This is a genomic window from Actinoplanes sp. NPDC051405 (assembly GCF_055586185.1).
Genome location: NZ_JBVJIR010000035.1, coordinates 1 through 48839, shown reverse-complemented (window position 1 = coordinate 48839; position 48839 = coordinate 1). Strand labels below are relative to the sequence as shown.

At 71.9% G+C, this 48839-nt stretch carries 42 protein-coding genes and 2 pseudogenes; 23 read left to right on the top strand and 21 right to left on the bottom strand.

All coding sequences use genetic code 11. The annotated features are described in order from the left end of the window. Window positions 1–128: 128 nt before the first annotated feature. Together ACZ6S4_RS43440 and ACZ6S4_RS43435 are read right to left on the bottom strand one after the other, a co-directional pair. Complete coding sequence (locus ACZ6S4_RS43440; protein ID WP_465480486.1) at window positions 129–752, bottom strand: hypothetical protein; 624 nt, start codon at window positions 750–752, stop codon at window positions 129–131. A 114-nt stretch (window positions 753–866) separates the two neighbouring features. Continuing rightward, the gene (locus ACZ6S4_RS43435; RefSeq protein ID WP_465480485.1) at window positions 867–2105 is read right to left on the bottom strand and encodes an alpha/beta fold hydrolase; all 1239 of its coding nucleotides are present in this window, start codon (window positions 2103–2105) and stop codon (window positions 867–869) included. 134 nt (window positions 2106–2239) lie between these two features. Between ACZ6S4_RS43435 and ACZ6S4_RS43430 the strand changes: the two genes are divergently transcribed. The 6 genes from ACZ6S4_RS43430 to vioD all read left to right on the top strand — a co-directional run bounded on the left by ACZ6S4_RS43430 (window position 2240) and on the right by vioD (window position 8030). Beyond that, complete coding sequence (locus ACZ6S4_RS43430; protein ID WP_465480484.1) at window positions 2240–2698, top strand: hypothetical protein; 459 nt, start codon at window positions 2240–2242, stop codon at window positions 2696–2698. 11 nt (window positions 2699–2709) lie between these two features. Next, complete coding sequence (locus tag ACZ6S4_RS43425) at window positions 2710–3726, top strand: alpha/beta fold hydrolase (RefSeq protein WP_465480483.1); 1017 nt, start codon at window positions 2710–2712, stop codon at window positions 3724–3726. A gap of 50 nt (window positions 3727–3776) precedes the next feature. Continuing rightward, entirely contained in the window at window positions 3777–4409 is a 633-nt protein-coding gene (locus ACZ6S4_RS43420) for a class I SAM-dependent methyltransferase (RefSeq protein ID WP_465480482.1), read from the top strand. Window positions 4410–4431: 22 nt separating this feature from the next. Then, window positions 4432–5295: a TIGR03620 family F420-dependent LLM class oxidoreductase gene (locus tag ACZ6S4_RS43415; protein WP_465480481.1), complete on the top strand. Its 864-nt coding sequence runs from the start codon at window positions 4432–4434 to the stop codon at window positions 5293–5295. Between the two features lie 286 nt (window positions 5296–5581). Continuing rightward, window positions 5582–6883: a hypothetical protein gene (locus ACZ6S4_RS43410; protein ID WP_465480480.1), complete on the top strand. Its 1302-nt coding sequence runs from the start codon at window positions 5582–5584 to the stop codon at window positions 6881–6883. 16 nt (window positions 6884–6899) lie between these two features. Continuing rightward, window positions 6900–8030, top strand: a complete 1131-nt coding sequence (vioD, locus tag ACZ6S4_RS43405; protein ID WP_465480479.1) for a capreomycidine synthase — start codon at window positions 6900–6902, stop codon at window positions 8028–8030. On the opposite strand, the gene ACZ6S4_RS43400 is transcribed toward vioD, so the two are convergent. Further along, on the bottom strand, window positions 8027–8428 hold the full coding sequence (locus ACZ6S4_RS43400) for a hypothetical protein (protein WP_465480478.1): 402 nt from the start codon (window positions 8426–8428) through the stop codon (window positions 8027–8029). The genes vioD and ACZ6S4_RS43400 overlap by 4 nt on opposite strands. Window positions 8429–8602: 174 nt before the next feature. Here ACZ6S4_RS43400 and ACZ6S4_RS43395 point away from each other — a divergent pair, with 174 nt between their 5' ends. From ACZ6S4_RS43395 to ACZ6S4_RS43380, 4 genes are all read left to right on the top strand, one after another. Next, a complete protein-coding gene (locus ACZ6S4_RS43395) occupies window positions 8603–11026 on the top strand; it encodes an ATP-binding protein (protein ID WP_465480477.1) in 2424 nt (807 codons plus the stop codon). Between the two features lie 97 nt (window positions 11027–11123). After that, entirely contained in the window at window positions 11124–12149 is a 1026-nt protein-coding gene (locus tag ACZ6S4_RS43390) for a TauD/TfdA family dioxygenase (protein WP_465480476.1), read from the top strand. Window positions 12150–12373: 224 nt separating this feature from the next. Next, a complete protein-coding gene (locus tag ACZ6S4_RS43385) occupies window positions 12374–13309 on the top strand; it encodes a cyclase family protein (protein WP_465480475.1) in 936 nt (311 codons plus the stop codon). Window positions 13310–13439: 130 nt separating this feature from the next. Then, window positions 13440–15896: a glycoside hydrolase family 94 protein gene (locus ACZ6S4_RS43380; RefSeq protein WP_465480474.1), complete on the top strand. Its 2457-nt coding sequence runs from the start codon at window positions 13440–13442 to the stop codon at window positions 15894–15896. 39 nt (window positions 15897–15935) lie between these two features. Here the strand turns inward: ACZ6S4_RS43380 and ACZ6S4_RS43375 are convergent. The 7 genes and pseudogenes from ACZ6S4_RS43375 to ACZ6S4_RS43345 form a co-directional block, all read right to left on the bottom strand. Continuing rightward, a pseudogene (locus tag ACZ6S4_RS43375) lies at window positions 15936–16746 on the bottom strand (hypothetical protein). A 458-nt stretch (window positions 16747–17204) separates the two neighbouring features. Next, window positions 17205–17798: a Pycsar system effector family protein gene (locus ACZ6S4_RS43370; protein WP_465480488.1), complete on the bottom strand. Its 594-nt coding sequence runs from the start codon at window positions 17796–17798 to the stop codon at window positions 17205–17207. Between the two features lie 188 nt (window positions 17799–17986). After that, entirely contained in the window at window positions 17987–18367 is a 381-nt protein-coding gene (locus ACZ6S4_RS43365) for a RidA family protein (RefSeq protein ID WP_465480473.1), read from the bottom strand. 13 nt (window positions 18368–18380) lie between these two features. Then, the gene (locus ACZ6S4_RS43360) at window positions 18381–19346 is read right to left on the bottom strand and encodes an LLM class flavin-dependent oxidoreductase (protein ID WP_465480472.1); all 966 of its coding nucleotides are present in this window, start codon (window positions 19344–19346) and stop codon (window positions 18381–18383) included. Beyond that, the gene (locus ACZ6S4_RS43355) at window positions 19343–20065 is read right to left on the bottom strand and encodes a hypothetical protein (protein ID WP_465480471.1); all 723 of its coding nucleotides are present in this window, start codon (window positions 20063–20065) and stop codon (window positions 19343–19345) included. The genes ACZ6S4_RS43360 and ACZ6S4_RS43355 overlap by 4 nt, the downstream gene beginning before the upstream one ends. A gap of 87 nt (window positions 20066–20152) precedes the next feature. After that, window positions 20153–21178, bottom strand: a complete 1026-nt coding sequence (locus ACZ6S4_RS43350; protein ID WP_465480470.1) for an alpha/beta fold hydrolase — start codon at window positions 21176–21178, stop codon at window positions 20153–20155. Window positions 21179–21261: 83 nt separating this feature from the next. Next, window positions 21262–22272, bottom strand: a complete 1011-nt coding sequence (locus tag ACZ6S4_RS43345) for a molybdopterin-dependent oxidoreductase (RefSeq protein WP_465480469.1) — start codon at window positions 22270–22272, stop codon at window positions 21262–21264. Window positions 22273–22533: 261 nt separating this feature from the next. Here ACZ6S4_RS43345 and ACZ6S4_RS43340 point away from each other — a divergent pair, with 261 nt between their 5' ends. The 6 genes from ACZ6S4_RS43340 (at window position 22534) to ACZ6S4_RS43315 (ending at window position 26617) form a co-directional block, all read left to right on the top strand. Next, on the top strand, window positions 22534–23250 hold the full coding sequence (locus ACZ6S4_RS43340; RefSeq protein WP_465480468.1) for an alpha/beta hydrolase: 717 nt from the start codon (window positions 22534–22536) through the stop codon (window positions 23248–23250). Between the two features lie 48 nt (window positions 23251–23298). Beyond that, window positions 23299–23649 carry a winged helix-turn-helix transcriptional regulator gene (locus ACZ6S4_RS43335; protein ID WP_465480467.1) on the top strand — a complete coding sequence of 117 codons (351 nt, stop codon included), beginning with the start codon at window positions 23299–23301 and terminating at the stop codon, window positions 23647–23649. A 2-nt stretch (window positions 23650–23651) separates the two neighbouring features. Continuing rightward, a complete protein-coding gene (locus ACZ6S4_RS43330) occupies window positions 23652–24434 on the top strand; it encodes an SAM-dependent methyltransferase (protein ID WP_465480466.1) in 783 nt (260 codons plus the stop codon). 10 nt (window positions 24435–24444) lie between these two features. Next, window positions 24445–24999 (top strand): alpha/beta hydrolase, encoded by a 555-nt coding sequence (locus ACZ6S4_RS43325; RefSeq protein WP_465480465.1) that lies wholly within the window; start codon window positions 24445–24447, stop codon window positions 24997–24999. An 83-nt stretch (window positions 25000–25082) separates the two neighbouring features. Further along, window positions 25083–25430: a YciI family protein gene (locus ACZ6S4_RS43320; RefSeq protein ID WP_465480464.1), complete on the top strand. Its 348-nt coding sequence runs from the start codon at window positions 25083–25085 to the stop codon at window positions 25428–25430. A gap of 2 nt (window positions 25431–25432) precedes the next feature. Then, the gene (locus ACZ6S4_RS43315) at window positions 25433–26617 is read left to right on the top strand and encodes an RNA polymerase sigma factor (protein WP_465480463.1); all 1185 of its coding nucleotides are present in this window, start codon (window positions 25433–25435) and stop codon (window positions 26615–26617) included. Here ACZ6S4_RS43315 and ACZ6S4_RS43310 read toward each other — a convergent pair. Both ACZ6S4_RS43310 and ACZ6S4_RS43305 read right to left on the bottom strand, forming a co-directional pair. Next, window positions 26590–26826, bottom strand: a complete 237-nt coding sequence (locus ACZ6S4_RS43310; RefSeq protein ID WP_465480462.1) for a hypothetical protein — start codon at window positions 26824–26826, stop codon at window positions 26590–26592. The two genes, ACZ6S4_RS43315 and ACZ6S4_RS43310, sit on opposite strands and share 28 nt — an antisense overlap. Window positions 26827–26907: 81 nt before the next feature. After that, window positions 26908–27315 (bottom strand): hypothetical protein, encoded by a 408-nt coding sequence (locus ACZ6S4_RS43305; RefSeq protein WP_465480461.1) that lies wholly within the window; start codon window positions 27313–27315, stop codon window positions 26908–26910. Window positions 27316–28154: 839 nt separating this feature from the next. Between ACZ6S4_RS43305 and ACZ6S4_RS43300 the strand changes: the two genes are divergently transcribed. After that, on the top strand, window positions 28155–28631 hold the full coding sequence (locus ACZ6S4_RS43300) for a DUF6653 family protein (RefSeq protein WP_465480460.1): 477 nt from the start codon (window positions 28155–28157) through the stop codon (window positions 28629–28631). Window positions 28632–28637: 6 nt separating this feature from the next. Here ACZ6S4_RS43300 and ACZ6S4_RS43295 read toward each other — a convergent pair whose 3' ends face one another. Beyond that, complete coding sequence (locus ACZ6S4_RS43295; RefSeq protein WP_465480459.1) at window positions 28638–31916, bottom strand: DUF4132 domain-containing protein; 3279 nt, start codon at window positions 31914–31916, stop codon at window positions 28638–28640. 72 nt (window positions 31917–31988) lie between these two features. Here ACZ6S4_RS43295 and ACZ6S4_RS43290 point away from each other — a divergent pair, with 72 nt between their 5' ends. Then, complete coding sequence (locus ACZ6S4_RS43290) at window positions 31989–32453, top strand: hypothetical protein (RefSeq protein WP_465480458.1); 465 nt, start codon at window positions 31989–31991, stop codon at window positions 32451–32453. 2 nt (window positions 32454–32455) lie between these two features. Here the strand turns inward: ACZ6S4_RS43290 and ACZ6S4_RS43285 are convergent, their stop codons facing one another. Both ACZ6S4_RS43285 and ACZ6S4_RS43280 read right to left on the bottom strand, forming a co-directional pair. Beyond that, a complete protein-coding gene (locus ACZ6S4_RS43285) occupies window positions 32456–32959 on the bottom strand; it encodes a putative immunity protein (RefSeq protein WP_465480457.1) in 504 nt (167 codons plus the stop codon). Beyond that, a complete protein-coding gene (locus ACZ6S4_RS43280; RefSeq protein WP_465480456.1) occupies window positions 32956–33516 on the bottom strand; it encodes a putative immunity protein in 561 nt (186 codons plus the stop codon). The genes ACZ6S4_RS43285 and ACZ6S4_RS43280 overlap by 4 nt, the downstream gene beginning before the upstream one ends. A gap of 95 nt (window positions 33517–33611) precedes the next feature. On the opposite strand from ACZ6S4_RS43280, the gene ACZ6S4_RS43275 reads away from it, so the two are divergent. Continuing rightward, window positions 33612–37187 (top strand): hypothetical protein, encoded by a 3576-nt coding sequence (locus ACZ6S4_RS43275; protein WP_465480455.1) that lies wholly within the window; start codon window positions 33612–33614, stop codon window positions 37185–37187. Here the strand turns inward: ACZ6S4_RS43275 and ACZ6S4_RS43270 are convergent. Next, on the bottom strand, window positions 37178–38041 hold the full coding sequence (locus tag ACZ6S4_RS43270) for a helix-turn-helix domain-containing protein (RefSeq protein ID WP_465480454.1): 864 nt from the start codon (window positions 38039–38041) through the stop codon (window positions 37178–37180). The two genes, ACZ6S4_RS43275 and ACZ6S4_RS43270, sit on opposite strands and share 10 nt — an antisense overlap. A gap of 145 nt (window positions 38042–38186) precedes the next feature. Between ACZ6S4_RS43270 and ACZ6S4_RS43265 the strand changes: the two are divergent. Then, a pseudogene (locus ACZ6S4_RS43265) lies at window positions 38187–38708 on the top strand (SDR family NAD(P)-dependent oxidoreductase); the annotation flags it as partial. Between the two features lie 165 nt (window positions 38709–38873). Here the strand turns inward: ACZ6S4_RS43265 and ACZ6S4_RS43260 are convergent. From ACZ6S4_RS43260 to ACZ6S4_RS43240, 5 genes are all read right to left on the bottom strand, one after another. Continuing rightward, window positions 38874–40076, bottom strand: a complete 1203-nt coding sequence (locus tag ACZ6S4_RS43260; RefSeq protein ID WP_465480453.1) for a ComEC/Rec2 family competence protein — start codon at window positions 40074–40076, stop codon at window positions 38874–38876. Beyond that, the gene (locus tag ACZ6S4_RS43255) at window positions 40076–41722 is read right to left on the bottom strand and encodes a gluzincin family metallopeptidase (protein WP_465480452.1); all 1647 of its coding nucleotides are present in this window, start codon (window positions 41720–41722) and stop codon (window positions 40076–40078) included. The genes ACZ6S4_RS43260 and ACZ6S4_RS43255 overlap by 1 nt, the downstream gene beginning before the upstream one ends. Before the next feature lie 12 nt (window positions 41723–41734). Further along, entirely contained in the window at window positions 41735–42886 is a 1152-nt protein-coding gene (locus tag ACZ6S4_RS43250; protein WP_465480451.1) for a patatin-like phospholipase family protein, read from the bottom strand. 114 nt (window positions 42887–43000) lie between these two features. After that, window positions 43001–44797 (bottom strand): sensor histidine kinase, encoded by a 1797-nt coding sequence (locus ACZ6S4_RS43245; RefSeq protein ID WP_465480450.1) that lies wholly within the window; start codon window positions 44795–44797, stop codon window positions 43001–43003. Then, the gene (locus ACZ6S4_RS43240; protein WP_465480449.1) at window positions 44794–45501 is read right to left on the bottom strand and encodes a response regulator transcription factor; all 708 of its coding nucleotides are present in this window, start codon (window positions 45499–45501) and stop codon (window positions 44794–44796) included. The genes ACZ6S4_RS43245 and ACZ6S4_RS43240 overlap by 4 nt, the downstream gene beginning before the upstream one ends. Before the next feature lie 90 nt (window positions 45502–45591). Here ACZ6S4_RS43240 and ACZ6S4_RS43235 point away from each other — a divergent pair, with 90 nt between their 5' ends. From ACZ6S4_RS43235 to ACZ6S4_RS43225, 3 genes are read left to right on the top strand one after another with little or no spacing between them, the layout of a single operon-like run. Further along, entirely contained in the window at window positions 45592–46791 is a 1200-nt protein-coding gene (locus ACZ6S4_RS43235; RefSeq protein ID WP_465480448.1) for an efflux RND transporter periplasmic adaptor subunit, read from the top strand. A gap of 11 nt (window positions 46792–46802) precedes the next feature. Next, a complete protein-coding gene (locus tag ACZ6S4_RS43230; protein WP_465480487.1) occupies window positions 46803–47477 on the top strand; it encodes an ABC transporter ATP-binding protein in 675 nt (224 codons plus the stop codon). Beyond that, window positions 47474–48697 (top strand): ABC transporter permease, encoded by a 1224-nt coding sequence (locus tag ACZ6S4_RS43225; RefSeq protein ID WP_465480447.1) that lies wholly within the window; start codon window positions 47474–47476, stop codon window positions 48695–48697. Before ACZ6S4_RS43230 ends, ACZ6S4_RS43225 begins: the two co-directional genes overlap by 4 nt. Window positions 48698–48839: the final 142 nt, after the last annotated feature.

The window sequence follows — 48839 nt, the reverse complement described above, 5'->3', positions numbered from 1 at the left end:
AGGGTTGTTTTTGGGGGGTTCGCAGCCTGGGGAAACAAGAGCGAAACCCCCCGCCCCTCTCCCCTTCCCCCCCCCCCTCTCGGCTTGTCCCCCCCCCCCCCCCCCCCCCCCCCCGCGATCACGGAAGGTCAGAGCGCCCAGCAGATGTCGTACGCGGACAGGTACCAGCTGACGCCGCCCCTGGGGTTGAGGCCCTCGACCGCCTCCGCCGTGGCCGTGTCCTGGGCCAGGTTGCTGCTCACCTGGTTGACGAACACGTACCCGCCGATGGTGGCTCCCGCGGTCGCGGTGGCCGAGCCGCCCACCCCGGTCGTCGCCGTGCCGGCCGGGCAGGCGCTGGACTGCTGGCTCTTGGAGTTGACCGGGTCGGCCCCGCCGACGGTCGACTGGGCCTCGCGGACCGGCGCGGCGCCCGGCGGCGTGCCGCAGATGGCGTACGCGATGAGCTCCCAGGAGCCGGCGAAGCCGAACGCGGCGTCGGCGGTGACGGTGTTGCTGGTCAGTGCGACGTTGGGCAGGATCGAGCGGTAGAACGCCTGCCCGTTCGCGCCGATGATCTCGGCCCCCGTGCCGAGCAGCCGGGTCCCGCCCTGGCAGGTCGCCGCGACGGCCTTGGTGGTGTCGGCGTTCGAGCCGGTGCTCTGCACCTCGAGGTGGTACCCGGCGGGCGGCGCACCCGGCCGGCAGATCGCCTGGGCCACGGTGGAGAATCCCGGCGCTCCCCCGGGGTTCGTGTGGCCCCACACCGTCATGCGACCTGCTGAGCGTCGGCGCCCGGCGTTGGACGCTCGTTGGGCTTTCGTTGAATCGCGGACGCGCCGGGGGCGGCTCACCGGATCGGTGGCCGCCCTCGGGGGTCGCGCAGGTCAGCGGTGGGACTTGAGCCAGCCGCGGATCTCGGTGACGACCTGCTGGTCGGGCTCACCGAACTCGGGGAAGAACTTCGGCGTGATGTTCATGGTGTGCGCCATGCCCGGGTAGATGACGAGCTTGTGGTCCTGGTGGCCGGCCGCGGCGACCGCGGCGTCGGCGACCAGGGCGGCGCGGGCCGGGGTCTGCAGGTCGTTCTCACCGTTGAGCATCAGCGTCGGGCCGGAGAACTTGGGCAGGGCCTGCGCGACGGTCGGGAAGCGGGCGATGTCGTTGAGGTAGTCGACCACGGGCTGGTCCAGGCCCGGGACGTTCGGGTAGGCGTCGATGCCGGTGGCCTTGCGCAGCACCGGGCCGGCTTCGGCGTCGATGGCCACCTGACCGTCATGGTCGGTGTCGGTGCCGGCCGCGACCTTGTCCCCGTCGAGCAGGACCGAGCGGAACTGGTCGGCGGCCTCCTTCGGCTGCCCGGTCAGGCCGTTGACCGCCTCGGCGGCCGTCAGCCGGCCGTCGGCGTCCACGTCGAACTCGTCGTGCAGCTGCAGCAGCAGCCGGCCGTAGATCTGCAGGGTCAGCAGCTGCTTGATGTCGAGACCGACGACACCCATCTCGATCACACCGGCCGGCTTCGGGATGCCGTACTTCTTGGGCTCGGCGGCGAGGTTGGCCGCCACGTTGGTGCCCTCGCTGTGCCCGAGCAGGAAGATCCGCGACGGGTCGACCCGCGGCGACCGGGCGGCGAAGCGGACCACCGCGGCCGCGTCCCGCTGGATCCGGTCGTACGGGTTCTTCGGGGCCAGCTGGGCCGGGTCGGTGCTCTCCACCGGGCCGATGTCCGTCACGCCCCGCTTGTTGAAGCGCAGCGTCGCGAAGCCTTCGCGGCCGGCCGCCTGGGCGAGCGGGACGAAGGTCGAGCCCTTGCCCTCCGGCAGCGTCTGGTTCATGTCGTTGTGCCCGCTGCCGTGCAGCATCACGACCACCGGCAGCCGGCCCTTGGCGTTGCTCGGGTAGGTGAGCTCACCCTTGGTGACCCAGCCCTGCCCGAAATCGATCTGTACGGCCTCCCGGGTCACGCCGCGCCAGCCGGACTGCTTCGTGGCCGTGCCGGCTTGCTGGATCTCACCGGCGACCGCGCCCGGTGTCACTGCCGCGTCGGCGACACCAACTCCCCCGGCGAGCACCACGGCGGTGCCGAGAGCGACCGTCAGGTTCCGGAACTTCTTCGTCGTTGTCATGCCGGTAACGCTATTTTTCGGGGTCGCCACCAACGATCCCGACAGCTACCGAGCACTGGTACCGCTAGCGCTACCTCCTTTTCAGCCGGCCCTCGCACAATCGGCTGAGAGCGCGCGGCCACTACGCTGCAGGCATGCTGACCGCTGAACGGATGGGTATGTGGCGTGGCCGCTACCAGCTCGTCTCCGACGGCACGCCGGTGGCCGTCTGGGACCCGTCGTGGTGGCGCACCGGGGGCGACTTCGAGGTCGAGGGCCGCCGGTACCAGGTGCGCGCCAACGGCTGGGGCACCAAGTACCGGATGGCCGACGACCAGGGCCAGGAGGTCGCCCTGGTCGAGCGGGCCGGCCGTAAGCACTGGACCGTGCAGGCCGGGGGACGCACCTACGAGTTCCGCCGCGAGTCGATGTGGGGCAACCGGCAGGCGTGGCTCGCCGACGGGGTCAAGGTGGGCTCGCTGCGCCGGACGAGCGCCTGGTCCGGCGCCATCGAGGCGGACCTGCCCGGCATGCCGCTGCCGGTGCAGATCTTCGTGCTGGGCGTCCAGCTCGCGATCTGGCAGGCGCAACAGTCCTCCGCGGCCGGCAGCTGACGCCTCGGCCCATGGTGCGGCAGCGGCTCGCTCAGGTGGTGACCGAAGGCGGCGCCACCGTGGCGTACGCCTCGGTCGGTGCCGGGCGGCCGCTGGTCTACGTGATGGGCTGGCTCACCCATCTGCGGCTGAGCTGGAAGCTGCCGCCCGAGCGCGCGCTCTACGAGGCCTTGGCGCAGGGCTGCCGGCTCGTCCGCTACGACCGCGCCGGGTCCGGGCTGTCGCCGGCCGTGGATCGTCCCGCGTCGCTGGCCTTCGAGCTGGAGCAGCTGGCCGCCGTGGCCGCGACCCTGGACGAGCCGTTCGACCTGATGGGCACGTCGATGGGCGCCCCGGTGGCCGTGGCCTGGGCCGCGGCCCACCCCGGCACCGTCCGGCGCCTGGTCCTCTACGGCGGCTGGGCCCGCGGCGACGACGTGTCCCCGCCGGAGGTCCGCGAGCACATCCTGGGCCTGGTCGAGTCGCACTGGGGGCTCGGCTCCGACGTGCTGACCGACATCTTCGCCCCCGACGCCGACCGCGCGACCCGCGCCGAGCTGGCCCGCTACCAGCGTGCCTGCTCCGATGCCGCCACCGCCCGGGCGCTGCTGGCGCTGAGCTACGAGCTCGACGTCACCGACCGCCTCGGCCAGGTGCGGGCGCCGACCCTGGTCGTGCACCGCACCGGCGACCGCGCGGCACCGGTCGCGCAGGCGCACGCCCTGGCCGGCGGCATCAGCGGTGCCGAGCTGGTACTGCTGCCCGGCCGGTCGCACCTGCCGTACGCGGGTGACCGGGACGAGCTGGTCCGCGCGGTCCGCCGGTTCCTCGGCCTGCCCGTCCCCCGGCGCCGTGCCGACGGGTTGACCGCTCGCCAGCGGGAGGTGGCGGAGCTGGTCAGCCAGGGCTGCACGAACCGCGAGATCGCCACCCGCCTGGGCATCGACGATCGCTCGGCCGAGGGCCACGTCGAACGGATCCGCCTGCGGCTGGGCTTCCGGTCCCGCGCCCAGATCGCCGCCTGGTACAGCGCCCAGCGCCGACACTGAGGTATTTCCCCGCCTGACACGGCGGTGGGATCGGCGCAGAGTTCTCTCTTGTGACCTTCGAACTGCACCGGGCACGCGGACCCTTCGACGCCGCTTTCTTCAGCGTCATGGGCCCGTACATCGAGTGGAACGTGCGGCACCAGAAACGGCGGGTGTTCGCCGGCCTGCCGCAGACGGTCGTCGAGCTGGGCTCCGGAGTGGGCGCCAACCTGCGTTACCTGTCCCCGGGATCGACGCTCATCGCCGTCGAACCCAATGTCGCCATGCACCGGCGACTGCGGGCGGCGGCCGGGCGGCGCGGCGTACGCCTGGACCTGCGCGACCGGCTCGCCGAGCACACCGGCCTGCCGGCCGGCAGCACCGACAGCGTGATCTCCTCGCTCGTGCTCTGCACGGTGAGCGACCCGGCCGCGGTCCTGGCCGAGGTCCGCCGCCTCCTGCGGCCGGGTGGGACCTTCCGCTTCGTGGAACACGTCGCCGCCCGGGCCGGCACGCCGACGCGTGCGCTCCAGCGAGCGCTGCGCCGGCCGTGGGCCTGGACGTTCGAGGGCTGCTCCTGCGAGCGGGACCTGGCCACCCTGGTACGCGCGGCCGGCTTCACCCGCGTCGACCTCGAGCCGTACCGGCTGCACAGCCCGTTCGTCACCTTCAACACCCAGATAGCGGGCGTCGCCCACGCCTGAGCCGTGAACGTATTGTGGCGGTATGACCCGGAGACTCATCAGCGTGTGGCAGCCGTACTTCCTGGCCGGGGAGACCGCGGAGGCTGCTGTGGAAGCCGCGACCGAGCTGGAGGATCTCGGCTACTCCCGGATCTGGTTCTCGGCCGGCTTCGACCAGCACGTTCCCCCGCGCTTCCGCGAGATCCTGGACGGGACCAGGCGCATCGGGGTCGCCCCCGGCATCGTGAGCATCTGGCACTCGTCACCGGCCGAGGTCGCGGCGTACGCCCAGGACGCGCAGCGCGCCCACCCCGGCCGGTTCCTGCTCGGCCTCGGCGCCAGCCACGCCGTCCTGGTGGAGAGCAACGGCACCGACTACCGCAAGCCGTACTCCAAGATGGTGGAGTATCTCGACGCCCTCGACGCGGCCGGGCTCGGGCCGGAGCAGCGGGTCCTGGCCGCTCTCGGGCCCAGGATGCTGACGCTCTCCCACGACCGTGCGGCCGGCGCGCACCCGTACTTCACCCCGGCCGAGCACACCGCCGAGGCCCGGACTGCGGTCGGCCCGGACCGGCTGCTCACCCCGGAGGTCGCGGTGGTGCTCGAGGCGGACCCGGCAGCGGCGCGGGCGATGGCCCGGCAGTACACCACCGGATATCTCTCGCTGCCGAACTACACCAACAACCTGCGCCGGTTCGGCTGGACCGACGAGGACCTCGCCGGCGGCGGCAGCGACCGCCTGGTCGACGCCCTGATCCCCTGGGGTACGGCCGAACAGGTCGCGGCCGGCATCGAGAAGCACTTCCAGGCGGGCGCGGACGAGGTGGCGATCCAGGTCCTCAACGGCGGCGACGCCACGGCCTTCCCGGCCGAGGCGTTCCGGGCCCTGGCCACGGTCCTGACCTGAGCACTCGGCTGGAGCCCGGTCCAACGAGTGACCTCGGAGGAAGGGCACGCTGCTGATCGCGTCAATCGCGGATCGGACAGTTTCTCGAATCTCTTCCCTGTGCGGCGGACTGGCCCAGGTCATACGCCTCGCCCCGGCCGAACGCGTGCCCTCGAGCCCGGATGCTGATCTTCCGAACTGTACGCTATGGTCGTTTTGTCAGCATATAGCGCTGAGTCATGTCACCGGGTCGACTATGGTGCTGCCATCGACGTGGCCAATCCGATTCAGAGCTGGGCGAGGACGCATGCCGTTGCGACGATCCACGGTCGAATTCCACACCAGGCTTGTCGCGCTCAGCAAGCATCCTCAGTCGGTGGCCGAGTACTACGAGTCGATCGTCCGCGATGAGCTGGCCGAGGAGATCACGCCTGAGCGGGACGCCGTTGTCCGCGCCGTGCAGGCGTTGTCGACGGAGGCACTCGGCGAATTCGCGGGCGATGTGGGCGATCTGGTCGGCCGCGACAGGACTGTGGTGTCGTTCGCCGAGCACCACTCGCCGTTGACCCATCCGCTGACCATGAGTTCGGTGGCCTCCCAGGCGCTCTACGCGACTCTGTCCGGTGCTCGCCTCGTCACCCTGACCTGTGGCAGCGTTCCGCTCGACAACGAACTCTTCCCGCGCGGCATGATCGTCGGCGGACGCAAGGTTCCGTTCCAGCCCGGCCGGCACAACCACCGCACGCCGCTGCGGTGCCCGCCCCTCGATCACGCCTCGTTCAGCCGCAACCTCGACCGGGCATACGGCCACGGCGTCTTCGATCGTCGGTCCTATCGGGCGCTCGTCGCCTGGTGGGACGGGCTGGGCCCGGAACTGGCCGAAGCCGGCGAGTTCTGGCGGCAGATCACGGTGCTCAATCGGAGGCTCTTCGAAGCGCTCTTCGACGTCGGCGTGCCGGCACCGGTCATGGTCCCGGTGGAACTCGTCGCGCAGCGCGTTCTCCTCGACGATCTCGCCGGGCGCGATACCTGGCTGGAGCGGTGCATGTTCCAGGCGGAGGCCCGCTCGGCGTTGCTCGACGCGCTCGACGGGATCCGGTGTTTCTGGCATCGGAAGCGTGGTCGCGGCACATTCCTGTTCTGGCATCTCAACGACGAGGACCGCCTTGTGCGTCTCATGCCGGACGGCGATCTCCTGGTGTCCGACCGCGGAGAAGTGCACGGCCGGCTCGATCCGGCGGATCTGCGGGACGGCATCGCCACCGGACGGTTGGTGCCGGCAGCCTCGTACGCGCTGCTGCGGCTGCTGTTCCAGACACGGATGCGTACCTTCGGCGGCCCGTTGCAGTACGACTACGTCGGCAATGCCCGCCGCCGGCTGGTCACCGGCCTCGGCGACTGCCTAGATCCGGGAGAGCTCGATGCCGTCGCCACGGTGCCGCTGTCGTACTACGTCAACTTCGCCGAGAAGAAGGAACTCCACGGGGAACTGCTGCGCATCGTGGACCCGATCGACCGCGGCGATCTCGCGAGCATCGGTGCTCAACGACTGGACGCCCTCGCCGCCGAGGACGTGACCTGGGTGGACCGGGAGCTGGCGCACTACTGATCCGGGAGGCCCGACCATGACCGTTCCCCCGCAAGCGCTGCTCGAGGACTGGCTCCGCGACTACTACTTCACCAACCAGATCGACATCAGCTCCAGCGGTGTGCAGCCCTACTCGATGCCCGAACTCCGCGCGATTCTGGGTATCGACCGGGACGTGCTGGACGACGTGGTCTTCCGCGACAGCCATTCCCGGGGCGGTCCCGAGCTGCGGGCGGCGATCGCCGACGCGTTCGGCGACGGCCGCCCGGACCGGGTCCTGGTCACCAACGGCTCCTGCGAGGCCGAGTACCTCTTCATGTCGACCTTTCTGCGGCCGGGCGACGAGGTCGTTGTGCAGTCGCCGGCCTACCACATGCTGGGCATGCTCCCGCAAGCCGTCGGCTGCACCATCATCGAATGGCAGCTACGTCCGGAGAACGGATTCATCCCTGATCTCGACGAGTTGCGGTCGCTCGTGTCGGCGCGTACGCGCGCGGTCATCGTCTGCCTTCCCCACAACCCGACCGGGTCGTCCTTGGACCGGGCGGGACAACAGGAGCTGACCCGGATCGTCGAGCGGCACGGCGCCTATCTGGTATGGGATCAGGCGTTCCGGGAGTTGGTCTACGATCCCGGATACCTGCTCGAACCGCTGGTGGACTACGAGCGGCTGGTCGTGTTCAACACCCTGTCGAAGGCGTACGGGCTGCCGGGGCTGAGGGTCGGCTGGGCGGTCATGCCGCCCGATCTGATCGCGCCCTGCGTCGGCCTGCGCGACTACATCACCTACTCGCTGGGGCCACTGACCGAACGGCTCGCCACCTATGCCGTCCGCGGTGGGGCCCGCCTGCTGGCGCCCCGGCTCGATCAGGCGCGGACCAATCTGGCCCGGCTGTCCGAGTGGCTGAGGCAGCACGCCGATCTCGTCGACGGCGCACCGCCGGTCGGGGGTGTCACCATCTTTCCGCGCCTCACCCAGGTGTCCGACGTCGACGGGTTCTGCCGGCAGCTGATGGACGACTACGGCGTACTTCTCGTGCCCGGATCCTGTTTCGGCATGCCGAACCATGTTCGTCTCGGATTCGGCGGCCCCGCCGGGGATTTTCCCGAGGGGCTGGATCGCTTGTCGGCGCTGCTGCGGGCGACCGCGGCTTCGGATGGCCGCTAGTCCTGTCTGCCGCTCTCCCCGCCGAGGCCGAAGTTGATCCGTCCGAAGTCGCGACCCTGCACCGCTCCCCCGTGCACCGTGCCGCTGATGGTGTTGTGGGTGGGCCCACTTTCCAGATGCAGCGCCCGCGCCTGCTCGCTCCACGCCCGGAGGTCGCTCGCGAAACCGGGATCCTGCTCGGCCCGCCGCTGCAGCGACTGACTCAGGACCTGTGCCCGCACGACGTCGGCCGGGTCCGCCTCCAGGGCCACCAGGTCGCCGGCCGGTTCGTCAGCCGGCTCACCCTCCGCCGACGGTCGGCGCACCAGCCGGGAAAGGGCCAGCCAGGCCTGCCGCCCGGCTTCGCCCCCCACCCCGCCGGCCAGCGCCGTCAGCACACCGATCGAGACCGGATCCACTCGCGACTCCTCACCGGAAGGCCGTCACGGGCACGCCCCGTTGCCGATGCGCTCCCGATGCGTTTTCTATCGCGTAGCTGACGACCCACCGGTCACCGACCACGTATCGTCACCATCGAGCTTCGCTCAGCGACCGAGATCTTGCAACTGCGGACATCCGGCAGGGGGACCACGATGAACGAGGGCAACTCGTCTCCCCACGACGACGACAGCCGCGACATCGCAGCGACCCGCTCCGAGCTCTCGGGCAGTGCGCGGGACGTCGTGCAGGCGCGCGACGTCCGGGGTGGAGTACATTTCCACCACCTCGGGCCGCACGAACGGCCGACGCCACAGCAACTGCCCGGTGACGTCGGCGGATTCGTGGGCCGGGAAGCGGAGCTTCAGTTTCTCGACAACGTGCTGGCGCACACCGGCGAGACAAAAGAGACCGTGGTGATCTCGACGATCGCCGGTACCGCGGGCGTCGGGAAGACGTCGCTGGCCATCCATTGGGCACACCGGGCCCGGGCACGGTTCCCGGACGGGCAACTGCACATCAACCTGCGGGGCTACGACCCCGGCCCACCGGTGACCGCGGAGCAGGGTCTGCAGCGCTTCCTGGTCGCCCTCGGCGTGCCGCCGACGGCGGTGCCCGAGGAGACCGAGGCTCGCTCGGCGCTCTATCGCTCGCTGCTGGCCGGCCGGCGGATCCTCATCGTGCTCGACAACGCCGCCACCGTCAGCCAGGTACGCCCGCTGTTACCCGGATCGGCGTCCTGCCTCACCGTGATCACCAGTCGCAACCGACTCGCCGGGCTGGTCGCGCGGGACGGCGCTCAGCGCCTGAACCTCGATGTCCTCAGCCCGGAGGAGTCGGTAGATTTGTTGCGGCACGTCACGGCCGGACACCGAGCGCAGGATCCTCCGGAGGCGCTGGAAGAGCTGGCACGGCTCTGCGCCTGCCTACCGCTGGCCCTGCGGATCGCCGGGGAACGGGCGGCCGCCCACCCGCGGTGGCCACTGGAAGATCTCATCCGGGAGCTCCGTGACGAGTCCCAGATCTGGGATGCACTGTCGACCGACGAGGAGAGCGACGCCGTGCACGCAGTGTTCGCCTGGTCCTACCGAGCCCTCTCGGTCGAGGCGGCGCGGTTGTTCCGGCTGCTCGGGCTCCATCCAGGCCCCGATTTCTCAGTGCTCGCCGCGGCTGATCTGGCCGGCCTGTCCCTGATCCGGGCCCGGCGCCTGATCGACACCCTGGTCGGGGCCAACCTGCTGAACGAGACCGGCTACGACCGCTGTCAGTTTCACGATCTGCTCCGCGCCTATGCCTATCAGCAGGCCACCACCGAGTCCAGCGCCGAGGAGCGGAAGTCCGCCATCGAGCGCACCTGCGCCTGGTACTTTCGCGCGATGTCCGCGGCCGCCGCGGTACACGACGCCTTCTACGCCGACGACTGGGCGGTCGCTCCGGCGCCCGAGGACCTCACCGGCCTCCCGGCCTTCGCCGACTACGACCAGGCAATGGTGTGGTTCACCGCCGAGACCGACAATCTGGTCGCCGCCTGCCGCACGGCGGCGGCAGCCGGCCTGGACGAGATCGCGTGGAAGCTGCCGGCCCTGCTGCGTACGCCGTACCTCGACCGGCGGCCGCCGACCGAGTGGATCGAATTGGCACGAACCGCGCTCCAGGCGGCAGCCCGGCTCGGCGACCGCCGCGGTGAGGCGATCACGCAGCTCGGCCTGAGCATCGCCTACCGGCAGCTGCAGCAGATCCCACCGGCCATCGAGCACAGCCGCCTGGCGCTGGAGGCGGCGCGGTCCATCGACGACGCCTATCAGACGGCCGCGGCGCTCGTCATGCTCGGCCACGCCCAGCGCCGCGGCCGGCTGCTCGACGATGCGCGCGGCTCGTACGAACAGGCTCTGGGGGTCGCGGAGGACGCCGACCTGCCGCTGTGGACGGTATGGGCCCTGATCGGACTGTCCCAGGCATTGTTCGACGCCGGGCTGACGCAGCAGGCCCGGGCCCGGATCACCGAGGTGCTCGCCCTCCTGGAGCGGGTGAACGGTGAAGGCGCCCGTTCGGAGTGTCTCGGGGTGCTGGCATCGATCAACCGCGAGGCCGGCGACTACGCGGCGGCGGACACCAACATCCATGACGCCCTGGCCATCGCCTACCAGACCAAGAACCTCACCTACCAGGGGGTGTTCGAGATCGAGCTCGGCCGGCTGCTGATGGCCACAGATCGCAGCGGCGATGCGCTGATCTCCTTCCAGCACGCGATGACACTCGGCCGGCGGCTCGGCGACCGGGGAACTGAAGCCACCGCACTGGACGAGACCGGCCGGGCGTACCAGGCGCTCGACCGCGCGGCCGAGGCCGTCGACTTCCACCGGCTCGCCGCGGTCGCCCATCGCGATCTCGGTGATCGATGGCGGGAGGCCAACGCCCTGGGAAATCTGGCCGTCGCACTGGACCGGCTGGGTCGCGCCGAGGAGGCCCGGGACAGCCGGCGCGAGGCGCAGGACCGCCTGGCGGATTTCCGTGATCGCCGCTCCGATCAATTGAGATCGGTGATCGCGGCCCGAACAGATCAAATCCCGCCGCATTGATGATCGTAAAACTTGTCGACGATACGTTCTATCTTTTGCCAGTCGGCCGCCCTTAAACTCAGCCGAGTCGGGCAACTCGTACGGTCAAGGGGGCAACGTGGAACTGGAACACCATCGCCTCGATCCGACGGAGTCCCGATCTCTGCTGCATTCCGCGTCCGCGTTTCTCGGCGCCGTCGGAGAATTCGAGGAAACATCGTCCGTCGAGGTGGCCGCCGGCTACCGCGAATGCCTCTCGACCGGCTTGCGAGCAGCGCTGGACCGGTTGCGTTCCGACGGCCCGACCGTGGGGGTGCTGCTGTCCGGGGTTCCGCTCGGCGGGCTCGACGAGGTGCCCACCCCGCAGGCATTCGGTCACCACTCCTCGGACGAGCGCAGCCGCCGCGCCGAGGCGGTTCTTTTCCTCCTCGCGTCCGCGATCGGCACCCCCTTCTCGTTCGCTTCGCAGCAGAAAGCGCGCATCGTCCTCGACGTGTTCCCATTGCCCGGACACGAGTCCGACCAGCTCGGGTGCAGCTCGGACGCGTTCCTGGAGTGGCACAATGAGGACGCGTTCCACCCGCTGCGGGCCGACTTCAATATCCTGATGTGCGTGCGCAACGACCAGGGCGCGGCGACGACCCTGGTCGCCGCGGCCGATCTCGACCTGCATCCCCGAGTGGCCGAGGAATTGCGCCGCCCGCAGTTCGCGATCGTGCCGGACGTGTCGCACAGCTATTCCTATAATTCCGCCACATCGGGCGTATCCGCCGACAGCGGGGTCGCGTTCTCCCGGATCAGCGAGATGACGGCGGATCTCCCGCGGCTGCCGGTGCTCACCGGCCCGGCCGACGATCCCGGCATCCGCGTCGACTTTGCCTATATGCCGCCAGAACTGCACACCCGGGCCGCCAACGCGGCGCTGAGAACGCTGCAGCAGACGGTGGAGACGACCGGCAAGCGGATATCGCTGGCGGCGGGCGATGTCCTGGTTTTCGACAACAAGCGCTGCGTGCACGGCCGGGAGAGCTTTCTGGCCCGCTACGACGGCACCGACCGCTGGATGCGGCGAATGAACATAGCCAGAGACCGCACCGCGATCGACACGCATGGGCTGGCGAGCGGCCGGCTGCAAGTCGCCTGAGACGCGTCATCCCGCACTCGGCGGCGCCCGGTCCGCCACGGTGACCGACTCGCACCGGGCCCACCCGCAGTCCGTAGCCGCGAGCTGCTGGCGGGCTTTCCAGAAAAGTGCGGCCGGAATGTCGAGGCCGGGGTGACGGCTCCGTCCCATGCTCAAGAGCCGGCCGACGTGGCCGCCCTTGCTTCCGGAGGACGACTGTGCAGAAGACGCCCCGTGTGCGAACGATGCCCCCACAGGACGACGTGCTGGGGTACTTCGACACCTTGTCGAACTGGGGGCGGTGGGGTGACGACGACGAGCTCGGCACGCTGAACCTGATCACCGACGACGTCCGGCTGGCGGCCGCGCAAGCCGTGCGCCACGGCCGGAGTGTGTCGTGCGCGTGGGAGGTCGCCGTACCGGACGACATGGAACGGTCGACGACAGCGTGCCCGTGCGCCGCCGACATGCCGGGGGCCGAGAACATGCCGGCCGCCTTCCACGCCGACCGGCGCTGGGGCTTCTCGAACGAGCGGCTCGGCATCATGTTCCACGGCAACACCGTCACCCACGTCGACTCGCCGTGCCACCTCTTCTGGGACGGCAAGATGTACAACGGGCGCTCGCACTCCTCGGTCGGCGCCACCACGGGATCGGCGTGGGCGGCCGTCACGGCGGCGGCGAACGGGATCGTCACGCGCGGTGTCCTGCTGGACATCGCGGAGGCCCGCGAGGTGCCGTGGCTGGAACCGGGCCAGGGCGTGTTCCCGGAAGATCTGGAGGAGGCCGAGCGGCGCCAGGGCGTACGGGTGCGGTCCGGCGATGCGGTCCTGCTGCGGACCGGCTACGGCCGCTTCCGGCACGAGAACGGCGCGGCCGGCGGCATCATGCAGGCCGGCTGGCACGCATCCTGCCTGCCGTGGCTGCGGGAACGCGAGGTCGCCCTGATCGGCGCCGACACCCCGCAGGACGTCCAGCCGTCCGGGTACGCGGACGTGCTGATGCCGGTGCACGCGGTGAGCCTGGTCGCGATGGGGCTGTGGCTGCTCGACAACTGCGACCTGGAGGCGTGCGCGAGCACAGCGGCCGAGCTCGGCCAGTGGGACTTCCACCTCGCGGTCGCGCCGGTCCGCTTCGCCGGGACGTCCGGCAGCCCGGTCAACCCCATCGCCACCTTCTGAGGACGCAACCGCGGGCCGGTGCCCGCCATCCGGGGGTCGCGTGTGGACGGCTTCACCCATAACATCTTGCTGTGGGAGCGCTCCCAAGTCATCGCGCGGGCGCTGACCGCTGGAGCAGGGAGGAGACCCCGTGCGCTACGGACACTTCGACGATGAGCGCCGTGAGTACGTCATCGACCGGCCGGACACGCCACTGCCCTGGATCAACTATCTGGGCACCGAGGCGTACTTCGGCATCATCTCCAACACCGCGGGCGGATACTCGTTCTACCGCGACGCCCGGCTGCGCCGCCTCACCCGGTACCGCTACAACAACGCGCCGTTCGACCTCGGCGGGCGCTACCTGTACGTACGGGACGACGCCACCGGTGACTTCTGGTCACCGACCTGGCAGCCGACGCGCAGTTCCCTGGACGAGTACGAGTGCCGGCACGGCCTGTCGTACACCCGGATCGCCTCCGCCCGCGACGGCATCCGCGCCGAGACGCTGTACTTCGCGCCGCTCGGCGAGACCCTCGAGGTCTGGCGGTGCCGGGTCACCAATGAGCGCGACACGGCGGCTGAGCTCTCGCTCTTCTCCTCGGTCGAGTTCTGCCTGTGGGACGCGCAGGACGACGCGACCAACTTCCAGCGCAACTTCTCCACCGGCCAGGTCGAGGTGGCCGACGGGGTGATCTACCACAAGACCGAGTACCGCGAACGGCGTGACCACTTCGCCTACTTCGCCTGCTCGGAACCGCTGGCGGGCTTCGACACCCAGCGGGACACCTTTCTCGGCGCGTACCGCGGATGGGACCAGCCGGCGGCGGTGGAGCGGGGCGCGGCCTTCGACTCGGTGGCGCACGGCTGGGCACCGATCGGCAGTCACCACGTACGGCTCAGCCTGGCGCCCGGCGAGACCCGCGAGGTGATCTTCGTGCTCGGCTACGCCGAGAACCCGCGCACCGAGAAGTTCGATCCACCCGGGTCGCAGACGCTCAACAAGCGCCACGTGCGCCCGGTGATCGAGCGCTGGCTGCGGCCGGAGACGGTCGCCGAGGGCTTCGCGGCGCTCGGCACCTACTGGGACCGGCTGCTCGGCACCCTCAGCGTGACGACCCCGGACCCGGACACCGACCGGATGGTCAACATCTGGAACGCCTATCAGTGCGTGGTCACCTTCAACATGAGCCGCTCCGCGTCGTTCTACGAGTCCGGGATCGGCCGCGGCATGGGCTTCCGCGACTCCAACCAGGACCTGCTCGGCTTCGTCCACATGGTCCCGGAACGGGCCCGGGAACGGATTCTCGACATCGCCGCCACCCAGCTGACGACCGGCGGGGCGTATCACCAGTACCAGCCGCTGAGCAAGCGGGGGAACAACGACATCGGCCAGGGCTTCAACGACGACCCGCTGTGGCTGATCCTGGGCGTCGCCGCGTACCTGAAGGAGACCGGTGACCAGACGATCCTGGACGAGCCGGTGCCCTTCGACAACGCGGCGGGCAGCGAGGCACCGCTGTACGAGCACCTGCGCCGGTCGCTGCGCTACACCCGGGAGCGGCTCGGCCCGCACGGCCTGCCGCTGATCGGGCGGGCCGACTGGAACGACTGCCTCAACCTGAACTGCTTCTCCGACACCCCGGGTGAGCCGTTCCAGACCACCGAGAACGCCACCGGCGGCGCCGCCGAGTCGGTCTTCATCGCCGGGCAGTTCGTGCTGGCCGGCAAGGAGCTGGCCGCGATCGCCGAGCTGCGCGGGCTGGACGACGAGGCGGTCGAGTACCGCGCCGCCGCGGAGAAGATGACCGGCGTCATCGTCGAGCACGGCTGGGACGGCGCCTGGTTCCGCCGCGCGTACGACTTCGACGGACGTCCGGTCGGCTCGGAGGAGAACGACGAGGGACAGATCTTCATCGAGCCGCAGGGCATGTGCGTGCTGGGCGGCGTCGGCCTCGACGACGGGCTGGCCGTGCGGGCGCTGGACAGCGTGGCGGAGCGGCTGGCCACCCCGCACGGCATCATCCTGCAGCAGCCGGCGTACTCCGGTTATCGGATCGAGCTCGGCGAGATCTCCTCCTATCCGCCCGGCTACAAGGAGAACGCCGGCATCTTCTGCCACACCAACCCGTGGATCATGATCGCCGAGGCGATGGTGGGCAACGGCGACCGCGCCTTCGACTACTACCAGCGGATCAACCCGTCCGCCCGGGAGGCGATCAGCGAGGTGCATCGATGCGAACCGTACGTGTACGCGCAGATGATCGCCGGCCGGGACGCGCCGGCCCACGGCGAGGCCAAGAACTCCTGGCTGTCCGGCACCGCGGCATGGAACTTCGTCGCCATCACCCAGTGGATCCTCGGCATCCGGCCGGAACTGACCGGGCTGCGCGTCGACCCGGTGCTCCCGGCGAGCTGGCCGGGTTTCCAGGCCACCCGATCCTTCAGGGGCGCCACCTACCGGGTCTCCGTCCGCAAGGCGGCCGGCGTGACCGGCCGGGTCACCCACCTGCTCGTGAACGGTGAGCGGGTGGAGGGCACCGTGGTGCCGCCCGCGGCGCCCGGTACCGAGGTTCACGTGGAAGCCGTCATCGAGGGCTCATCCTGAGGTGAGCACTCTTCATCCAGCGGGGTGGCGCCGGCCGGCTCAGCGCATGAAGGCGTCGCGGACGGCGGCGGCCAGGCCGGCCCGTCGCCGGTCGTGGTCGTCCGCCGGGTCGGCCGGGGTGGCCGTGTAGGTCAGGCTGCTGGGTGACCAGGTCATGGCCAGCGCGATCACCATGGAGTGAATGTCGGCCGCGGTCATATCGGTGCGGATCCGGCCGGCCCGCTGGCCCGCGGTGATGACGTCGAGTTTGGCGGTTTCGTCGGCCTGGGGGGAACAGCGGGCCGGCGGGGTTGCTCTCCAGGCGCGCCCATGAAGCCAGGCGCACCAGCCGGGGATGTTCCAGGTACGCGTCGTAGAGCCGGACCGAGTAGTCGGGCAGGTCCCCGGTGATCGGCGCCTTGTCCAGGATCTCGGTCACCTGGTCGTCGAGGACCGCGTCGAAGAGCTGCTCCTTGCCGGCGTAGTAGGAGTAGAGCTGGGCCTTGCTGACCTTGGCGTCGACGGAGATGCGGTCGACTCGCCCCGGCGACGCCGTACCGGGCGAACTCGACGGCGCCGGCGTCCAGCAGACGCCGGCGGCTGGCCTGTGACCTGGGCCTCGCCGCCGCTGGCGCAACCCGTCGGCGAGCTCGTCGAGGGTGCCGGCCCGGCCCGGATCGGGCAGCACGACGAACGCCGGAGGCGAACGACTCGCTGTCACGACATCACCCAACACCGACCCGTCACCGCATTTGTCCGCAACCCGCGCGACCGCCGTACGGGATCGTCTCGGGATCGCGTCCCCGCCGCCGTCTCCCCCGCACTCTCGGAACCGGGCCGGCGCGTCGCCGGCCCACCGTCCCGGCGGCATCCGGGAAAGGGGGACGAACAACAGTGAAGCTTCGCAGCAAGATCTCGGCCGTCGTGGTGACCGGCGCCCTGGCGGGGGCCACGACCGTGGCGGGGGCCGGTCCGGCCCAGGCGGCACCGCCGCCGCCGAACGGGAGCATCTGGGCGATCCAGGTCGACAACGGCCGGTTCGTGACGGCGGCCGGGGGCGGCGGCCGGATCACGAGCGTGATGCGTACCGACGCCACCGTGATCGGCCCCAACGAGAAGTTCACCCTCGAGCCGGTCGGCGACGGGGTGCACGTCGACCTGAGGACCCGCTCCGCGAACTACGTGACCGCGGTCAACAGCGGTGGCCGTTCGACCGGTGCCTTCGACACCAACCGGTCGGTGGTGAAGTCCTGGGAGAAGTTCCGGTTCATCTGTGGCCCCAGCTTCCAGCTCCTGGTACGACAGCCCGTGCGCACTCGAGGAAACGCGTCAGGTGCTGGCGCGGATCGCGTAGCTTGTGATGGCGGCGAGCAGAGACAGGAGGGCGACGCTGGTCAGCAGCCAGCCGGCGTTGATCAGACGGTGCTTGCGGAGGACCACTCGCGACAGACCCACCACGTGGAACGTGAGGATCTTGAATTCGTCGTCCTCGTCGATCTGATCGAAGCTGCTCACCGCCCGGCGGAAGGGCAGGCTGCCCAGATGCCCGAAGTACCACAAGGATTCGACGGGATAGGGCGACCGCTTCTTCTCGTTCCCGAGGTCGATGTGGAGGCGCTTGAAGTCGGCCTTGATGTTGTGACGGTGACGAGAGAGCAGGCAGGCGGCCGCGGCGCCGATCGCACCGGCCAACGCCGACACGGCGACGGCCAGGAAGGCCCAGGTCTCCAGGCCGAGGTTCTGAGCCGGCACGTTCGTGTCGTCAGGCTTCGCGGAAACGATGCCGAAGCCGATCGTGACGAAAACCCCGTTGACCGTCAGGATCAGCTGAGCCTTTGTCTCCGCGACTTTGTACCAGTCCATGGCTCGGTCGTAAACGCGGCGAGCGTAATCAGTGCGCGCCACCCGCAATGCAACGTCCATTTTGATGGCTATTTGACCGGTTTGCTCGCGCCTTTGTCGCCGCCACATATACGAAAAGTATTTGATCGACTTCATAACGTCGATACCTGGGTACGACTTTCACCCAGGTCAGCCCCTGCCGCCGATGTCGAAGGGCGCCGGCGACGCCGTCTTCGACGAATCAGCCACGGTCGCCGTTGGCAGCACCTTCAGTCGATGACGGCCACCATGGCGATCGACACCAGGATCCCCGGCCGGTCGACGCCGAGCCGGCTGACGCATCGCGGCGGCCGCACGTCGGGGAAGAACTCGGCGAAGACCTCCGTGACGCCGTCCGCGTCCTCGGATCGCCGGAGCAGGGTGTGCACCATGACGATGTCGTCCATTGTGGCCCCGCCGGCCCGCAGGATCGCCTGGCAGTTGAGCAGTGACCGGCGGGTCTGCTCCTGGATCGTGGACCCGGCGAGCCGGCCGGTCGCCACGTCGACGCCGATCGTCCCGGCGACATGGATCGTGTTCCCGGCCTTGGCCGCCTGGCTGTAGCTCGGGTATTCCGGCGCGTCGGGAGTGGAGATGATTTCTCGGGGCATCTGCTGCGACCTTTCATCGGAGGACGGCAAACCGAGGCGCGCAGGCGCGGATCGTTGCCTCCAGGCGGGGCCAGGACAGGCCGGGCGGCAACCCGACCATGGTGATGTCGGTGGCGGCGTCCCATCGTCCGAGCTGCTCGCGCACCGATGCCGCGGTGCCGTAGGCGGTGAACTCGTCGAGCAGGATCTGCGCCTCGGCCGGGATCGTCCTGGTGGCCCGGACGAGGCCGACCTCGGCGGCGAGGCCCTGGCGGGCCAGCACCTCCGGATAGATGTCACCCATCGCTCCCAGATACGCCGCCGTGCATTCCGCCGCGGTCGCCCGGGCCGCCGCGACGTCCGGATCGACGACTGTGAACGGTCCGGCCGCGACGGTGAGCGGATGCGTCGCCGCTCGCGGTGCGGCCAGGCCGGCGCCGATCTCGCGCACCTGGCCGGGGCGCAGGTACAGCGGATACCAGCCGTCGGCCAGGTCCGCGGCGACCCGGATGGTGTGCTCACCGGTCGCGGCCAGCCAGATCGGCAGATCCGGTACGGGCGGCTGGCCGAGGCGCAACGCTCTGGCCCCCGGTACGGCCGACAGCGTCGCCCGCTCACCGTTCAGCAGGGCGCGCACCTGCTCAGTGACCGTACGCAGGCGCGCCGCCGGCCGGTCGTACCCGGTGTCGTGCCATCCCTCGGTGAGCTGGCGGGTGCTCGCCCCCAGCCCGAGCACGAACCGGCCGCCGGAGAGCCGGTACAGGGTCGCGGCGGTCATCGCGATCGTCGCGGGCGACCGCCCCCAGACCGACAGCACGCCGGCGGCCAGCGTGATCCGCCGGGTCGCGGCGGCGATCCCGGCCAGCAGGACCGTGGCGTCGAGCCCCCAGCCCTCGGCGACGGAGACCATCTCGTAGCCGAGGTCGTCGGCGAGGGCGGCCGCGCGCACGATGACGTCGCGGCGGGTCTCCAACGGCGTGAACGCCAGGCCACGTCTCACGACGGCGCCCCGGCGGGCGCGAGCATGATCCATGTCTGACGCGAGAAGCCATGGAGAGCTCCGTCGCGGGAGTAGAGCGCCGATCCGGCGACCAGTTTGCGGCCGGACACCCGGTCCAGCCAGCCGACCACGATGTGCGGGCTGCCCACCGGGATCGGCTCCAGCAGCCGCGCCGCCATCCGGCCGAGCACGACGGGCCGGTCGACCCGCCCGAAGTGGGTCGCCGCCCAGCCGCCCGGGCAGTCCAGCGCCGCCCACGCGAACTCAGGCCGGATCAGGTCGCCGGTGGTGGCGTCGCTGCCCGGGTACCAGACCGCGGCGACGAGATCCCGCCCGGCCAGCGGGCCGGGAAAGATCCGGAGCGCCACGGCGTCGGTGCGGCCGGTGCCGCATCCGACACATCGGGGGTACGGATGGAAGCGCAGTCCCGCGAACGACGCGGTGGCCGCCAGTGCCTCGGCGAACGACGGCGGTTGCGGTGCACCGTCGGCCAACCGCGTCGAGGCCCCCTCGGCGACGACCGTCGTCCCGGCGTGCAGCGTCACACCGGCCCCGACCGGCCCGAGCCGCAACGCGGTCCCCAGCGGTACCGGCGCCCGCAGGGTGATCTCGGCGTCGGCCGGGAGGTACGGCGCGAGCCTCCCGCTGGTGTAGCCGCCGTGGCCGGACGAGGGCGGCCCCTCGAAGGCAGGGTCGATGGTGATCTCTTGGTCAGGCATGCCTCGACGCTAGGGGCCGCGCCGGGCGGCTGAATCGGTCGTCTTACCGAGTCAGCGACGGCTTCCCCGCCCCGCTCATCGGAAGAACTACCTAGCCGGCGTCAGCCGGGCCCAGACGGCGATCTGGCTGCGGGCCCGCACGCCGAGCTTGGTGCGGACGTGGTCGACGTGCGCGTCCACGGTCCGGACCGACACGCCGAGCGTACGGGCGATCTCGGCGTTGGTGCATCCGTCGGCGATCAGGTCGGCGACCTGGATTTCCCGGGCGGTGAGCGGGCCGCCGCCGACCTTCGGTCCCCCCGGTCCGCGCTGGTCCCGCAGGAACGACAGCAGGGTCGACGCGGCGGTGTCCGCGCCCTCGGCGTAGATGGGTTGCATCCGGCCCTCGAACGCGGCCAGTTGCGCCCCCGGGATCAGCGCGGCCAGCTCCCGCCCGAGCTCGAACCGCACGGCCCGGCTGCCCCGGCGGTGCGCCACCAGCGTGGGCACGCGGATCAGAGGCAGCAGGTCGGCGACGTCGAACCGGTAGAACATCTCCAGCAGCGAGGCGGCCATGTCCGCGGTCGCGGCGGCCCGTTGCAGCTGGGCGAACATCGCGGTCAGCTCGGCCGCGGCGTCCGGGAGCCAGATGTCGGCGAGCACCCGCGAACCCAGCCCCCAGTGCGCGCGGACCAGGGCCAGCAGGGACTGCCGGATCTCGGCCGGGGCGAGGTCGGCGCCCCGGGCGCAGCTGCCGTACAGGATCAGCGACGACAGGACCTCCGGGTGCCGCACCGCGTACGCCGCCGCCACCTGCCCGCCCTCACAGGAGCCGAACAGGGCGAATCGCTTGAGCTCGAGGTGCTCGACCAGCGCTTCCAGCGTCGCGAGCTCGGACTCCATGGTGAACTCGGTCCGGGCCCGGTCGGACAGGCCGCACCCGAGCTTGTCATACCGGATGACAGTGTGCTCCCGGGCGAGCAGCTCGACGAACCGGCGGTGGTCGGAGCTCTCGTCCAGCACGCCGAGATGCGACACCCAGCCGAGCGAGCACACCACCGGCGGCCCGCTGCCCGTCACCGAGTAGGCGACGCGGCCCGCGGGCGTGGCGGCGAACCGCGTTACCTGCCTCATCACGGCCAGGCTGCCATGATGCGGTCCGGCTGTCACTGCCGATGTCGGGCTGCCGACCTGATCGGCGCCGCGGCCCGGCCAGCTCAGCTCAGGGGAAAGATCGACTGGGCCCAGGCCGGGCGGGCCGACGGCTGGATCGATGTCACCCACTTCACCCACCAGAAGCCGCGCCGCCCGGGAGCGACGATCCGCGCGGGATAGCCACTTCCGTACGGCAGACTCCGGCCCCCGACGGCTGTCACCAGCCACACGTCGTCCAGTGTGGACGCCCCGAACCAGCGGGCGTAGCCGGTCACCGACCGCACCTCCACACTGCGCCACTCACCCCGGGCGACTCCCGCCGCGGTGAGCAGGGCACTCAGCCGTACGCCGTCCCACTCCTGGCTGCTGAACCAGCCGCTCGTGCAGTCCAGGACCGCGGTGAACCGTTCGTGCGGCAGGTCGATCACGGCGTCGAGGTCGAAGGCCGCGGAGCCGACCCGCAATGTCCACCCGTCGCGGTCGAGGCGCTGGATGCCGTCATCCAGCCAGGAGGTGAAGAGCAGTTCGTCCTTCGGCACCGATCCGGTGAACCGCCGGGCGGTCGCCGGGCCGTTGTCCCAGGCGGCGGTGGCCACGGCGGCGCCCGCACCCAGGGCCACCAGGCCCAGCATCGCCCGCCGGTCCGCGTCCGCGCGCCGGGGCCGTACCGCGTGCAGCAGGAAGTGCGCGACCACCGCGGCCAGCGCGCCCACCGCCGCGCCCACGTGGATCTGCATCAGGGTGAGCGGGCCGACCCGTTCCAGCCGCCCGGTCGAGTGGACGAGGCCGCTGGCGATGGTGACGACCACGAGCGCCGCCAGGGTGAGCGACAGCACCTTGATCGCCGTGGCACGCCGCGGTCGGCGCAGGCCGCGGTGGATCACCACGTACTTCCACGGCGTCAGCAGCAGGACGGCCAGCGCACCGGCGGCGTGCAGCTGGATGAGATCCAGCCACCAGTTGACGCCGATCGTGTTGGCGCCGAGCCCGGTGAGGACGCCGGCCCCGAGCAGCAGTCCGAGCAGCAGGTCGGTGCGCCGGCCGGCCTGCCTGCCGCGCACCCCGATCCGCATCACCCGACGCTAGCGCAGCAGGCCCGGCCGGCTCGATCTCAGGCCCGATCCGCCCCCGCCGCCCACGGCCATCTTCGCCGGCGCGGACATCGTGGCCATGGGAGTGCTGGACGCCCTCACCGAGGCGGGCCTCTCTCCCCCAGCCTGGTGACCCGGCGATCCACCGCGGCACCACCGGCCTGACGTGGTTACCCCCAGGGAACCGGGGCACAGCGATGTGCCGTATTGCCTGCTGGGCAACGGTTCCGGACCCTGGGGAGCATGTCCACGTATCTTCTGGTCCACGGCGCCTGGCACAGCGGCGACAGCTGGCAGCGGGTCGTCCCGCTCCTGACCATGGCCGGGCACCGCGTTCTGGCTCCCTCGCTGACCGGTCACGGCGACCGCGCCCATCTGCTCAGCCCCGACGTCGGCCTCGACACCCACGTCGAGGACATCGTCCGGCTGATCACCGATGAAGACCCGACCGACGTGGTGCTCGTCGGGCACAGCTACGCCGGCCTGGTGATCTCGTCGGTGGCCAACCAGGTCCCCGACCGGATCGCCCAGCTGGTCTACGTCGACGCGATGATTCCGGCGGACGGTGAGAACGCGATCGACGTCGTACCCATGACCCAGTTCCTCATCGACCGGGCCGCGCGGACCGAGACCCCGTGGCGCATCCCGCCGCTGCCGGAGATGCCGCCCGCCGGCCTGTTCGGCGTCACCGACCCCGCGGACCAGGCCTGGCTGCGCACGCTGCTGTCGGACGAGTCGGTGCTCTGCTTCCAGCAGCCCGCCCGGTTGGACAACCCCGCCGCGGCCGGGATCGCGCGCACCTACATCCGGTGCACCGTCGGCGCGCCGCCGGGCGTGCGGCCGCTGCCCGAGGTGCAGCCGAACGGGACGCCGGCGCAGGTGTGGGAGCTGCCCACCGGCCACGACTGCATGATCACGATGCCTGTCGAGCTTTCCGAGCTGCTGCTGAAGCTCGCCTGACCGGCGTACCGGGCGGCCGGTACGCTCACGATCGGACAGGGGGTGGTCATGAGAGCTACCGACGGCGGGCCGAAGCGGGCCGGATGCCGGCCCATCATCGAGGACAAGTGGTCCCTCGTGCTCGTGTCCACCCTCGGCGCCGGGCCGCTGCGCTTCACCGAGCTCAGACGACGCATCGACGGCATCAGCCAGCGGATGCTCACCGTGACGCTGCGCAAGCTGGAACGCGACGGCATCCTGCTGCGGACCGTGCACAACGTCATGCCGCCGAACATCAGCTACGAGCTCACCCCGCTCGGCACGAGCTTCCTCGCGGCTGCCGGGCCCATGCTGGACTGGGGCGAGGCAAACCTGGAACTCGTCGAGAAGGCCCGCGCCGCACACGACTCCCGGAGCTGACGATGACCGATGCCGTCCCGCACTCCGCCCGGGTCTGGAACTACTGGCTGGGCGGCAAGGACAACTTCGAGCCCGATCGCACGGTCGGTGACCAGTTCGCGCGGCTGTACCCGGACATCACGCTCGTGGCCCGGTCGTCGCGGGCCTTCCTGAAGCGGGCCGTCACCTTCCTGGCCACCGAGGCCGGCATCCGCCAGTTCCTCGACATCGGCACGGGCATGCCGACCGCCGAGAACACCCACCAGGTGGCCCAGGCCGCCGCGCCGGAGTCCCGGATCGTGTACGTCGACAACGATCCGCTCGTGCTGACCCACGCCCGGGCTCTGCTGACCGGCACTCCGCAGGGCGCCACCGAGTACCTCGACGCCGACCTGAAGGACCCGGCGGGGATCCTGCGGGCGGCCGGGCGTACGACGCTCGACCTCTCCCGGCCGACCGGGCTGATCCTGATGAACATCCTCGGCCACGTCAGCGATCTGGACGAGGCTGTCAGCATCGTGGGGCAGCTCATGGCCGCCCTGCCATCGGGCAGTTGTCTGGTGACCGCCGACGGCACCGACGTCATCGACGGTCCCGCCTTCTCCGCGGCGATCGACGTGTGGAACGCCAACGCCCCGCTGGCGTACCACCTGCGCCACCCCGACCAGCTCGCCCGTTTCCTGACCGGGCTGACCGTCGTCGAGCCGGGCCTGGTCCCGTGCTCGCAGTGGCGTCCGTCGCCCGATGCCACGCCCGAGGACCTGCGGGCGGTCGACGAGTACGGCGCCGTTGCCGTCAAGCCGTAGGGTCACGCGTATGCCCGACAGAGTCGTCCTCCTGCTTCCCGGCCTGCGCTACTCAGCGGAACGGCCGCTGCTGCACTTCGCTCGCGCGGTGTTCGCGAAGCACGGCTGGACGGCCCGGGAGGTCCGGTGGCCCGACAGCCCGCCTGAGCCGGACGTTCAGGATCTGCCGGGCTGGTCCGCTCAGCTGAGGTCGTTCGTGAACGCTCACGTCAGCCGGATCCTCGATCAGGAGTCCGCCCGCACCGTCGCCCTGGCCGGCAAGTCCATGGGCGCGTTCGCCGCGGCGACGGCCGCTGATCGTGGCCTGCCCGGCGTCTGGCTGACCCCCATCCTGCGTGACTCGCCGGTGCCGGCCGACCTGCGGCGCGCCACCGCGCCGTTCCTGCTCGTCGGCAGTGCGGGCGACCCGTCGTGGGATCCGGAGGTCGCCCGCGGTTTCGGGCAGCCCTGGTACGAGGCCCAGGACGCCGATCACAGCATGGAGACCGCCGGCGACCCCGTGCACTCGGTCGATGTGCTGCGCCACGTCACCGTCGCCATGGACAGCTTCGTGAGCAGGCTGTAGGAATTCGATCGGTCGAGCTGTCGAATTCGCCGATCGCCGTTCGTCTCACTGCGACGATTCCGGAGACCGACCGAGGAGTGACGATGAAGTACATCATGTTGATCTATCAAGGCCCGGCGATCGAACGACAGAACGCGCTCCCCGAGGAGGACCGCAAGCAGGTCTACGCCGACTACCAGGGGATCAACGAGACCCCCGGCGTCACCCCGATGCCACCGATGGGGCTGCCCGAGAACGCGACCACGGTGCGGGTCGAAGGCGGCAGGACGCTGACGACCGACGGCCCGTTCGTCGGGATGAAGGAATCCGTCGGCGGCCTGTTCATCCTCGAGGCCGACAACCTCGACGCGGCCATCGAGGTGGCCGCCCGCGTCCCGGCGGCCCGCTACGGCGGCGCGGTCGAGATCCGGCCTTCGCAGGTGTACTGGTAACGATGCTCGACGAGGTCTTCCGCGAGGAGTGGGGCCGCGTCCTGGCCACCCTGATCGGCGTCCTCGGCGACTTCGACCTCGCCGAGGACGCCGCGCAGGAGGCGTTCGCCATCGCCGCTGACCGGTGGCCCCGCGACGGCGTGCCGAGCAACGCCCGCGCCTGGCTGATCACGACAGCCCGCAACCGGGCGACCGACCGCATCCGCCGCGAGCGGACCCTGGCCGCCAAGGCCGGCCTGCTCGCCGCTCAGGGGGCCGAGGTGCCGATGACCACCACCACGTTCTCCGACGAGCGGCTGGAGCTCATCTTCACGTGCTGTCACCCGGCGCTCGCCGTCGAGGCACAGGTCGCGCTCACGCTGCGTACCGTGGGTGGCCTGACCACCGACGAGATCGCCCGCGCCTTCCTGGTCCCGGAACGCACCATGGCGCAGCGCCTGGTCCGGGCCAAACGCAAGATCAAGGCGGCCGGTATCCCGTTCCGCGTGCCTCCCGACCACCTGCTGCCCGAGCGTCTCGACGCGGTGCTGGCCGTCGTGTATCTGATCTTCAACGAGGGCTACGGCGGCCGCGACGACCTCGCCGCCGAGGCGATCTGGCTGGCCGGTGCGCTGACCGAGCTGCTGCCCGCCGATCCGGAGGTCCGCGGGCTGCTGGCGATGATGCTGCTGCACGACTCCCGCCGCGAGACCCGGTTCCGCGACGGTGAGCTGGTGCTGCTGCCGGATCAGGACCGGTCGCGGTGGAACACCGCGCAGATCGACCGGGGACGGGCCGAGCTCGACCGGGCGATCGCCCTCGGCGGCCGCGGGCCCTATGTGCTGCAGGCGGCGATCGCGTCGCTGCACGCCGAGACGCCGTGTGACTGGGCGCAGATCGCCGCGCTGTACGGCGAGCTCGCCCACCTGACCGCCTCCCCGGTCGTCGAGCTGAACCGGGCCATCGCGGTCGCCGAGATCGACGGGCCGGAGGCGGGTCTGCGCATCGTCGACGGGCTCGGGCTGGACGACTTCCGCTACCTGCACTCGACCAGGGCGGAACTGCTGCGCAGGCTCGAACGCACCGACGAGGCCCGCGAAGCGTACCGGCGGGCGAGGGCGCTCACCGACGACGGGGCCGAACGCCGCTTCCTCGAACGCCGCCTGACGGAACTGCCTCCTCAACCGCCCGGGTCACCGCGCAAGTGATCCGACGGTCGCGTCCGCTCTCCCCCACCTTCGGTGATGGCCGCCCGCCAGGCACAGGCAACGCTCGCGGCCAGCTGGTCCAACGCCGCGTCCATCGCCACGCAGTCCCCCCGGAAGCCGAGCACGTCCGCGCGCAGCAACAACCGCCGTTGCCTCACCACGTACTCGTCGCAGTCGTGCAGCAATTGCAACAGCCGGTCATCCGCCATGAGCGCTGCGTACCGTACGGACCTAGATCTATGCCTCCGCGCCCCCTACGTCAGCAAAAGCCCGTTGTCACGAAAAGGCCGCTACGGTGGCGACGGACGGCGACGGTCCGCCTCGGCCAGGTTGTTCTTCGCGACTTCACGGTCGTCGCCGGCCCCGCGGCGGTGCTCGGCCGCGCGGCGCAGATGGTCTTCGGCACCGCTGCCGCCGCCCTTGGCCAGCTCCTCGTGCAGCAGCGCGGCCCGGTCGTGCACGATCGCCGAGGACTCGGCCGCGGCTGCGGCCCGTTCGGCGGCCGCGGCGGCTGCTCGCCGGGCCCGGTCGACGTTCTCGCGCGCGACGCGCAACTGCTCGACGCCTGAGCCCCGGGTGTCCGCGTTCCGTTCCGCGCGACGGCGCCCCAGCTCGGTGATGCGCTCGCCCAGCTCCTTGGCCCGCCGGGCGGCCTCCGCGCGACGGCGTTCCATGCGCTCGACGCCGTCCGCACTCACGCCCGTCAGCGTAGCGGCGGGTGATACCGGACGGACGGCGGCGATGCGCGCACGCCCGATGCGCAAAGACCGACCGCGGATCCACCGGTACGGCGTCCAGCCCGCACCCGGCGTCCGGATCGGACAGGGCGTGGCCGAGTCCGGCGCGCATGCCGCCGGCGGTGACATGCGGGCCGCGGTCGCGGACTTGGTGCCCGCGCCTGCACCGGCCGCTTCAGCTCTCGCCCGCGCCGACCGCTCCGGCTCCCGGCGAGAAGGCGTCGCTATCGCGCAGAGTGGGCAGGCGTGCCGGCTCCCGCACGCGCAAGGCCGGCGACCCGCGACGCGCAGGCCACGGTCACGGAGCTCATCCCCCCACCCACGCCGGCTGCTCCGGCTCCCGCACGCGCAGGGCCGACGACCGCGACGCGCAGGCCACGGATACCCCCAGCCCACGCCAGCCGCTCCGGCCCCTGCCCCCGTAAGGCCGGCGACCGCGACGCGCGGGCCACGGTCACAGATCTGGTACCCGGACCCACGCCAGCCGCTCCGGCCCTGCCCCCGTAAGGCCGGCGATCGCGACGCGCGGGCCACGGTCACAGATCTGGTACCCGGACCCACGCCGGCCGCTCCGGCCCCCGCCGCGCACGGCGGGTGACCGTGACGCGCAGGCCGCGGACCCCGGCCCCACCACGGCGACCCTGGCCACCGCCGCCCCGGCGGTGCAGAGCCCCGGGGCCGCCGCGGTCACACCAGAAAGCCGGCCCCCGACCGGCCAGTCGCCCGGCTGGGCGGCGACCGTCCCGCCTGCGAACGTCAACGGTGTCAGTCGAGAGCACGACCAATTCGAGGAGCACCCGATGACCACTCCCGAAGCACCCCCGTCACCGGCCGCGAAGGCCACCAGCGAACAGCGGGTCGCCAAGCTGTTCGGGCTGGAGGGTGACAAGTGGACGCGGCACGCCGACCCCGTCAGTGTCTGGACCCGGTTCTCGGCCCTCCCGCTGCTGGCGTTGTCGGTCTGGAGCCGGGACTGGATCGGCTGGTGGTGCCTCGTGCCGGTCGTCCTCACGGTGGTGTTCCTCATGGTCAACCCGCTGCTGTTCGGCGAGCCGCGGTCCACCCGGAACTGGGCGTCGCGCGGCGTCTTCGGCGAGCGGGTGTGGTCCGAACGCGCCTCGGTCGCGACCCCGGCCCAGTTCACCACCACCGTGGTCGACACCGTGGCGGGCCTGGTGATTCTGCAGGCCGCCAAGGCCTGGTTCATCGACCGGCAGGTGCTGCTGTTCGAGGACCTGAAGACCCGCCACCCGCAGTACGCCCGGTGGGAGTACTGAGCCCCTCTAGCGACCGGCCGCGGCGGGCTCCGCGATGATCGTCAGGTCCCTGATCACCTCCGAAGCGGCGATCGCGCCGAGCGCGGTGAACGGTTGCCGGCCGGGTCTGTCGTCGCGCCTTGACCTGCCGTGGACGTGGATGTCCTCCAGGGTCTGGTCACCGAGCCCGTCGGGATCACCGACGGCGATGCCCGGGTCGAGCTCGACGACCACGGTGAGGTCGCCGGCCACCCGTTCGATCCGGCTCTGCACCCCGGCATCCTGCGGCGCCTCCCGCCGCCAGCCCCGCCGTTCCAGGCCGAGCACGCGCGTGGCGGGCACCTCGGCCCCGAGGAACCGTTTCAGGCTCTCCTCGCCGGCCGGGTAGGTCTCCCGGCTGAGCTGCGGGAACGGCTGGACGATCTCGTAGTCGGCGAAGACCTCACCCCACGCGGGCAGCGTGTCCCCGAGGTCGAGCGGGTGCGCGACGCCGACCGTGACGTCCTCGGGCAGGGCGTACGGCTCGTCGGCGGCGTCGGCGTACCTGCGGTCCTCCGCCACCCGGAAGGAGGCGCCGTCCGACACCGTCCAGACGAGCCGCCGCACGATGTGCCAGAGCAGCGGATGGCCGGCGAAGTACCGGGCGAACTCCTCCGGGGTCCACCGCCGGCCGGTGACCATGGCCTGCTCCAGCCGCCGCACCTGATCGGCGGCGACTGTCCGAACGTCCTTCTTCAGCGCGGTGAACTGCTGGTAGGCATCCTCGGCGAGCGGCTCCGAAGGCTTCGGCAGCGCCTTGAGCCGCTTTCCGGTGGCATCCGAGACGTAGGGCCGGAGCTGCTCGTCGAAGCCGACCCGGAACTGCCGGGATCCGTAGTCGAGCGTCATGCTCCCGTCGGCGCTGAGGCCGAAGTCGGGCACGAGCCGGTCGGCCAGCTGCTCGGCGGTGAGCCCGAGCGAGTCGGCCACCTCGGTGATCTTCTCCTCGGCCGCGGTCTTGAGCCCCTTGAACTTGGCCCGTTGCGAAATGCCGTACAGCCGCATCAGCGCCACATCGCTGCCGATCGCCGCCAGCGCCCGGACCCCGGCGACCGCCTTGGTGTGCCCGCCCTCGCCCGGCCACGCGAGGATCAGCGGGGTGAGCCGCCGCACGGTGGTGTCATCGCCGAGCAGCGCCAGGGCGTCGAGCACCCAGCTCTGCTTGGCGTCCGCCCCGGCGAGCTGCCAGGCCTCGAGCAGTCCCCACGCGAACTGGGCCAGGTCGTCCGGCTCGCAGGCGGCGGCGGCGTGTCCGATCCCCGCATACGGTTCGTCCATCTTGGAGACGGCCAGCATGGTGATCAGCGCGCCGACCGCGGCGGGCGGCAATGCTCCCGAGCCGTCGCGCAGCCGCACCGGCGGTAGCGTCGCGGGCACGGCCCACGGCGGGTTCGCCGGCAGCCGGGCGGGCAGCAGCGTCAGCGGGTCGCGCGCCAGCAGCGAGGAGATCGCCGAGGCCGCTGCCGGGCCGTACGCGGACGCCGCCGTGCGGACCGTGGCAGCGGGCAGGGCCAGCAGCGCCGCCTCCGCCTGCCGCCGGGCCGTGCCCGCTTTGCCGAGCGCGGCCGGGACCAGCGCCCGCGCGGCGGCCTCCGCGTGCCGCAACAGCCAGGTGAGCGCCGCCGGCCGGGCGCTCTTCACCCGCGTGTAGCGATCGGCCATGAACGCGGCGACCGCCGGTGACGAGTACGGCAGCAGGGCGTCGGTCAGCGCGGGCGAACGCTCGGCCGCGCCCTGCACGAGCGGAAGCGCGTCGAGCCCGAACCGCGCGGCGGCCACCTTCACCCACTCGCCGAACACAGCCGCCCGTTCCGGCTGCCACGTGGGCAGCAGGGGCCGGACCAGCTCCTCGGGGCCGCCGGTGAACAGCATCGACGCGAACCAGACGTTCGAACCCGACGCCACGCAGCGGGCGGCCTCCTCCCAGGTGATCCAGGGCTGTCCCCAGTCGCCGGGAGTGTCGAGCCACCGGTCGCGTTCGCCGTCGCGCCACTCGAGGGTCGCGGGGTCGGCGCAGCTCAGGCCCGCGATCACGACCGGTTTCGGGGGCTTGGCGCGATGCAGCCACGGTGGGCCGGCCAGCACCGGCGGGACGGCTGCGAGCGGCGCGTACGAGACGGCGGCAGCAGCATCGGCCACTCCGCGCACCCGTTGCGCGGCCGCGGCACCGAGCGAGGGCAGAACTTCGTCAACCAGGCCGAGGTGCGCCAGCACGTGGGCGCGCAGCATCGGCGAACCGGCCTCGGCGAACAGCCGCATCGCCCGGGCCGGGAAGCGCGCGGCCGCATCGAGCACCGCAGCGGGCACGTACTTGCGGTCGAGCCGGGCGAGCAGCTCCTCGAAGACCGCGTCGTCGTCCATGTCGGTCAGGACCGAGAGCATCCGCTGCTGCGAGTCGGCCGTCATGTACGGGATGTCGAACCAGACCAGCACAGCGCCGGCCGCCCCCGGCCCGAGCCCGTCGGCGAGAGTGGCCAGCACCGCGGACATCGGCAGCGACCACCAGTTGTCGAGGTGTGGCGCAAGGGCCCGCGCTTGCGCCGCAGTGCCCGCCGCGAGCAGCAGGAGCGCGGCCAGCTCAGGCTCCGGAGCGCCGTTGGCGAGGACCGTCCGCACATCCTGCTCGACCCAGTCGCGTTCGCCCGGCAACAGGACGGAGGTGGCGACAGCCGCGCTCCAGTGCCGGTCGCGGTACGGCCGCAGCGCCTCGACGACCTCCGCGTATTCGTCTTCGGTCGCCACGGCGATCGCAGCCCGGACCCGGAGCAGGATCTGCCGTTGCGGGCCGCGATGGGCAGCCTCGCCGAACGCGACCGGCGCGAGGGAGAGGTCACCGTAGGTCGCCGGGTTGACGCGCTCGCCTTCCCGGACGCCCAGCAATGCCTGCTCGACCGCCGCCCGCGCGGCGAACAGCAGGCCGTGGCGGGCGATCCAGAGATCGGCGAGCGGCGTGAGGAGGTCCCCCTTGTCCTCCGGATACTGAATGCGGAGGCTCATTGCCGTGAGGGCTCCCGCCGCGCCCAACGGCGTCACGTCCGGGTCGCCGTCGAGCCAGGCCCGGACCGCCGCGGCGAGCGGCCGAGCCGTCCCCGGCGCGTCGAGGATCGCCAGCACCGCGGCGCGTTCCGCGGCCATCCGTTGCTCGGCCGCCTCGCCGCCCTTCACGTCGATCACGAACGGCGGGGCATCCACACTGCCCCGCCGCACGAACCGGTGCCGCCGCACAAACGCCGGAACATCGCCCACGTTGATCCACGCCTCCCCCATGAGAACTGTCCGAAGGCTAGCGGCCGGGTACGACAAGACCGGGACGTGGCGCCGGTCGCCTAGGCTCCGGCTGTGCGGATCGGTCGACGGCGCCTGGGCGCCGCCATCGCGGGAGGCCTGCTGGTCGTCCTGCTCACCCTGGGCGCGCTTGCTCTCGTACGGTGGAGAGCCGCCGGCGTCCCGCACGCCATCTCCCCACCCGCCGGGGCGGTGCTGGAGTCCGCGGGGTACGAGCGGGTCGTCCTGGACCGCGGCGGCATCATCGCGCGCGGCCTGCGCAACGACCGTGGGTCGGCGACCGTGCGCACGTACGCGATGCCGCCGGGATCGCCGTGGCTGCAGTCGCGGAAGATCGTCGCCACCCAGCTCGATCATTGGGAGCAGCTCGGCGATTGTGCCGACGACCCGCGGGCCCGGATCGTGGAGTGCGCCTGGCGGGAGCCCACCCGCTGGTGGCCGCGCGAGGTCCGGCTCACCATGATGCGCCCGGCGCCGGACCGCACGTTCGTGATCATCGGTTCCGGCCGGGGCGAATAGCGTCAGCAGTCGAAGGCCGACCAGCAGATGTCGTTGCGCAGGCGCTGGTCGTCGAGGACCAGCTCGCGGATCGCCGCAGGGAGCTGATCGCGTTGCCACCGGCACTCCCGTCGCCCGGCGGCTTCGCCCTCGGCTGCTCGGGCCGCCTTGATCGCGTACGCGGCCGCGCCGAGCTCGTGGGCGGCGACGTGGGCGACGACCGCGGCCTGCCCGGCGGCGTACGCGGCATGCCGGGCCGCGCCCGTCAGGTCTCGGGCCGCTCCCATCGCGTGACCGCCCGCCGCGCGGGCCTGCATCATCTTGACGTCGCCGCGGACCCACGCCCGGGCGTGCTCGATCGCCTGGCGCGGTCGCGGGTCCGCGGGCCGGGCCACCTCGAAGAACGGCAGGACGTGCTCCGCGCACGAGGCGGCCCACAGTGCGAGGAGCCGGTGGTCGGCGTCGGTGAGGGTTCCGCCCCGGCGGATCGTCACGAAGCGGGGGTCACGGATCTTCGGCAGAATCACGCGGCCTGCCCGCCCTGGCGCAGGGCCCGGTCCAGGGCACTCATCAGCTGGGCGACCCGGCTACGGCCGGCCGGCGCGGGTGGGTAACGGCGCAGAACGTCGATCAGCGCCGGTGTCGCCCGGTGCAGAGACCGTTCCAGCAGGGCACTCCCGGCCGCGGGATCGTCGCCTGCCGTCAGCTCCCCGATGCGCGCGGCGCTCGCGGCCGCTCGCAGGATGTGGCCGACCTGGCCGGCCCGGGCGATGGGGTGCAGGTACGCGGCCGAAGCGGCGTCACCCGCGCACCGCGCGGCCAGCCGCGCCGCCTCGGAGGGCGCGGTACGGGCGACTCGATGAGCGTCGAGTGAAGCGACGCGCTGCCATGTCGTCCGGCGCGCGCCGTTGATGAACGCCCAGCTCGCCTCGATCGCCGCCCGCGGGCGCGGATCGCCGGGTACCGCGTTCTCGAAGACCGGCAGGACGTCCTCGGCGTGCCGGACCACGTAGCGCGCCACGACGCGCAGCTCGTCCATCGCCAGGTCGAAGTCCCCGGACACAGTGTCGGTGCTCAGCGCCATGTCGATGAATCGTATCGTTGAACCGCCGATTGAGACTTGGCTAGCACGCGGGAGGCGTCGGCCGGTGGGTCCGGCGGATGTGCCAATCTGGACCGATGGCGACCGCCGGCGACCGCGCCGACCCCGGGGCGAAGGTGGAGTTCTGCCGGCGGCTCGGCGACAACTGGCGGGACGTCGCCGATCTGATCGGCATCCCCTCGCACGAACGCCGAAGCTTCAAGGCCGGCGACGAGCCCCGCGCGGTGTGGGAGTGGGCCGAGTCCCGGCGCCGGCTCCCCGACCTGCGTGCGGCGCTGCCCGGCGCGGGCCGGGCCGACCTGGTCGAGCTGGTCCAGCTCGACGATCTCGCGCCGAGCACCTCCACCCCGCGGCATTACGCGCCGACCCGGGCGGCCCTCGACGGGGCGGGGATCGTCCCGCCGCAGCGCCGGTCGATCGTCGACGGCGTGTTCCTGCCGCGGATGACCGAGGTGATCGACCAGCCCGCGGTCATCGCGGTGGTCGCCGACGCCGGCATGGGCAAGAGCGTGCTGCTCGGGCAGCTGTACGACAGTGCCGCCGAGCGCGCGGACCTCGGAGTCGTCCTGCTCAGTTGCGCGGCCCTCGTCGGCGGCCGCCCGGCCGATGTGCCGGCGCTCGACCGGGCCGCCGGACAGGCCACCGGCTGCGGTGACTCGCTGCTCGCCGCCCTGGCCGGCCTGCGTGACGCGTACGGGCGGGCGGTGCTGCTGATCGACACGGTGGATCTGATCCTGGACTCGTCGACCGTGCCGGTCCTGTCCCAGTTCCTCCGGCGCGTCGTGGACGCCGGGGTGGCCGTCGTGTGCACCTGCCGTCAGTTCGAGTTCGAGACCTTCCTGCAGGGTGTGGACGGGCGGGCGCCGCTGCTGGCGGGACTCCTGCGATCCGTACGCCTCGATCCGCTGAACCGCGCGGAGGTCCGCTCGTTCGCCCGCGAGTTCCTGCGGCACGGTCCCGCCGCCGACGATCCGGATACGTTCGTGGACCGGCTGCTGTACCTGGGCGCGCGGCGCAGCGCGGTTCTGGAGATCTGCAGCAACCCGCTGCTGCTCTCGCTGGTGTGCGAGTTGTTCGCCCCGGCGGGCGAGCCGCCCGAGGACCTGACCGTCTCGCGGCTGTACCGGGCCTACTGGGAACGCAAGATCAAGGTCGATCGGGCCCGGCCGGCCGCGGATCCGGGCGCCGCGCCCGCGCGGGTCGAGGTGTGCCTGAACGCGGCCCGGTACCTCATCGCCGCCGCGACCACGACCTTCGTGGAGGAGTTCGAGGATGCCGACGTGGTCGGCGACGACCGCCACCGGGCTGCCCTCGACGGCCTGCGCAGCTCCGGCGTGATCGTCGGCGGGTCCGGCGACGACCGACTGCGCTTCTTCCACCAGACGTGCGCCGAGTTCGTCATGGCCCGCTACCTGCTGCGCGACCTCGCCGCCCGGGAAGCGTTCCTGGCCACGCTGGACCGCGCCGGCGCCGACAGTCACCTATGGCCCGTCATGACCCAGCTGCTGTACGCGACCGGCCGCGACTGCGACAGCGCCAGCTTCTCGGAGCTGCTGGACCGGCTCGACCCGCAGGTGCTGCGCGGCTGGCACGCGGCCGTGACGGCGTGCCTGGCCCGCGGGGACAGCGATGCCGTACGCCGGCTGGCGGCCACCGCGAAGGATCTGCCGGCCACCCACCAGGAGCTGTTCCTGGCGGGGCTCGCGACCATCGACGAACGCCTGGCTCTGACCGGCGTGGAGGTGGCGGCCGACCTCATGGCCGGGTGCGCGACGAGCGTGCTCAACCTCGCCTCGAACACGGCCGGCGCCCTGCTGGCCCGGATACCGTCCACCGAGCGGACCCGGATACTGGGCCGTCTGCTGGACGTCCTGACTGAGGTGGGTAGCGGGCTGGACGCCGCGCAGCGCGAAAACCTCGGCCGGCACCTGCTCGTGCGGTCGAAGCCCGGCGACCTGGACGCGGCCGGGCTGGAGGTGCTGCGGGCCGCGTACCGTGGCGTCGGCCATCTGGGCCGCATCGAGATCGTCCGCCTTCACCGGGGCGCCGGGCCGATGGCGCTGGCGCACCTGCTCGGCGCGGCCCTGTACCGCACGATGCCGGCGCCCAAGGTCTCACCGGCCCGGGACCAGCTGGTCGAGGCGGTCGTCCAGGTGCTCGGCGATCCGGCCGCACGGGCGGTCCTGGGCTGGCCGGGATGGCGGGAGATGATGGTCCGGAGCTACCACCGGGGATGGGACGACATCCAGTGCGCCGCGGTGGTGACGCTGGCCGGCGCCCGGGAGCGGGACGGCGCGCCGCGCATCGGTGACCTGCTGCCGCTGCTGTGGGACGACGACCAGCGAATCCGGCAACGGGCCGTCTATGTCTGCGGCACCCTGGCGGAGCAGCGACCGGTTGACGTCGCGGACGCCCTCGCGGCGCTCCCGGCACCGCGGACGCGCGCTGTCGTGGAGGCCGCCCGGTCGCTCGCGAAACGGCTGGGCGAGCTGCCCGAGCCGCAGGCCCGGCGCCTCGTCCACTGGCTGCTCGCCGCCCTCGACCCCGAAGACCCCGAAGACCCCGAAGACCCCGAAGACCCCGAAGACCCCGAAGACAGCGTGAAGCCCGGCGGCAGCGCGGAGCCGCCGGCGGCGGCGGACGCCCCGGCGGTCGAGCAGGTGCTGCAGGGAGCGGCGAACTTCGCCCGCCAGGAGATCCCGCTGCTGGCCTCCGTCCTGGCCCGGATCGGGCAGGTGCCGCCGGGCAAACGGCGGGACCGGGTCCTCGCCGCGGTGCTGAACGCCCCGCCGCGCGAGATACCCGCGCTGGCCCCGGCGTTGCGCGCCGCCCTCGTTCCCGGCGGCTCGCTGGAGCTGCAGGCCCGGCTGGCGGGGCTGCTCGCCCCGGTCGACGAGCAGGCCCGCGAGGAAGCCACCCGGTTCATGCTCGGTCCGGACGCCGCCCACGCACGGGCCGCAGCCCGGCGGATGGCCGCCGCGGCGATGGCCTGGAACTGGTACGACAACGCCTACCTCGCGCGCCTGCTCACCGCCCCCACCGACGGCGTGGTCGAAAGCGCAGTGCAGGTCCTCGCCGCGGGCCGGGAACGCGGGGAGCCGCTGGGCCCGGAGGTCCGCCTGGCCCTGCGACAAGCGCTGGCCGCGACGGCCTCGTCCCCGGTGTGCGGCCAGATCGTGTCGATGCTGCGGCTCGACCCCGCCACCGACGGCCAGGCCGACGCCGCGTCGCTGCCGGAGACCGTTGACCTGATGGCCACGCGGGCCCGCGAGCTGCCCGGCCCGGATCAGCAGGATCTGCTCGCCGCACTGGTACGCGGAGCCCTGGCTTTGCTGGCCGACGCGCTACGGGCCGGACTCGACGACGGGGCCGTCGACCGGACCCGGCTGCTGCTGCGGGACCTGCCGCTCGACCAGGTACGCCGCAGCGAGGAACCGGTCCGTACCCTCTGCGCCGCCCTCGACCTGCGGGTGCCGGGCGCCCTCGAGTCCCTGGCCGGGGTGATCGGCGAGTTCCCCGTCGGCGCGCAGCTCGGCGTGGCCCACGCGGTGGAGCGCAAGTACGGGGTCGCCTCCGCCCTGTTCCGTGACCTCGCCACCCGGGATGGGGTGGACCCCCAGGTGGAGGCCTATGTCGTCGGCCGTCAGAACTGACTGCGGGCGCGTCCGGTCCGCTGGGCGTTCGAGGTGGGCAGATCCGCGGATGCCAGCAGGGCCAGCTTGTCCGCGTCGCTGGAACCGGCGTCCGGGTGATACACGACGAGCATCAGCGCGTCGGTGCCGCCGATGCCCAGCCGTTCCCGGTTGAGGGTCAGCGCGCCGAGCTGGGGGTGGTTCATCCGGATCGGTGTGCCGCGCTGCCCGCGTACCTCGTGGCGGGCCCAGAGCTGGCGGAACCGGGGACTCGCCAGGGACAGCTCTCCGGTGAGCTCGATGAAACGGGGATCGCCGACGTCGTTTCCCACGGCCTGTCGCAGGTTGGCGACGAAGCATTCCGTGACGGATTCCCATTCCGGGTGCAGGGCCTGCTCGGCCGGATTCAGGAACAGATCTCTCAGCTGATTGCCGCCCCCCGCCAGGCCGGGGGAAAGCGCCCGGGCGAGGCTGTTCGAGGCCAGGATGTCGAAATACCGGTCCTCGATGAAAGCCGGCTGGATGAGGGACTCGACGAGCTTGAGCACGCCGGGCGGCGGCGTCTCCTTGCGGGGCCGGCGCCGGCGCTGCCGGGACACCTCGGCGACCAGCGTCAGCAGGTGAGCGAAATGGTCCTCGTCGAGGTGCAGGACGCGGGCGATCGATTCGAGCACCTGCATCGAGGGGTGGCGATTGCGGCCCCGTTCCAGCCGCAGGTAGTAGTCGGCGCTGATGCCGGCCAGCATCGCGACCTCCTCGCGCCGCAACCCCGGCACCCGCCGTACGCCCACGTCCGGAATCCCCGCCTGCTCGGGCGTCACCAGCTCGCGCCGGGCCCGCAGGTACGCACCGAGGGGATTGGTCGTCTCGCTCACCGGGCCAGCTTAGAACTCGGCACGGCCGGCAGAGGGGGTCCTGTCGTTCCCCTGGCACGAGAGGGCTCTGGCTCGCCCGAACAGCCGGGCATAGCGTCGCTGACAGCCCCGATCGGGCAGCCATCGCGACAGGAGAAACCGACGAATGACCATCACACTGATCACCGGGGCCAACAAGGGCATCGGTTTCGAGACCGCCCGGCAGCTGCTGGAACTGGGTCACGTCGTCTACGTCGGCGCACGGGACGCCGAGCGGGGTGAAAAGGCCGCGGCGACGCTCGGCGCCCGATTCGTGCAGCTCGACGTGACCGACGACACCTCGGTGCGGAACGCGCTGGCGACGATCGGTGCGGCCGAGGGCCGCCTCGACGTTCTCGTGCACAACGCGGGCATTCTCGCCGACGACGAGCTGGACGGACCGGCCGCGCTGCGGGCGTTCGACACCAATGCGGTGGGCATCGTCCGGGTCACCGAGGCGGCGCTGCCGCTGCTGCGCAAGTCGTCGAACCCCACGGTGGTCACCGTCTCGAGCAGCGCCGGTTCGTTCTGGGCGGTGAACAACCCCGAGCGGCCCGAGTACCACCTGCCGCTCGCGCTCTATTCCGCGTCCAAGACGGCAGCCACCATGCTCACCGTCCAGTACGCGAAGGCGCAGCCCGGCATCAAGTTCAACGCGATCGAGCCCGGCACCACCGCGACCGACATGACGCGGACTTCGGCGTCGGCCGGCCGCCGGCGGAGAGCGCGGCCGTCGTGGTGCGCTTCGCCACGCTCGGCCCGGACGGCCCGACCGGCACCTACCAGGACGAGAACGGCGTCCTGCCCTGGTGACTCAACCTTCGAACGTCACGTCGTAGAACAGCTCGTCGCGCCGGTCGAGGGTGGACAGCAGGGTCGCCCGTTCGGCCAGACGGCTGTTCGTCAGCTCGTGCGGGATGCCGGCGTACGTGTCGTCCCAGGTCGAGATCGCGGCCCGGCGCGGGCGGTCGTCGGATGGCACGGCCGGCATGATCGCGTCGAAGACCTCGTCGGTGGGCGTGCCGTTGTGGCTGCCGTGATGCGAGACCTTGAGGAAGTGGACGGGCTTGAGCACGTTCTGCCGGGCCATCGTCCGCCAGCTCCGGATCTCGGCGTCGCCGGAGAAGAGCAGCCGCCAGCCGCGCCATTCCAGTGCGAAGACGATGCTGGTGTTGTTGGCCGCCTTGTCGATCGCGAAGAGGTTGTCGACCGCGCCGGCCCGGCGGGCCGCGACGAGTCCGAGGAAGGCGCCCGCGTCGACACCCGGGGGCGGTAGCGGGTCCGGCGCGGTCCGGGCCCGTCGTCCTTCCGGCCGCTCGGGTACGGCACCGGAGTCGAGCGGCAGCATCCGTCCGTAGTAGGCGGAGGTGTCCTCCTCCGGCGCCCAGACCGACAGCTCGGCCTCGCGGAACGGATGCATGCCCCGCAGCTTCGCCTCGCGGTGCACGTAGTGGGTCCGGGCAAGGTTCAGAGTCCGCAGATACGCCACGCACTGCTTGGTCTTGGTCGGGTCGTTGTTGGCCAGCATGTCGAGCACTCCGGGCGCCGCCGCCGCGGCCGTACGAGCGGTCATCAGCGCGGCCACCCGCCGGTACATGGCGTCGAAGGCCAGGCGCTGTTCCTTGGCCTCCGGGTGCTTGCCGTTGTCGTAGTAGTCGGGCGCGGCCGAGGCGGTCAGCCACAGGTGCCGGATCTCGAGCCGCTCCGCGAGCTTCAGGCGCGGCAGGCGTTCGGCGGCGTAGAACAGGCCCTGGACGTGATCGAGGTGCTCGTGGGTCATCACGTACAGGTCGAGCGGGTGCCCGTCGAGCTGGTCCAGGATGTCGCCGACGACGGCCTCGAAGACGTCGTCCTCGCCGCCGCGGCCGGTGCCCGCGACCTTGGGGGCGTTGCCGACGTCGATCAGGATCCGCCGGGTGACGGTACGCCCGGTGGCCGGGTTCCGGTCCGGGACGGTCACCAGGATGGCGTCGCCGAAGCGGACGTTGTACATGCGGACGACCAGGTCCTCGGACATCAGCGTTCCCCTGCCATGATGTGCAGCATCCGGGCCATCCCGTGCACCCGCAGGACGCCGGAGGAGACGTCCGCCTCGATCGCGCCGTGCAGCGGCGACGGGCGGCTGACCGGCGCGGCGGACACGTGCAGCTGCTCGCGTTCGATCAGGTTCTTGAGCATCGCGTCGGTGGCGTCGCGGTCGGGTTGCAGACGGGTGGAGGTCAGCAGCGCCCGCACGTACGGTCCCGCCGGGCGGTCGAGCCCGATGGCCAGGGTGGTGCCGGCCCGGTACCGGCGCCGGCCGGGCAGGCCGCCCGCGGAGCCGTTGTCCTCGGTGCCGGACCAGGAGACCTTGAACAGCACCTCGCGGACCATGCTGTCGCCGTCGCGGTGGTAGTACTTCTTGGTCACGTCGAGCCGGGGACGCACCTCGAACGGGGTGTCCGGCGGGATCCCGAGCCACCGGCGGTTGCGCTGGGCGAACCGGTAGGCGGCGAAGTCGGAGGCGATGAGCCCGGCGATGTCGGCGTCCCGGACAGCCCGGTGGGTGAAGTCGGTCCGGACGTCGAGAGGCTTCCGCGTGGGCACGATGCCCCGGGTGACGCACTCCTGGACGAAGCGCTTGCGGACCTGCGGGTGGTCCGGGTGCGAGGCCTCGTCCGCGGCGAGCACGGCCCGCGCGAGATCGGCGAAACTGACATCACCCGGCGGCAGGTAGTCCAGGCCGCGGATCAGCATGCGCTTGATCTGTTCGGCGGCCTCGAAGAGCGCCTTCGGCGCCACGGCATGCTTGCGGAGCTCCTCGTACGTGTGCACCAGAACGCAATAGACCGCGCCCGACAGCACCGTGGAGAGCAGGTGCGGGTCGTGATCCGGAACGTTCTTCATGGCGGCGCCGCTGTTCAGGTTGCGCAGGTGGTGGTTCTGGAGGTCCAGCGCCATGGCGAACTCCTCGGCCAGACCGCTGAAGACGTTGGTGTCGTCGATCCGCCCCTGGGAATCGGCGAGGACGCGTTCGGTCAGCTCCTTGCAGCGCAACGAGACGAGCAGCGACGCGAGGTCGGCGACCGCCTCGTGGATCGCCAGCGACTGCGGTGAGATCGCGGAGTACAGGTCCGGGGCGATGCCGTCGAGCAGCGCGTGTGCGGTCTCGTGGGCGACGATGTCCTGCGAGTTCGCGGTACGGACCCAGGTGCCGGGCCGGTGCGCGACGGTGAACTGGAAGAACTGCAGGCTGTGCGAGTCACGCTCGTAGTAGGCGTTGGCCATCTCGCCGGCGCGGGGCACGACCAGCAGTTGCGGCCCGTCGAAGGCCCACTCGACGGTGCGGCCGAGCGCGTCCCGCTCCTCGAACATGGTGATCGTCTTGTGCACCGCGCCGAACACCGACACCGCGGTGGCGATCGTGTCGACGTCCTCGGCGTCCAGGCTCACCGGGCGCGGCACCTCGTACGAGCCGCGCTTGGCCCGCCCCCTGGGCGGGACGAACCGGGCGGGCGGCGCCAGGGCTCCGCTCGCGGGCTCGAAGTCGAGCACGGCGACCCGCGGTGAGATCGGGCCGTCGAGGAACATGTCGGCGTCGACGGTGATCTGCTCGGTCGGCTGGATGTCCTTGTACCGGATGACGACGGGGTCCTTGACGATCACGGGAACGCTGACCCGCATGACGCACCTACCTCAGGTGATGGGTAGTCGGCTCGGTTTGGCGAGGGTGGGGTCGACCCGGCTGCGCAGGGCGGTGTCGGCGATCGCGTAGCCCCAGTTGATGAGAGCTCGCTGGGTCGGCTCGTCGAGGCGCGACAGCCCGGTGGGGACCGTCCGGGCCCGTTGCACGTCCGCCTCGGCGATCGCCACGGGATCGGCCAGGCGGTAGTCGGCCGGTTGGGTCCGGAGCCCCCAGTACGCCCCGTCCCGGACTTCCCGTTGGTAGGCGGCGATGAGCTGGATCTTGCGCAGGGCGCGTACCTGGCTGTCGACGATCTCCAGGACGCGGATGCCGTGCCGCGCCCAGTCGCGTGCCGGGGCGGGCTCGGCGTCGAACTTCCCGCCGCCGTCGCTGACCAGCAGGCGACGGCAGCGGTACCAGGCGGTCTGGAGTCCGAGGTTGTCGTACACCCCGCCGTCGGAGAGCCAGACGGACTCGCGGAACGCGGCCGCCTGATGGACCCCGCCCGGCACGGCTTCGAACCGTCCGGACGGCGTGATCCGGTGCGGGGACAGCACCGGCGGGAACGCGCTGGAGGCGGCGACCGCGTCGGCCAGCGTGATGCCGGGTTCCCGCCACAGCCCGACTGTCCAGTCCCCCGCGTACGGGCGGGAGAACCGGAACAGTTTCCCGGTCTGCACGTTGGTCGCGTTGATGACGAACCGGGGACCGGCGCCGTCCTCGGGCAGCGACCGCAGCGTCGCGCCGTGGAACAGGTGCCGGTCGTAGGCCTTGGCAACCGTCTCGGCTACGGTCCGGCCGGGCAGCAGCGCGCCGGTCAGCACGGACTTCTTGTCGATCGACCGGCCGGCCATCGCGCGCAACGGGGCGATGACCCGCTCGGTGAGCGCGCGGGCCACTCCGCCGGGCCCGAAGTCGAGATCCCGCCAGGCCAGGGCGAGCACGGCCGCGGTGATCGACCCGCCGGACACGCTCGACACCCGGTCGAGGGTGCGCAGCAGGCCGGTCTCGTTGAGCCGGATCAGCGCTCCGGCGTGGAAGAGCATCGCGCGGTAGCCGCCACCGGACAGGCACAGAGCGGTGCCGCTGGTGGGCTCGGGGCGGGCAGCGGGGTCGCTGATCGGTAGCGAGGCCGCTGACCCGGTGGATGTGGCGTCGGGCATGGTGGCACCTGCCTGTGGCGGGCCGGGTATGCGCTGCAGCAGCGTCAGAATACGTCTCGGACCGGCCGGCCAGGCCGGGCCGGACAGTCGGATAGGTGACCCGCTGTGACCGGGTCAGGGCAGCCTGATGGTGAAGGTCGTACCTCTACCGGGGGCGCTGTCCACCTCGACGGTGCCGCCGTGCGCGTCGGCCAGCTTGCGCACGATGGCCAGCCCCAGGCCGCTGCCGCCGGTCGCCCGGCTGCGGGACTCGTCGGCGCGCCAGAACCGGTCGAAGACCTTGGGCAGGTTCTCCGCGGCGATGCCCACGCCGGTGTCGCGTACGGCGATCGTCGAGCCCTGCGCAACCACCGTGACCGAGCCGCCGCGCGGGGTGTAGCGGATGCCGTTGGACACCAGGTTGCCGACCATCTGGCGCAGCCGTACCGGATCAGCCGACACCACCGGGTCGCCGTCCACCTCCATGGCCAGCCCCACCCCGGCCGCGTGCGCGGGCGCGCGCTGGCTGTCCACCGCCTGGACCAGCACGTCCCGGACGTACGTCGGTTCGGGGTGGATGCGCAGCGTGCCGGCGTCGGCCGCGGACAGGTCGCTCAGGTCGTCGATGATGTGCTGGAGCAGCACCGCCTCCTCGTGCAGCAGCTCGAGCAGCTGCCCGTCGGTCGGGGCCAGGTCGTCCTGGGCGGCCTCGAGCCAGCTGCGGATGTTGGTCAGCGGGGTCCGCAGCTCGTGTGCCACGTCGCTGACCATGGCCCGGCGCTGGGCCTCGGCCCGGTCGCGGCGCTCGGCCGAGTCGTTCAGCGCGCGGGCCAGCCGGCCGATCTCGTCCTGGGTGGACACCAGGGCCGGGGTGTGCCGGTCGGCGGCGTCGGTGAGGGCGCGCAGCGGGCGGATCAGGCGGCGGCCGACGAGCACGGTGATTCCGATGGTGGCGAGCAGGACGCCGCCGGTGGTCGCCCCGATCCGGATCGTGTTCTGCCGGGACAGGGTGAAGCGGGTCTGGTCGGAGCCGGTGTCCGGGTCGGTGACGAACAGCAGGGCGGGCGGTGCCACGTACGGCTGCAGCATCGCCCGCCGCGACTTCTCGACGCAGCCCCGGATGCGGGCGGTAGCCCGGGTGCTGCCGGGGTCGAACAGGTCCCGCGCGCTGAGTGCGGGCGCGACCTTCGGGTCCGTACCCTCGACGGGGTCGGCCTTCTCCACGTACGTCGAGAAGTCGGGCCACACGCCGAGCCGGTAACCCGGCGGCGGGCCGGCGCAGCGGGTGACCGATGCGCCCAGCTTGCCCAGCGGCTTGGCCTCGGCCCTGGTCAACGCGGGCAGCTTCGTCTCGCAGGCCGCGATGACTTTGTCGGGGCCGTTCACCGTGAGCGCCGGCCGGCCGTTCGGCAGCTCGGTGATCCGCCCGTCCGAACCGATCCGGCGCACGCAGCTGAGCTGGTCCTCGGCGATCTTCCGCAGCTCGGCCCGCTCGCCGGCCGGGAGCCGGAACGGGCCGACCGCCCGCGCGTCGATGCGCTCGGTGCCCCCGGTCAAGGCCAGGTCGAGGTTGAGCGGGTCGACGGTGGCCGACGGCCGGGCGGCCACCAGCGACGGGCCCGGGCCGGAGTCGGCGATCACCACCCGGTCCGCGGTCATCAGCGTGATGCGGCGGCCCAGCTTGGCGGAGCGGGCCCGGATCAGCGCCGGCGCTCCGGACCAGTCGGCGTGGGTCGCCGCGTGGCCGACGAGCATGTCGTACACGCCCTTGTCCTCGGTGAGCGAGCGGCCCTGCTCCTGCCGGATGGCGCGGGTGGCGGTGCTGGCGGCCAGCCAGGCCGTCGCCGCGGTCGCGGCGATCGCGATCAGCACGGAGGTGACCAGCAGCCGGGTCACCAGGCTGTGCCGCAGCGGCACCCGGCCGCGGCTCATCCGGTCTCCGCCGAGCCGGCGGACAGCCGGTAGCCGACGCCGTAGACGGTGATCAGCTGGGCGGGTCGCTGCGGGTCGGTCTCGATCTTGCGGCGCAGGTTCATCACGTGCACGTCGATGGTCCGCTCGGTGGAGCTGCGGTCGATCCCGCGGGTGTGGTGCAGCAACTGGGCCCGGGTGAACACGCGGTCCGGCTGCTCGGACATGGCGGCCAGGATGGCGAACTCGCCACGGGTGCACTCGACCGGTTCGTCGCCGACCGTGACCTGGTGCAGGGCGGGGTCGACGCCGATCCGGCCGATCCGGCGCAGTCCCGGACCGGCCGGCGCCGGGGCGCCCCGCGACGCCCGCCGCAGCAGCGTCCGCACCCGGGCCATCAGCTCCCGCGGGCTGTACGGCTTCGTGAGGTAGTCGTCGGCGCCCAGCTCCAGGCCGAGCAGCAGATCGTCCTCGGTCGTCCGGGCGGTCAGCATGAGCACCAGCACGTCCGACTCCTCGCGCAGCGTGCGGCACACGTGCAGCCCGTCCAGGCCGGGCATCATGACGTCGAGCACCACGAGGTCGGGCCGCCGGCGCCGGGCCTCGTCCAGCGCGGCCCGGCCGTCGTGCACGACGTGCGCGTCATGGCCCGCCGCGGTGAGGTAGCGGCGGACGACCTCGGCCTGGCGGGGATCGTCATCGGCAACCAGGACACGGGCACGCATGGCGGCGATGATAGGCCCGCCGGGCACGCGGAGCGGAGTCCTCGGCGATACCTGACAGCTTCCTAACGATCTCCGGCGACGCTCGTCGGCATGCATCCGAAGCTCGACTCCCCGACCGAGGTGATCCCCCTCGTCCCGGACCCGCCCCGCCGGCGCCGCAGCGCGGTGAAATGGCTCGCCGGGGTTTTGGTCGTCGCGGTCCTCGCGGTCGTCGCCGGGGTCCTGCTGACCCGGCACCGGGCGTCCGGGAGGCCCGCGGCGCAGGCGCCCTCGGCGGTCGAGACGGTCAAGCTGGAGCGCCGGGACCTGTCGACCACCAAGCAGCTGAACGGCAGCATCGGCTTCGGGGCGCCCCGCCCGGTCTCCGGGCACACCGAGGCGACGGTGACCTGGCTGCCGGCCGTCGGCGCCACGATCAAGCGGGGCAAGCAGCTGTTCCGGGCCGACGACAAGCCGGTGACACTGTTCTACGGCAAGATGCCGCTCTACCGGCCGATCGCCGGGCGCAACCTGGTCGGCCGGGACGTACGGATCATCGCGGACAATCTGCGGGCGCTGGGGTACGGCATCGGGCACCAGCCGGCGCCGGGCGAACGGGTGACCCAGCCGGCGCCGTCACCCCCCGCGAGCACGGCACCCAAAGCCGCCACGAAGGTGCAGGTCAAGTCGGGCGAAGGCGTCCTCACCACGGGGCTGACCGCCGCGATCAAGAAGTGGCAGCAGGACCTCGGCCGGCCGGTCACCGGGCAGGTGGCGGTCGGCGACGTCGAGGTGCTGCCCGGTGCGGTCCGGGTCGACTCGCTCGCCGTGCAGCCCGGTTCACCGGCGAACGCCCCGCTGATGTCGGTCACCTCGACCCGCAAGGTGATCACCGTGCCGGCCGAGCTCAGCGACGCCGCCGTCCTGGAACGGGGCAAGCGCGTGACCGTGAGCCTGCCCGACGACCGTACGGTCAGAGCCAAGATCTCCTCGGTCGGCCGCACCCTCGCCGCCCCGGAGGGTGGCGTGGCCGACAGCGCACCGACCATGACCGTGTCGGTGACCGTCGACGACCCGAAGGCCATCGCCGGCCTGGACTCGGCGGACGTCCAGGTGAACGTGGCCGGCCGGACCGTCGAGGACGTGCTGGCCGCGCCGGTCGAGGCACTGATCGCGCTGACCGAGGGCGGCTACGCGGTGCAGGGCCCGCAGGGACTGGTCGCGGTGCGGACCGGGATGTTCGCCGACGGCTGGGTCGAGATCAGCGGCGACGGCCTGGCCCCGGGCACCGACGTGGTGGTCGCGTCGTGACGGACGAACCCGTGCTGCGCGTCCGCGACGCGAGCATGCGCTATCCCGGCGGCGTGACCGCCCTGGCCGGGGTGAGCCTGGACATCGCCCGGGGCGAGATGGTGGCCATCGTCGGCCCGTCCGGGTCGGGCAAGTCGACCCTGCTGAACATCATCGGTACGCTCGACCGTCCCACCTCGGGCACGGTCCGGATCTCCGGGCAGGACGTGGCCACGCTCAGCGACCGGCACCTGTCGGCGCTGCGGGCCCGCGAGATCGGCTTCGTCTTCCAGCAGTTCCACCTCACCGACGGGCTCAGCGCGGCCGAGAACGTCGCCACCGGCCTGCTCTACGCCGGGATACCCCGCCGCCACCGCGGACAGCGGGCCCGGCACGCGCTGGCCCGGGTCGGCCTGGCCCACCGCGCCGGGCACCGCCCGCACGAGCTCTCCGGCGGCGAACGGCAGCGCGTGGCGATCGCCCGCGCGCTGGTCAACCAGCCGTCGCTGGTGCTGGCCGACGAACCGACCGGCGCCCTGGACACCACCAACGGCCAGGCCGTGCTGAGCCTGCTGCACCGGCTGAACGAGGAGGGCACCACCATCGCGCTGATCACCCACGACCGGGACATCGCCGCGTCCCTGCCGCGGCAGATCGAGATCCGCGACGGGCGCCTGGTCCGCGACGCCGGGGCGGTGCGGCCATGAACAAGGTGGCACAGAGCGGTCCTTCGGTCCGCCCGGCCCGGCTGGCCCCGATGGACCTGCTGGCGCTGGGGATGATCGGCCTGCGGACCCGCCCGGCCCGCGCCGCCCTGTCCGGGCTGGGCATCGCGATCGGCATCGCCACGATGATCGTGGTGACCGGCATCCCGGCCTCCAGCCAGGCCGCGCTGGTCGACGAGCTCAGCGCCCTGGGCACCAACACGCTGCAGGCGATGGCGCTGCCCGACGTCGACCCGCCGGCCCGGTTGCCGGAGTCGGCGGTGGCCATGGTCCGCCGGATCGGCCCGGTCACCGGCGCGAGCGCAGTGGCCAACACCCACGCCGTGGTACGCCGCAACGACCGCACCGACCCGAGGGACGGCTCCGGCCTGACCGTGCTGGCCACCCGGACCGACCTGCTGCCCGTCATCAACGCGCGGATCCGCTCGGGTGCCTGGCTGACCGCAGTCACCGAGAAGTTCCCGGCCGTGGTGCTCGGTTCGGTCGCCGCCGACCGGCTCGGCATCACCGGGCTGCCCGCCGGCGCGCCGTCGCCCCAGGTGATGATCGCCGACCGGAGGTTCACCGTGGTCGGCATCCTGGCCACCACGCCGCTGACCCCCGACATCGACCGCTCGGTGCTGGTCGGCTGGCCGTCGGCGAAGTCCGAGCTCGGCTTCGACGGCCACCCGACCGTGCTCTACGTGCGCAGCGACGAGTCGCAGATCGAGGCCGTACGCGACGTCCTGCCCGAGACCATCTCGGCCGAGCGGCCCGGCGCGGTGATGATCACCCGGCCGTCCGACGCGCTGGCGGCCAAGCGGGCCACCGAACGCAGCTTCTCGGTGCTGTTCCTGGCCCTGGCCGGGGTGGCACTGGTCGTCGGCGGCATCGGCGTGGCCAACACGATGGTCGTCTCGGTGCTGGAACGGCGCTCCGAGATCGGCCTGCGGCGCGCGCTGGGCGCGACCCGCGGCCAGATCCGCGGCCAGTTCCTCACCGAGTCGGTGGTGCTGGCCACGGTGGGCGGGCTGGCCGGCACGGTCCTGGGCCTGCTCGCCACCATGGGGTACGCGGCCTGGCAGGACTGGCCGCTGGTGGTCCCGGCCGGCTCGGCGGTGCTCGGGATCGGCGGGGCGATCGTCGTCGGCGTGCTGGCGGGCGTCTATCCCTGCGTACGGGCGTCGCGCCTGACCCCGACGCAAGCGCTCGCCACCGTCTGAACGGGCGGGGGGGGGGGGGGGGGGGGGGGGGGGGGGGGGGGGGGGGGGGGTGTGGTGGGGGGGGGGGGGGGGGGGGGGGGGGGGGGGGGGGGGGGTGTGGGGGGTTGCCCAGCGCTTTTTTTTTCTTCTTTTGTTTTTTCTT

Bases quoted from the DNA above. Each gene is read 5' to 3' on its own strand.
- ACZ6S4_RS43440 (WP_465480486.1), bottom strand. From the start codon at position 752: ATGACGGTGTGGGGCCACACGAACCCCGGGGGAGCGCCGGGATTCTCC.
- ACZ6S4_RS43435 (WP_465480485.1), bottom strand. From the start codon at position 2,105: ATGACAACGACGAAGAAGTTCCGGAACCTGACGGTCGCTCTCGGCACC.
- ACZ6S4_RS43430 (WP_465480484.1), top strand. From the start codon at position 2,240: ATGCTGACCGCTGAACGGATGGGTATGTGGCGTGGCCGCTACCAGCTC.
- ACZ6S4_RS43425 (WP_465480483.1), top strand. From the start codon at position 2,710: ATGGTGCGGCAGCGGCTCGCTCAGGTGGTGACCGAAGGCGGCGCCACC.
- ACZ6S4_RS43415 (WP_465480481.1), top strand. From the start codon at position 4,432: ATGACCCGGAGACTCATCAGCGTGTGGCAGCCGTACTTCCTGGCCGGG.
- ACZ6S4_RS43410 (WP_465480480.1), top strand. From the start codon at position 5,582: ATGCCGTTGCGACGATCCACGGTCGAATTCCACACCAGGCTTGTCGCG.
- vioD (WP_465480479.1), top strand. From the start codon at position 6,900: ATGACCGTTCCCCCGCAAGCGCTGCTCGAGGACTGGCTCCGCGACTAC.
- ACZ6S4_RS43395 (WP_465480477.1), top strand. From the start codon at position 8,603: ATGAACGAGGGCAACTCGTCTCCCCACGACGACGACAGCCGCGACATC.
- ACZ6S4_RS43385 (WP_465480475.1), top strand. From the start codon at position 12,374: ATGCCCCCACAGGACGACGTGCTGGGGTACTTCGACACCTTGTCGAAC.
- ACZ6S4_RS43370 (WP_465480488.1), bottom strand. From the start codon at position 17,798: ATGGACGTTGCATTGCGGGTGGCGCGCACTGATTACGCTCGCCGCGTT.
- ACZ6S4_RS43365 (WP_465480473.1), bottom strand. From the start codon at position 18,367: ATGCCCCGAGAAATCATCTCCACTCCCGACGCGCCGGAATACCCGAGC.
- ACZ6S4_RS43355 (WP_465480471.1), bottom strand. From the start codon at position 20,065: ATGCCTGACCAAGAGATCACCATCGACCCTGCCTTCGAGGGGCCGCCC.
- ACZ6S4_RS43350 (WP_465480470.1), bottom strand. From the start codon at position 21,178: ATGAGGCAGGTAACGCGGTTCGCCGCCACGCCCGCGGGCCGCGTCGCC.
- ACZ6S4_RS43345 (WP_465480469.1), bottom strand. From the start codon at position 22,272: ATGCGGATCGGGGTGCGCGGCAGGCAGGCCGGCCGGCGCACCGACCTG.
- ACZ6S4_RS43340 (WP_465480468.1), top strand. From the start codon at position 22,534: ATGTCCACGTATCTTCTGGTCCACGGCGCCTGGCACAGCGGCGACAGC.
- ACZ6S4_RS43335 (WP_465480467.1), top strand. From the start codon at position 23,299: ATGAGAGCTACCGACGGCGGGCCGAAGCGGGCCGGATGCCGGCCCATC.
- ACZ6S4_RS43330 (WP_465480466.1), top strand. From the start codon at position 23,652: ATGACCGATGCCGTCCCGCACTCCGCCCGGGTCTGGAACTACTGGCTG.
- ACZ6S4_RS43325 (WP_465480465.1), top strand. From the start codon at position 24,445: ATGCCCGACAGAGTCGTCCTCCTGCTTCCCGGCCTGCGCTACTCAGCG.
- ACZ6S4_RS43320 (WP_465480464.1), top strand. From the start codon at position 25,083: ATGAAGTACATCATGTTGATCTATCAAGGCCCGGCGATCGAACGACAG.
- ACZ6S4_RS43315 (WP_465480463.1), top strand. From the start codon at position 25,433: ATGCTCGACGAGGTCTTCCGCGAGGAGTGGGGCCGCGTCCTGGCCACC.
- ACZ6S4_RS43310 (WP_465480462.1), bottom strand. From the start codon at position 26,826: ATGGCGGATGACCGGCTGTTGCAATTGCTGCACGACTGCGACGAGTAC.
- ACZ6S4_RS43300 (WP_465480460.1), top strand. From the start codon at position 28,155: ATGACCACTCCCGAAGCACCCCCGTCACCGGCCGCGAAGGCCACCAGC.
- ACZ6S4_RS43295 (WP_465480459.1), bottom strand. From the start codon at position 31,916: ATGGGGGAGGCGTGGATCAACGTGGGCGATGTTCCGGCGTTTGTGCGG.
- ACZ6S4_RS43280 (WP_465480456.1), bottom strand. From the start codon at position 33,516: ATGGCGCTGAGCACCGACACTGTGTCCGGGGACTTCGACCTGGCGATG.
- ACZ6S4_RS43275 (WP_465480455.1), top strand. From the start codon at position 33,612: ATGGCGACCGCCGGCGACCGCGCCGACCCCGGGGCGAAGGTGGAGTTC.
- ACZ6S4_RS43260 (WP_465480453.1), bottom strand. From the start codon at position 40,076: ATGTCCGAGGACCTGGTCGTCCGCATGTACAACGTCCGCTTCGGCGAC.
- ACZ6S4_RS43255 (WP_465480452.1), bottom strand. From the start codon at position 41,722: ATGCGGGTCAGCGTTCCCGTGATCGTCAAGGACCCCGTCGTCATCCGG.
- ACZ6S4_RS43250 (WP_465480451.1), bottom strand. From the start codon at position 42,886: ATGCCCGACGCCACATCCACCGGGTCAGCGGCCTCGCTACCGATCAGC.
- ACZ6S4_RS43245 (WP_465480450.1), bottom strand. From the start codon at position 44,797: ATGAGCCGCGGCCGGGTGCCGCTGCGGCACAGCCTGGTGACCCGGCTG.
- ACZ6S4_RS43240 (WP_465480449.1), bottom strand. From the start codon at position 45,501: ATGCGTGCCCGTGTCCTGGTTGCCGATGACGATCCCCGCCAGGCCGAG.
- ACZ6S4_RS43235 (WP_465480448.1), top strand. From the start codon at position 45,592: ATGCATCCGAAGCTCGACTCCCCGACCGAGGTGATCCCCCTCGTCCCG.
- ACZ6S4_RS43225 (WP_465480447.1), top strand. From the start codon at position 47,474: ATGAACAAGGTGGCACAGAGCGGTCCTTCGGTCCGCCCGGCCCGGCTG.